Source organism: Flavobacterium sp. (genome assembly GCF_027533505.1).
Classification (GTDB): domain Bacteria; phylum Bacteroidota; class Bacteroidia; order Flavobacteriales; family Flavobacteriaceae; genus Flavobacterium.
Genome location: NZ_JAPZUB010000023.1, coordinates 1 through 52,793, shown reverse-complemented (window position 1 = coordinate 52,793; position 52,793 = coordinate 1). Strand labels below are relative to the sequence as shown.

The following is a 52,793-nucleotide window of genomic DNA, read 5'->3' as shown; positions in this document are numbered from 1 at the left end:
TTCTTTAAAAGGAATCGAAAAAACAGAATTAGAGTTCGGATTAATGGCTTTAGCACACAACTTAAGAAAGAAAATTGCAGCTTAAAGGCAATTTTAAACTCATTTTAAAATAGTAAACTTTTGATGAAAGTTTAATCAAATAAAAAAACCGTCTCAAAATTTTAGTATTGAGACGGCTTCCTTTTAGTAAGTTATTTTCAAATTATCGTTTAATAACCACACGTTGTGAAGTAGTTCCTAAGCTATTTTCGATTCGTACTAAGTATACACCTTCAGCCAAATGTTGCACATTCAAGCGCGCCAATTCGTCGTGGGTTTCTTTTTGTCCCACTTCGCGTCCTTGTAAATCGTAGAGGCGAATTTGTGTGCGTTCCACACTGTTTGGAATCAATACGTTGATAAGTTCGTTGGTCGGGTTAGGAAATACGCGAACTTGGGTTAAACTAACTTCAGGCGTTGATAAAGCGGGTGAAACACGACAAAGGTCAATACTGAAATTATTTACCGTTCCTCCATCACCATTCCAGGGGTCACTAATGTTTAAAACCCATTCGCCGTCGGCAGGCAAGGAGTTTAAAGCGCTCAAACTATCAATAGGAGCCACCAAACCGGTTAATGAAGGATTCCCACTACAAACCGGATCGTTTCCATCATCATCATAAGTACAGTCCATATTATCATTGTCGCCACAAGCTTCGCGCATCAGTACAATACTTGGACTACCTATGGATGCGGGTCCTTGTAAGGTAAGTGTCATGTCTTGAATATAGGTGTGGGTGATATTTACATTGACATTGATGTCGCCAATAGTATAGCCTCCTGTAATGGTCAACGGGACACTTGCACTTGAATTGGCTACCGAATCGATGAAGGCGTTAGAGTAATCGGTTGCTTCAAAAGATTGATCACAACTGATAACTCCCGTGTCAAAACTGAACACTGCTGCTGTTGCTGCTATTCCTGTTCCACAACGGTTGGAAGGGATAATACGCCAAAAATAACGTGTAGATTGCTGCAAGCCAGTAACCGTAAATCGGTTTAATGTGGTCGTTTCATTCACGGCTAATGTGCTAAAACTGCTGTCGGTTGAAGCTTGAACCGTATAGGTTTCGGCATTGCTGTTGGCATTCCAACGCAAAACGGCTGAAGTCGATAATCCCGTTTGTCCGTTGGATGGACTATTTAAGGTTAATGGCTGGAAACTGGCATTAAAAATACGTAAGGTTTTAAAACGCGTTTCGGTTTCTGTTCCATTGTTTCCTGTGATTCCTACAAAGTATTCCCCAGGGGTAACATTGGCTAGCCCTGTAATTGTCATTGTAACCGCACCTGAAGTATTTCGGCTTGGAGGATTGAAAGAAGCCGATGCTCCGGCAGGTAATCCTGTGGCTGTAAATGAAGTTGTTCCTCCACCAGATTGTGTATAATTGAAGGTATACGATGCATTTTCATTGGCACACAACAATTGATCACCACTCGTTGAGTTGAGTGCAAAAGTTGAACTTAAACCGGTGATGATTAAAGAATACTTTTGACTTCCCGTCACTAAGGTTCCTTTGTGCGAAATGGTAATAGTGTATTGTCCTGCGGCAGGTGTATCAATACGAACCAATTCCACATTATCTACATTATTGTCTCCCGTTCTTACAGCAGGGCTGCTAGGATCATTGGTTAGCCTCCAAGGGAAAAAAGTAGTTTCATTACGCGTAATACGAATGTCTAAGTCATTTACTAGAGCTCTAACGAATTCATTGGGTGTTGTGCTTGTGTTCATGTTCCCCGGTAAATCGGTCCATGTGATTGAAGCGACCAACGGTGTAGTTCCACTCGCATTTACAGTCATCGAAAATGTTTGGCCTTGATTTAAATTTTCTTCCGACACCCAAGCCGTTAACCCATTGGCATTTAAGGTTTCCACGGCGCGTTTGGCATTGAGTAATCCCCATCCAAAAACAGGATCAGGCCCCACATTACCTGCATCATCTGCTGTGTGACACGCTAATCCCTTTAATGTAGAGGATCGCATGAAGGAGTTGTATAAATTTTTATAATGTTGTTGAAAAAGAATAAGTGTACCTGCAACATTAGGCGAAGACATTGAAGTTCCAGACAAGGTAGTTACCGATGTATTTCCTGTACTATTTGTAGATGTTACACCAGTGCCATTACCAGTAATATCGGGTTTGATTCTAAAATCATCTGTCGGTCCTTGACTGCTACTAGAATTAATTGAAATAGTTCCTGTAATTGCGCCTGTTGTGCCATTTATAGCAGTAACATCCTGACAGTTAGCTACTATTAAATTGTTTTTGCAGGTTTTATTGGTGGTTAATTTATCAAAACCAGGGGCAAGAGGATCTGCGTTTGCGTTTGAGTTACCTTCATTACCTGCAGAGGCTACTTGAAGGTAGAAAGGCGAATTGTAATGTACATCATCCCAAGCGAATGAGTCGGAAATATAAGCACCCATGATCCAAGCGGGTAAAATATTCGAACCTGATGAAATAGGTACACCATAGGAATGGTTTGAAACAAGCATTCCCAATTCTACTTCCGAAAGCGCCTCGGAAACATCATCGGTCCAATTGAATGTTCTTGCATTGGCCACGTGCGCCATTCCTTTAATACCAGGTTGATTAGGGATGGTAGTAGCAATCATCGTTCCTGTAACATGGGTAGCATGACCACTAAGCGATCCGTCGGGTTCATCAACAACCGTTACACGGCCTCCAAAGGCATTGTGACTAGCACGAACTGTTCCACCATCCCATACGCGTACGGTCATATTTTCACCATTAAGATTCAAACCCATTGCACCTCCTGAATGCAAGAAATTCGTTCGAGTAGTTCTTGCCGCTGCCACATTATCCGTGCTAAAATACATCGGGTATCCATCGGGTGTAAGTTTCATTAATTCGGAAAACGATCCGTTTGGACCTTCAATCGTTAAAGGCCAGCCATTAATTTTTGCTACTGTAATCGCCTTCTCTTTCTCAGACGCTTGTAAACGGCGGTAATATTCTTGTCGCTCTTTTAACTTATCCATATTGTATGTAGCTGTAATCGCGGCTACATCTTGGGGTGTTTGACCAAATAGATTAAGGCCTCCAAGGAGGAGAGCCAGAGCAATGAAGGTTTTTTTCATAGCTAGAAGCATTTCAGTTTGTTGGTTAATTTTGACAAATATAACAAACCTGTTAGTGTTTTAACATTAAACAAATTGTATTATTTAATTATCTACGATTTTTTTAGCAAAAATGAATCCATTGTGCAGATATTTTTTTACATCAAAGATTTATCCGTATTTTGAAAAAAATTACAACACATGGTACTTAGTAGATTTTGGTTGACCATTTTTATTGCTTCAATAGCCTTTACCGTTTTTGCTCTTTTCTCAGGAGAAGCCTATACCATAGATTCCATTTTGAATGGAAAAAAAGACGATCCCATATTGATTTCCGAACGCTACTTGAATGACACACCTCCGTTCATTCGCGATAGCATCGAAAAAGCGCCCGAAAAGACCATTGTAATCGACCGAGATACTTTGAATCCAGATACAACCTATGTGTACAAAAGTAAAACGGTAAAACTCTATTCGGGTGTGCAAAAGTCAGACGGCTTACTGCCCACCTGCAAAAACACCTTGATGGATATTATCCTGCCGTTGATTGCGTATTTGGCGTTTTTCTGCGGACTCATGGAATTGCTCATAGTTTCAGGTGCTTCAGAAAAAATCGCTACACTTCTCAGTCCCTTTTTTGCTAAAGTTTTCCCTTCCGTTCCTAAAAATCATGAGTCAATTTCCTATATGACATTGAACTTTGCCGCGAATTTTCTCGGACTCGATTCGGCAGCCACGCCTTTTGGGCTGAAAGCGATGCAATCTTTACAAGAAATTAATCCCGAAAAAGACAAGGCCAGCGATGCGCAGATCATGTTTATGTGTTTGCATGCAGCCGGACTCACCTTGATTCCCACATCCATTATAGGGTATCGTGCCGCCCAAAATGCCGCCAACCCCGCCGATGTGATGTTGCCCTGTATCATCACCTCTTTTATAGGTACTTTGGCCGCTCTACTAATCGTCGGTATTCGTCAACGCATCAATTTTTTAAGCGCAACTTTACTCGTAGCTATTATGTCGGTGGTTGCAGCAATTGTCGGACTTTTATTCTACATCAACGGATTGGATTTGATTGGGAAAAGCTTTTTTACCGCCAATTTGTCCGGACTCATGCTTGTCGCCATTATTGGAGCCACGCTTATCTTTTCGTTCATTCATGAAAAAAAATTCACCGAAAAAGAAACTACTATTTTTGACGCCTTTGTAGAGGGTTCTAAAAATGGTATTCAAACCGGGGTGAAAATTTTCCCTTATGTATTGGCCATGCTCGTCGCTATTTCGTTCTTCCGCAATAGTGGATTATTTGAAATCATTAGCCAGTGGATTGCTATCGGTTTTTCACAAATTGGGGTAGCCAAAGACATCACCGACTCGCTCCCCGTTGCCATGCTGCGTCCTTTCAGCTCTGGCGGTTCTCGCGGATTCATGATTGATGCCATGCAAAACTTCGGTCCCGATTCGTTCACGGGTCGCTTGGTGTGTATTTTCCAATGTAGCGCCGAAACTACCTTCTATGTCATCGCTGTTTACTTTGGTTCGGTTAACATCAAAAACACCCGTTACACCTTAGCCACGATGTTATTGGTAGATTTCATTTGTGTAATTACCGCAATTATGGTAGCCAGTTGGTTTTTTATACGCTAAGGCAGTTAATGGGTTGTTGAGGTTTAAATTTAGAACCATGTTAAATTGAACATAAACCCTCGTTTCAATAGGATGCTTCAGGGCATTTTCCTATTTTTACGTTTCTAAAACACCAACACAAAATGGACTTTTTATACCAAGATCCGTATCCGATTTTAAAAGACGATACAACCTATAAAAAATTGACTTCTGATTATGTTAAAGTCGATACTTTGGGCGACCGCGAAATTCTTACCGTCGACCCGAAAGGCCTAGAATTGCTGGCGGAAGAAGCAATGAAAGACGTTTCGTTTATGTTGCGTTCTTCGCATTTGCAAAAATTACGCAACATCATCGACGACCCTGAAGCGACTGATAACGACCGTTTCGTAGCGCATAATTTATTGCAAAATGCCGTGGTCGCCGTAAGTGGTGAATTACCTTCGTGTCAAGATACGGGAACGGCAATCGTGATGGCCAAAAAAGGAGAAAATATCTACACGGGTGCCGATGATGCCGAGTGGTTGTCCCGCGGAATTTTCAACACCTACCAAAACCGTAACCTACGCTATTCGCAAATTGTGCCGATTTCGATGTTTGAGGAGAAAAATTCAGGATCCAACTTACCCGCGCAAATCGATATTTATGCCAAAAAAGGAAGTTCCTATGAATTTTTGTTTTTAGCAAAAGGAGGAGGTTCGGCCAACAAAACGTTCTTATATCAAAAGACAAAATCGTTGTTGAATGAAAAGTCGCTTGAGGAGTTTATCCGCGAGAAAATCATGGATTTAGGAACTTCTGCTTGTCCACCGTACCACTTGGCCATTGTCATTGGTGGAACCTCCGCAGAAGCCAACTTAGCCGCTGTAAAAAAAGCCTCTGCTGGCTATTACGATAATCTACCGACTTCCGGGAACATGGCAGGTCAGGCCTTCCGTGATTTGGAGTGGGAAGCACGCGTGCAACAAATCTGTCAAGAGAGTTCGATCGGAGCCCAATTTGGTGGAAAATACTTAACCCATGACGTGCGGGTGATTCGTTTACCTCGTCACGCGGCTTCGTGTCCCGTGGGGATGGGCGTTTCGTGTTCTGCCGACCGTAACATCAAAGGAAAAATTACCAAAGACGGGATTTATCTCGAGCAATTGGAAACCAACCCTGCGCAATATTTACCCGCAACCGCGCCGCATTTGGAAGCGCCGGTGGTGGTGAATTTGAACCGACCCATGAAAGAAATCTTAGCAGAGTTGTCGCAATACCCAATTAAAACCCGTTTGAAATTAAACGGAACCTTGATTGTGGCTCGTGATATCGCCCACGCTAAAATCAAAGAATTGTTGGATGCAGGTCAGCCCATGCCCGAATATTTCAAAAACCATCCCGTGTATTATGCGGGTCCGGCGAAAACCCCACAAGGCATGCCGTCAGGAAGTTTCGGTCCGACCACAGCAGGTCGTATGGACGTGTATGTGGAAGAATTCCAGAAACACGGCGGCAGCATGATTATGTTGGCCAAAGGAAATCGCAGCAAAGAAGTTATGAATGCGTGCAACACCTACGGCGGCTTCTATTTGGGTTCGATCGGTGGTCCGGCTGCAATTCTAGCCAAAGAAAATATCGTATCGGTTGAGGTGGTTGATTTTGAAGAATTAGGCATGGAAGCCGTGCGCAAAATCGAAGTCAAAGACTTCCCCGCTTTCATTATCACCGATGATAAAGGAAATGATTTCTTCGCAGCCTTGAGTCACTAGTTTTAGAAAAAAGAAGAAAGAGACAAGAGAAAAGAAGCCTGTACATTGAAAAGATGTACAGGTTTTTTTATGGACTTTAAGTTTGTCTTTAGCAAATTAGTCTTACATCAAGTATTCCCAAAAATTGTCGCGATGCACGACATGTGTATTTTTGGGATGATATTTTTCAGTAAATGATTTTGTAAATTTTACTTTTTTAAGAGGATTGAATTTTATTTCATAGGCAGAAATCTCATTTTCAGAAATTTCGATAAAATCAATCTCTGCTTGTTGTGCGTTTCTCCAGTAATGCGTTTTTCCATAAAATCCATTGTACTTCAGTTGCTTCATTTTTTCACTTATAAAAAAGTTTTCAAACAAAGCGCCAACATCCTGACGGCTTTGCAGGGGATTAAATTGGCCGATGATGGCATTACGTATGCCATTGTCATAAAAATATATTTTTGGTTTTGCGGTGATTTCATTCCGTTGGTTTGTCGAAAAAGGATGCAATCTAAAAATGACATATACTTTTTCTAACAAATCAATATAGTTCACAACAGTCATGCGATCTACGCCCAAGATTTTTGCTAATTCGTTGTAGGAAACTTCACTGCCGAGTTGTAATGCCAAGGCATTTAATAATTTTAAAAGTAAATCAGGTTTTTTAATGTTGACCAATTCCAAGATGTCTTGATATAAATAACTGCTGGATAGTTGCAGCAATATCTTTTGTTTGTTGGTCTCTGTAACGACTTCAGGATACATTCCGTAGATTAAAAACGCTTCCAATCGTGCATAAGCAGTAGCAAATGAATAGTGATTTCTAACTTCATTCCACGATAAAGGAAACAGTTGATGTTCCCATTTTCTTCCCGTTAGGGGTTCATTTATTTGATTTCCTAAATCTAGTGAAGACGACCCAGTAAGTATAAATTGCTTATTTAATTTCGCATCAACTAACATTTTTATGGCCAAACCGATATTCTCAATGCGTTGTGCTTCATCAATGACAATGGTGTCATAGTCCATAACCAACTGCAACAAAAATTGAAAATTAGCAGAAGCTATTTGTAATCTTGTCTGTGGATCATCTCCATTCAAAAACAAGGTTTTTCTACCGTCTACTATTTTTTGAATCAACGTCGTTTTTCCAACCTGCCTTGGACCAATCACAACAATCGCTTTTTTATAATTGTAATCGGCTGCTATATTTTGTGTTAGGGTTCTCGTTATCATACTACAAATGTAGTAAATTAAGTTTTAAACCCTAAAAAATTATATTATTTTACTATTACAACCCTAAAAAATTATATTTTTATCGTAAAAAGTCAATAGTAACTATACCCTAATATTGGGGTTGTCTATTCAACATATAGCACCAATCCTTTTAAATAATGTCCTTCGGGATGGTAAATGTTGGTCGGGTGATCGGGACCTTGCGTGAGTTTGTGCAACACACGAATGGTACGCCCTGATTCGATGGCTGCGGCGGCAACGGTATTGTAAAACAACAGGTCATCGATTACTTGTGAACACGAAAAGGTAAATAAAATTCCTTTGGGCGCTAATGCTTTGAGTCCGGCCACATTCAAGCGTTTGTAGGCTTGTGTCGCGGTATGTTTGCTTTTGATGCTTTTGGCAAAGGCGGGTGGATCCAACACAATCACATCATAGTGTTGGTGGTGGGTGCGCATAAATTCAAATACATCCGAAGCAACAGCGGTATGATTGGCACCTGGAAAATTGAGTTCCATATTGCGTGCAGCCAAGTCAACGGCTTTCTGGGAAATATCTACCGAGGTAACCAATTCCGCTCCCGCTTGCATCGCATAGATAGAGAAACCGCCCGTATAACAAAAGGTATTGAGTACTTTTTTGTCTTTGGAAAAGGCGCCCAAGAGTTTTCGGTTGTCGCGTTGGTCCAAAAAGAAACCGGTTTTCTGCCCTTCGACCCAGTTCACATGAAAGGAAATGCCGTTTTCTTGCGCAAGGGTTTCTGCGGTTTTTCCAAAGAGAAAATAATCGGTTCCGGTTTGCGGTAAGGTGCCACTACTTTTACAGTAAATGGTTTCACAATGTTCAGGGAAGGCTTGTTGAATCGCTTGTGCAATGGCTTCTATTTGCAGAAAAATTCCGGTAGAATGGGCTTGAATCACCCAATGGTTGTGGTAAAAGTCAATGATAAGTCCGGGAATCCCATCGCCTTCCCCATGAATGACTCGAAACGCATTGGTTTGACTGAAATCCAAGATTAGTTTGCGCATTTCCCATGCGGCTTCCAACTTTTCTTTCCAAAAATTGGCAGTAAAGGGTTCGTCTCCAAAAGTGAGTAAACGCACCGTTATACTGCCTTTATCACTGAAATAACCCGTACCTAAATGTTCGTTTTGCGCATCGACTACATCGACCAATTCACCATCATTGATTTCTTGGGTTACGCCATATATAGCACCGCTAAACACCCAAGGATGGCGACGTTGAATGGATTTTTCTTTCCCTTTTTTAAGGATTACTTTACTTCGCATGGATTTATTTTAAACACGAAAATTTGAGGTATTGAAAATGAATTCTTGTTGAACATTTTCAAATTCTCAAATCTTCAAATTTTCAAATTAATAATTAAAACACCATCTCCGGTACTTCCCCTTCAATGATTAATGCCGCTTCGGTCGCTTGAATAATTTCGTCTACCGTTACGCCTGGCGCGCGTTCCAATAATTTAAATCCGTTGGGAGTGACTTCCAAAACAGCCAATTCGGTCACGACTTTTTTCACACAACCCACACCGGTTAGGGGTAAGGTGCATTTTTTCAAAATCTTACTTTCCCCTGCTTTGTTGACGTGCATCATCGCGACAATGATATTTTCTGCGGAGGCTACCAAGTCCATGGCGCCGCCCATTCCTTTTACCATTTTACCTGGAATTTTCCAGTTGGCGATATCCCCGTTTTCGGCTACTTCCATAGCGCCTAAAATGGTTAAGTCCACTTTTTGCGCACGAATCATTCCGAAACTGAAGGCGGAGTCAAAGAAACTCGCTCCGGGTAGTGTGGTAATGGTTTGTTTTCCTGCGTTAATGATATCGGCATCTTCTTCGCCTTCAAAAGGAAAAGGACCCATACCGAGTACGCCATTCTCCGATTGAAATTCAACCGAAATATCGGTACGTACATAATTGGCTACTAAAGTCGGAATCCCAATGCCGAGATTCACGTAGTAACCGTCTTGTACTTCTTTTGCAATTCGTTTTGCAATTTGATTTTTATCCAACATAATTTGATGATTTGATAATTTGATAATTTGAAAAATAAGTCTTCTTGCTAGAAGAAATAATTTTAGATAAAATCAAATTTATAGATTGTATTTCTTTGAATAATTCTTCATTTGGATTTGGTTAAAATTCAGACTCTTTACATAAACTTAGCCAATACTGAATCTCATCAGCTTCTTTAGCTGCAATTTTAAATTTATGAATAAATCAACTTTGCTTTCAGCATTTTGAGCTTCTCTTATATTGGCTCCAATAGAGGTTCCACATCTGAAAATTTGCGAAGCCATTTCAAAACGATTTATTTGACGAATTTCTTCAGAAAAGGCGATGATTTTTAAAGCAAACTCAAAACTCTTATTTACTATTAAATTATCTTTATCATTCCTCATCTTCAAATTTTCAAATTATATCATTTTCAAATCTATTTCTGTCTAACGGTGCGTTGTTCAATTCGTTTTTCAAATTTTTCACCTTGGAAAATGCGTTGTACCATAATTCCGGGAATATGAATTTGGTTGGGGTCAAGAGCTCCGGCGGGTACTAATTCCTCTACTTCTGCGATGGTGATTTTGGCGGCACCTGCCATGACCGCATTAAAATTACGAGCAGTTCCTTTGAAAATAAGATTCCCCGCTTCGTCGCCTTTCCAGGCTTTGACGATAGAAAATTCGGCGTTGTAAGCCAATTCCATCACGTGCATTTTACCGTTGAATTCACGGGTTTCTTTACCTTCAGCGACTTCGGTTCCATAGCCAGCTGGCGTAAAGAATGCAGGAATACCCGCTTGGGCCGCGCGGCATTTTTCGGCAAGTGTTCCTTGAGGAGTTAATTCTACCTCGAGTTCGCCCGACAGCATTTGACGTTCAAATTCGGCATTTTCACCGACATACGAAGAAATCATTTTTTTGATTTGGCGTTTTTGAAGTAATAAACCAAGGCCAAAATCGTCTACACCGGCATTGTTGGAAATACAGGTAAGGTTGGTAGTTCCTTTTTGCACCAATTCGGCAATACTATTCTCGGGAATACCGCAAAGTCCGAAGCCGCCCAACATAATGGTCATGCCGTCTTCGATGCCTTGAAGGGCTTCGGTAACCGAGTTTACTTTTTTATTAATCATGAAGAAAATTCGTTGGTTTGTGGCGTAAATTTAGGAAATAAAGCCCAAGAATAGGGGAATGGGACATAAAAAAATCCTGCCCCAATTGGAGCAGGATTTGGTATTCAGCCCTGTTGGAAACGGCATCCCCGTAACGCAGTGCTTGGACCTGCCTTTTTCGGCAGACAGGTACTGCGGACAGCGGGAAAAAGCGCCTCATTATATTCCATTAAATTCATCCAGATTTTGATCGTCTACGGGATCAACAGCGGTGGAATCGGTCGGTGTTGAGGAACTTCGCGGACTCCAGCAATCCACTTTGATATTGAATCCTTCGGGTTTTATGAATTCGTCTTTGGAAACTTGCAAGTCGGGATCTTCATAACATTTTTCCATAAAATACCCCCAAATCGGTAAAGCAGCTGTGGCTCCTTGTCCGTAGGTGATGCTTTTGAAACGGGCCGATCGGTCTTCACAACCCACCCAAACACCGGTTGCTAAATTCGGTACCATTCCGATAAACCAACCGTCGGATTGATTTTGAGAAGTTCCTGTTTTACCCGCAATCGGGTTGGTAAACATGTACGGATAACCTGTCCAACGGGTGTCGCCACTTCCTCCAGATTGCGTGCGTAAACGCACCCCTGAACCTTCATCGGTTACACCTTCTAACAGTTTAATAACGGCAAAGGCAATATCTTTATTCAACACATCATGCGATTCAGGAACGGGCTCGTAAATCACGGCTCCGTTTTTATCTTCAATACGTTGGATAAACTGCGGTTTGATATAAACCCCTTGGTTGGCAAAGGTGGAATAGGCGGCCACCATATCTTGTACAGTAATGTCTACCGCACCCAAAGCAATCGAGGGTTGCATTGGGATTTCGGTGGTTACGCCGAGTTTTTTGGTGAGTTCGACAACAGGCTCAGGACCGGTTTTGTCAATTAATTTTGCAGAAACGGTATTAATGGAATACGCTAAGGCTTTTTTCAACGTAACCATGCCTCGGTATTGGTGGTCGGAGTTGCGCGGTTCCCAATCTTCGGTTACATTATGTTTCCCTTTACGAATCATAAACGGGCCATCGATGATGGTATCACAGGGCGACATATTCAGCTGTTCGATTGCGGTAGCGTATACAAAGGGTTTGAACGTCGACCCCACTTGACGCGCGCCTTGCCCCACGTGGTCGTATTGGAAATACTTGTAATTAATACCACCCACCCAGGCTTTGATGTGTCCTGTTTGGGGTTCCATCGCCATCATACCCGCTTGCAAGAAATGTTTGTAATACCGAATAGAATCTAGAGGAGTCATTACCGTATCGCGTTCCCCTTGCCAAGTGAATATGGTCATTTTGGTTTTTTTCTTAAAAGAAGCAATAATTTCTTCCTCCGTTTTTTCATCCGCTTTTAGAATTCGCCAACGCTCGGAATTGCGCATGGCTTGGTTGATGATTTTGTCGGTTTCGGCGGGTGTGATGTTTACAAAGGGTGCATTTTTGTTTTCCTTTTGTTGTAAAAAGAATTCCTCTTGTAAATTTTTCATGTGCTCACGAACGGCCTCTTCAGCATGTTCTTGCATTTTGGAATCCAATGTGGTGTAGATTTTTAATCCATCCCCATAAATATCGTATTCTTCATCATCAGCTCGTTTGTGTTCTTTGACCCAATTTTTCATGTAATCCCGGAGGTATTCTCTAAAATAGGTAGCCAAGCCTTCATAGTGACTTTCGGGACGAAAATCGAGTTTGATGGGTTGTTTTTCCAATAAATTTTTCGCTGCAGGTTCGAGTTTTTTATTCCGCACCATTTGTCCCAACACCACATTTCTTCGTTTTAATGAGCGTTCGGGAAAACGTTTTGGATTGAACCGCGAGGGATTGGTGAGCATACCCACTAGAGTAGCGCTTTCATTGATGGTAAGATCTTTGGGCTCTTTGTTAAAATACACTTTAGCAGCCGATCGAATACCCACGGCACCATTCACAAAGTCAACTTGATTAAAGTACAAAGCGATGATTTCATCTTTGGTATACTGGCGCTCTAATCGTACCGCAATAATCCATTCTTTGGCTTTTTGAACCACCCGGAAGGGTAAAAATTTAGACCCCTCTCCATGAAACAATAATTTGGCCAACTGCTGGGTAATGGTGCTGGCTCCCCCATTGGCTCCCAATCGTGCGGCTGCCCCAAAAGTTCGCTTAGCATCGATACCCGAATGCTCATAAAAACGCTCATCTTCTGTTGCTACCAAGGCATCTACCAAGTGTTTCGGTAGGTCTTTGTATTTGACGGCGGTTCGGTTTTCATTGTAAAATTTTCCCAATACGACCCCATCACTGGAGATGATTTCGGTGGCTAAGTTGGAATTTGGATTCTCCAAGTCTTCAAAGGAAGGCATGGCTCCAAAAAGGCCCCACGAGGCAAAAAGAAAAAACAAAAAAACACTCCCTAGCGTATAAAAAAACAAACGCCAAAACTTTTTTTGGTAGTATTTAATGTCTTTTACGACAGTCTGGGGTTTCGGGGATTGATTTGCCATAATTATTCGGTCGTTTCTATTCTAAATCCAACTTCCGTAATGCCCTTTAAATCCGCTACGCCAGGAACTTTACCGGTTTCACGCAAGGCATGTTGAATATGTACTTTATAGTTTCCTTTTTGATCAAAAGTAAACTTCTCTTTATAAAAAAGTTTGTTTTCTTTGACATCGCTAAACCCTTCGCCCATCAAGCTTCCATCGGGATGCGCCATTTTGTATTCTAGGGTGTCCACCAACACTTTACGATTGGGCTGTTCGAGTGAAACAATCACAAAAAGATTGTCAAACGGATAGTCTTTGTTGTCGCGCACATTCAAAAACAAGTTGTATTTTTTTCCTACGTCTAACTTCGGTAAGTTGAAATGTACAATACTGTCTTTGTGCCAGGCATTGCCTACCGACTTGTATTCGTCAAATACGCCATTTTTGTCGCACGATGCGCAACTTATCAAAAGCCCTAAAAAGAGTAAACTAGTTCGTACCTTCATTGTTTTTGCTCTCATTCGAATTGCCACGATTGCTATTTCCGGGACGTTTTTTATTGCGTTTATTGCGATTCCCTGTGCGTTCACCTTGCGGGTTTTGTCCTTGATTTTGTCCTTGAACTTGTGGGTTGGAGTTTTCTTTAGGAGCGTTGTTTTGACGTTCCTTTTGCGGCGGTTTCCCACTCGATTGTTGCGAACGATTTTGCGGGTTACGCTGGGGTTGGTTGCCTCTTGACGGATTGTTTTTTTGTGGTGAAGACGCACTTTGTCCTTCAACTACAGCACCCTCTCGGCCTTTTCCTTTATTTCGATTTTTGCTCTTGCTGCGGTTTTTCTTTTTGGGTTGATCAAATCGAGTGATACTCTCCTGCCCAACTACATTATTGTATGTTTTTTCCACTTCTTGCTCCACTTCAACTGCATAATCTTCCAAAGCAGAGGCAAGACCACCTTCTTTATTGATCGCGATAATTTCTTTTACTTGTTCTGTACTTAAAACATGCCAAGCCGCAAAATTATCCGTGTAAGCATACCACATCAATCCTTTGAAGATATCTTGTTTTTGACAAACCGCATCCCCTTTTTCCGTCTTCAATTTGGTTTCGTAATCAGGGAAGTCACGTAAAGCATCCATGTAGGTGTCCAATTCAAAATTGAGACAACACTTCAATTTCCCACATTGTCCCGCCAATTTCTGCGGGTTCAACGACAATTGCTGGTAACGCGCTGCCGACGTATTGACACTGCGAAAATCGGTCAACCAAGTCGAACAACACAATTCACGACCACAAGACCCGATACCCCCTAAGCGCGAGGCCTCTTGACGGAAACCGACCTGCTTCATTTCGATACGAATCTTAAATTCTGAAGCGTAATCTTTAATCAGCTGACGGAAATCCACACGGTCACTGGCCGTGTAATAAAACGTAGCTTTGGAGCCATCGCCTTGGAATTCAATATCCGAAATTTTCATTTCCAAATTCAATCGAATTGCCAATTCACGGGCGCGAACTTTCATCGGTTCCTCGCGATCGCGGGCAGCACTCCAAATATCAATGTCTTTTTGAGAGGCTTTACGGTACACTTTCAACACTTCGGCCGAATGGTGATCGACCCCTTTTTTCTTCATTTGGATTTTTACCAATTCTCCCGTCAACGTCACAATACCCACATCATGCCCGGGAGATGCCTCCGTTGCCACAATGTCACCGATGCTTAACGTTAGTTTTTCTGTATTGCGGTAAAATTCTTTGCGTCCGTTTTTGAAACGCACTTCCACACAGTCAAAAGGCGCTTCCCCGGAAGGGAGACTCATGTTGGCTAACCAATCAAATACCGTAAGTTTGTTGCAGCTATTGGCGCCGCAAGTGCCATTATTTCCACATCCTTTGGCTCCGTCACTTTTCGACGAACCACAGGAACAGTTTGTACATGCCATAAGAAAATATATATTGATCGTCGACAGTAATCCATCGACTACGTTTACCCTAAACGATTCGTTTGTAAAGATAGTATTTTTTCAATTATGGAAAATGCAAAAAAGGGGGAAGCTATTGAAAACAAAATCGCCTGACTTCCAACGAAATCAGGCGAAAAAGTATGCTGTTTTTTTAGTTTAAAATCAAATATACTTTGTCGGATAAGCGTACCCGTGACGGAACGGCAAAGGTAACTTTGTCGCCCGCCTGCGCTTTGTCCCCCAATACACCATTAACGTGCATGTTGGAAATAGTAAGCTCCATTTCGCCGGTGGTCGGACCCACAATGAGGAGGCGATCCCCATTTTGCAGTGCACCGTTTTGCATCTCTACCAAACCGATACCCGCTTTTACATAGTAATGCGCCACTTTGCCCAAAAGTGATTTTTTCAACCGCCGTTTCGGGTTGATTTTTTGGCGAATATCCGTGGTCGCTTTTGCTAGCGGTACTTCCGGTAATTCTCCCGAATGCTTGAATTTTAGTTTTTCGGATTTCCCCTTGCGGAAGACTTTGTTGCCCACTTGAATGCCTTTGCGCAATTTTACCTGTTCGGCCAATGGAAGATGAATGGTGTCCAGGCATTCTTGCGAACAACAATTTTCCATCGCAGCCTTACATTCGTCACATTGAATAAATAATAAATGACAGCCGTCGTTTACGCAATTGGTATGGTCGTCACACGGTTTCCCGCATTGGTGACATTGTGCAATAATATCATCCGTAATGCGCTCGCCCAAACGATGGTCAAACACAAAATTCTTTCCGATAAACTTGCTTTCTAATCCTTCTTCTTTGATTTGTTTGGCATAGTTGATAATGCCGCCTTCCAATTGGAATACATTTTTAAATCCTTGGTGTTTGTAGTATGCACTCGCTTTTTCACAACGAATACCACCGGTACAATACATCACCAAGTTTTTATTTTCTTTAAAATCTTTTAATTGCTCATTGATAATCGGCAACGATTCGCGAAACGTTTCCACATCCGGCGTTATCGCACCTTTAAAATGACCCACTTCACTTTCATAATGATTACGAAAATCCACCACAATCGTGTTTGGGTCGTCCAAAATCGCATTGAATTCACGCGCATTCAAGTGTACCCCTTTGTTGGTCACATCAAAAGTTTCGTCGTTTAATCCGTCGGCTACAATTTTGTGTCGGACTTTAATCGTCAATTTTAAAAACGAGAAATCATCGTGCTCAACCGCGACGTTCAACCGAATCCCACGCATAAAATCATAGGCTTCTAATGTCTCACGAAAGGCCTCAAAATGCTCGGCAGGAACACTCATTTGGGCATTGATTCCTTCGTGAGCTACATAAATACGACCGAGCGCATCGAGTGCGTTCCAAGCTAAAAATAAATCGTCGCGAAATTTTTTGGGATCTTCAATTTTGGCGTACGCATAGAAAGATAATGTCAACCGTTGTTGACCCGCTTCTTCAATTAATTGAGCTCTTTCTTCTGCGCTTAATGTGTTGTACAGTTGCATGCTATAAACGTATTAAGTGAGAAATATAAATTCACAATGGCGGAATTCGAGGGCAAAAGTACCGTTTTTTTTGAATTTTCCAAGTTTTGGGCGCATCCCTAAAGGGTCGGGCTATTCGCTACAATCTTTTGGGTTTCCCAAAAGGATTTTCGCTACTATCCCTTGCGCGCAGTGCTGTAAAGAAGCCCTTTTTGAAAATGAAAATTCGTTGTCCCATAGAATCATTTGATACTATCAAAAGGATAAATGGAGAAGAAAGTATTCTTTATTTTCCACAAAAAAACCCCCAACGGTAGCCATTGAGGGTTGTTGTTTTGTTTTGAAAACGCTTAACAGAATTCGCTGTACGCGTCTTTTAAATTTTCTGCAATCATTTCAGCAGGACGGCCTTCAATGTGGTGGCGTTCCAACATGTGAACCAATTCGCCATCTTTAAACAACGCCATACTCGGCGATGAAGGAGGAAACGGGAACATGTGTTGACGCGCCGTATCCACCGCTTCGCGATCAACACCTGCAAAAACCGTAATCAAATGATCGGGTTTTTTGTCGCCATCCAAACTCATTTTCGCACCCGGACGGGCATTGCGCGCCGCACAGCCACATACTGAGTTGACCACAACCAAGGTGGTACCGTTTTGTTTAATTGCATTTTCTACCGCTTCGGCAGTATATAAGTTTTGAAAACCTGCGTCCGTTAATTCAGCACGCATGGGGTTTACCATTTCTTCTGGATACATAATCGTTGAATTTGAAATTAATGTAACTTGCTTTTAGGCGGTACAAAGATACACCAAAAATCACTTCACAAATGAAAAGGAAATCCTAAAGAATCAGTTCTTTATTTTCGAAATTGATTCAAAAAAGGCACGAGTTTTTCCCAATCACCCTCCAATGTTTGTAACTGCCTAATAAACGCACTCCCTACGATAGCGCCCCGACTGTAGGTAGTGGCCAGTTCAAAGGTTTCCCGATTGTGAATCCCAAATCCGGTCAAACAAGGATTTCGCAAGTCCATTGCAGCGATACGCTCAAAATACGCGGTTTGCGAAGCTAAACTGGCTTCACTTCCCGTAATACTGTTGGAGGCAACTTGATAGATAAAGCCCTGACTCAACCGATCGATTTCACGAATGCGCGCTTCAGGAGTTTCAGGTGTAATCAAGAAAATCGGCGCAATTCCCAATCGTTCGTAGTGAACTTTCAAGTTTTTCTCAAAATACTCCAAGGGTAAATCCGGAAGTAAAACCCCATCCACACCTACTTGCGCACAGGCTTCCAAAAAAGCTACTTCTCCCATTTGCAGCACCGGATTCAAATACCCCATCAATACCACGGGAATCGATACTCGACCGCGCAAGTTTTTCAATTGCTTAAATAAAACAGAGAGGGTCATTCCATTTTCAATGGCTTGGGAGCTGCTGGCTTGAATTAAGGGCCCGTCGGCCAAGGGATCGGAAAATGGAAAACCGATTTCGAGACAGTCAACGCCTTGTTGTTCCAAAAATTCGGCGATAGGAATAGTTGCGTCTAGCGAGGGAAAGCCTGCTGTATAATAAATGGAAAGCAACGGTTTTGGCCCCTTTTCCATTAGGGTTTGAAGTCTATTTTTCATGATGTAAAAAAGGGATTAATGTGGCTAAATCTTTGTCACCGCGACCGGATAAGTTCACGACTACAATTTCGTCGGGTTGCAATTGCATCTTCGGCAAGTAAGCCAACGCATGTGCTGACTCAAGAGCTGGTAAAATACCATCCAACCGCGCCAATTGCAGGGCTGCTGTCACCGCTTCTTCATCGGTGACCGAAACAACTTTGGCTAGTCCCGTGGCGCTCAAATGCGCATGCACCGGACCAATCCCTGGATAATCCAATCCCGCCGAAATGGAATGGGGTTCGACAATTTGCCCATCATCGGTTTGTATTAAAAAGGTCTTACTTCCATGGATAATCCCTTTTTTCCCCAAAGCAATGGTAGCCGCTGTTTTTCCCGAGTCAACGCCCAATCCTCCGGCTTCTACCGCAATCAATTGGGTGTTCGGGTTTCCAATAAAATGATAAAAAGCACCAATCGCATTGCTGCCACCACCCAAACACGCAATGACATAATCGGGTGCCGATAGACCGGTTTCTTGTTTCAGTTGCTCTTGAATTTCTTCACTGATCACCGATTGAAATCGCGCCACCATATCAGGATACGGATGCGGTCCCACGGCCGAACCAATCACATAGTAGGTGTCCACAGGATTATTAATCCAAGCCCGAATGGCTTCGTTGGTAGCATCTTTAAGGGTTCGACTACCACTCGTTGCAGGGACAATTTTTGCACCCATCAAGCGCATACGCTCCACATTAGGCTGTTGCCGTTGGATGTCGATTTCGCCCATATAAATTGTACATTCCATTCCCAATAAAGCACAAGCCGTAGCCGTTGCAACGCCGTGTTGGCCCGCACCCGTTTCGGCAATAATTCGTTTTTTTTGTAAACGTTTGGCTAACAATACTTGACCAATGGCGTTGTTGATTTTATGTGCCCCCGTATGGTTCAAATCTTCCCGTTTCAAGTAAATTTTTCCTCCGTAAAGCGCCGATAATTTTTTGGAGTAAAACAGCGGCGTGGGCCGTCCCACATAGGATTTCAATAAGCTCTGAAATTCCCGCTGAAATTCCGGATCGTGCAAATGACTCAAGTAGTGCTCTTGCAATTCCTTGACATTGGGATACAACATTTCAGGAATAAAAGCGCCACCAAATTCGCCATAATACCCCGCTGCATCAGGTTGGATCCCTACCTTTTTATTTCTCGTTAAGGCGATCACTTCGGCTACTAAATCTAGATTCTTGTGGTAATTTTCGTTCTCCAATTGACTGTTGCAATCTAGGATTTCTACCTTGGGAATCCCCGATTTTAAAAGGGTTTTTACTTCGGCCACACCCAATCCTCCACTTAAAATTAAGGGTGTGTCAAAGGGATAATCGTTGAGAATTTCCCAATGAAACGATTGTCCGCTTCCCCCATAATTGGGCGTTGCCGTGTCAAACAAAAAGTAGTCGCAATAGGGAAGATAGTCGGCTATAGATGAAAAATCAAATCCGTCTCCCACCCCAAATGCTTTGATGATCCGCATCCTTTTTGATTTAAAAAACGCACAATCCTCTGGGGTTTCATCGCCATGCAATTGGATGTAGTCCAAATTGAATTTTGAATGTATACGTTGTATTTGGTCCCGATTTTCATTCACAAATACCCCAACTTTTTGGGTCGATTTTGGGAGATTGACAATTAAATTGGGATCGAAATTCGTTCCGACATACCGTTTCGATTTGGGATAAAAAATAAATCCCACAAAGTCAGGTTGCGCTGAAACTACAGCAGCTATATTTTCGGGGTCAAACACCCCACATATTTTAATTTTCATCGTAAGTTGTGTATAAATTGTTGGCAATAGGCTCCCGGATTTTCCTGTTTCATAAACTGTTCTCCAATCAAGAAACCATGGAATCCGTGGTGTTGTAAATGGCGAAGGGTTTCCAAAGAATCAATGCCACTTTCTGCAATTTTGATGCAATTTTCGGGTACTTTTTTTCCTAAAGCGATACTGTGTTCAATAGCGACTTCAAACGAATTGAGATTGCGGTTATTGATCCCCACGATATCGACCTGCTCCAGATTGATTTTTTCAAGTTCTTCTTCTTGATGCAGTTCGAGGAGCACTTCGAGTCCCAATTGATGTGCCTCCGCAGTTAATCGTTCCAAGGTTTCTGCCGATAAAATTCGCGCAATTAATAAGATGGCGTCGGCTCCCATGGCTTTGGATTCCCATAGTTGGATTTCGTCCAAAATAAACTCTTTGCGCAACAGCGGAATCGGATTATGGGCACGAGCCACCGCAAAATCGTTAGGCAGGGCCCCAAAGAAAGGCGCATCCGTCAAAACCGAAATGCCTGCGACGAGTCCGGCAGTATATCCTGTAGTAATTGCTTCCACATTAGCATGGGCATGGAGGACCCCTTTTGAAGGAGATTGCCGTTTAAATTCGGCGATAATTCCGCCGGTTACCGAATTTTCAATGCTCTTTTTCAAAGACCGTGTGGCGCTATTGAACAACGGTTGCTCTTCAAAAAAACGGTTTGAAAAATGGGTTTTTAAATACGAAATTTCTTGTTTTTTACTTTGTACAAGGGTATCTAACAGGTTCATGCGATTGATTTTAATTGGGTGAGTACGTTAGCCGCATTCAAATTCAGGAGTGATTCCGTTGCGATTTGATAAGCTGTTTCAAATGAATAGTCGGGATCATAGGTAAGTAAAGCCATCGCCGCATTGGTACAAACTACCCGATTTTGTTCGGGAGTGCCTTTCCCTTTTAAAATTTGAGTAAAAATTTGGGCGGCTTCGGCAACTGTTTTACCACCCTCCAATGCTTCTAAGGCAACGGGTTCTAAGCGCAAGTTTTCAGCCGTAACAAAGGATTCGCCTTCGGGATGAATGACTTTCACCGTATCGGTTAAGGTAATTTCATCACAACCGCTTAACCCATACAGGATGCGGTATTGCACACCTTCTTCTTGTAAGATGTAATGATACATTCGCGCCAATTCTAAATTAAAAACACCCGTCATTTGTACTTTGGGTTGGGCGGGATTAACCAAAGGACCGAGTTTGTTAAATAAGGTCTTGAGGCCGAGTTCTTTTCGGATGGCGCCTACATTTTTTAAAGCGGGATGAAATAAGGGCGCATGCAGAAAGGTTAAGTTGGTGGTCGCCAATTGCTCCTCGATGATTTTAGGATTCGTAGGGAAAGTCACACCCAATTCCTCCAAAACATTTGACGACCCAGAGATGGAAGACACCCCGTAGTTTCCATGTTTGGCTACGGGTATGCCAGCGCCAGCGACTACAAATGCCGTTAAGGTCGAAATATTAAAAGTGTTTTTGCCATCGCCTCCTGTACCACATACATCCATGGGGTTGTAGGCCGAAAGGTCAATGCGGTCACATTGGGTGATCAACGCTTCTCGAAATCCGATGAGTTCGGCCAACGTAATTGCACGCATATTGAAAACAGTCATGAAGGCTGCAATTTGTGTCGGGTTGACCGTTCCCGAAGTCAGGGTGAGCATGGCTTCTTTAGCGGCTTCGAGACTTAGGGTTTGGTGCGTAAATAAATAATCCAGTAACGTTTTCATAGTTTTAATTTTTGATCCAATTGGAAATAAGGGTTTTGCCGTGTTCGGTGAGTATGGATTCGGGATGAAATTGAACTCCACGCCAGGGGAACCCTTTATGTTTGATCGCCATAATATGGTGCTGCTCATCCAAGGCGAGTACGTCAAGGGAATTTGGTACACTATCATCAGCGACCACCCAAGAATGGTAATGACCAATTTGAAATGTTTTGGGTATAGTTTCAAATAAGTTATCCGATTGGGTTTGGACCAATGCCGAGGTAACGCCATGCAGCGGAGCGGTTAATTGCTTGAGTCGCGCTCCTGAAAATTCAGCTATGGCTTGATGTCCAAGACAAACACCCAAAACCGACGTGTGGGGTGCAACGCGCTCCAAGACCGCCATCATTTTTCCAGCTTCAGTGGGGATACCTGGTCCGGGTGAAAGCAAAACGTGGCTGTAAAGCGTCACCGATTCCAAATCAATTTGATCATTTTTGATTACATCGATGGGAGCCGAAGTTACTTCTCGAATAAGGGCAACCAAGTTGTAAACAAAGGAATCGTAATTGTCTAAAACTAAAATTTTCATAAGGCAAATTGGGTAGCTTTTTGAATGGCAGTTCGCACCGCATTCAGTTTATGATTGACTTCTTGTAATTCCATTTGTGGGTCGGAATGAAGGACCACACCGCAACCTGCTTGATAGGTTAGCGTGTTGTTTCGACTCACAATCGATCGAATAAAAATCGCGTGATTTAAGGTGCCATCAAGCCCTAGCACGCCTATCGTTCCACCATAGAAGCCACGGTTGTTGGGTTCTAATTCATCAATGAGTTCCATGGCACGGTGTTTAGGCGCTCCCGATAAGGTTCCCGCAGGATAAGTGGCTCCTAAAACCGCTAAGGGTTGGTAATCGGGGACTAATTGGCCGCTGACTTTTGAGGTCATGTGAATCACATGGGAGTAGAATTCGATCGATTTATAACGCTCGACTTGTACTTGGGAACACTGTTTATGTAAATCATTTCGTGCCAAATCGACGAGCATGGTATGTTCCGCATTTTCCTTCGGATCTTCCCGCAGGGCAAATGCCATTTTTTTGTCTTCCTCTGGATTACCTGTTCGACGAAACGTTCCCGCAATAGGAAATACGGTTGCTTTTTGCTGTCGAATCGTCAATTGGGCTTCGGGTGAGGATCCCATTATTTTATACGAACCGTAATCAAAGTAAAATAAATAGGGCGAGGGATTTACCGATCGTAAGGCACGGTAAACATTAAAATCATCGCCTTGAAACGCTTGTTGAAATTGACGGGAAAGCACAATCTGAAAAACATCACCGCGGTAGCAATGTGCTTTTCCTTTTTCGAGGGTGGTTAAAAAGGCTTCGTCGCTACAATTAGCCTGTTCTTCACCTACAGTACGAAAGGGAAAAGTCGCCACCGTTGGATTGACCAATAATTCGTGCAAAGCATCCAATTCGGAAGGGCTGTTTTCCAACCGATTTTCAACGAAATACAGGACATTTTTGAAATGGTCAAAAACCAAAAGGAATCGGAACAATTGGTAGTGGATAAGCGGAACATCCATCGGGGAATGGTGTAATTGAATAGGTTCAAAAAGAGGAATCGCATCATATGAAGTATAGCCAAACAACCCTTGGGTAGTGAATGCATAGGCATTCGGTTCTACAACAAATTGGGAGCAAAAATCATGTAATGCTTCACTTACTGAGGTGTTTTGGGTAGAATACTGTGGGTTTGAACCGTCGGGAAATTGGATTTTAATTTGATCCAAATCTGCTTCAAATTGTGCCATAGGTTGTAAACACAAGTACGACAAACTGTTTTCACGACGTTGGTATTCCGAACTTTCCAGCAACAAACTGTTGGGAAAACGGTCGCGTAATTTGAGGTAAAGTGCTACCGGTGTGTGTAAATCACCCGGCGCCGTTCGGACTTCGGTGGTTAAAATATAAGCCATAAAAAGGAAAAATTAGGGAATAAAAAAACCCGCCTGGAAAGGCGGGTTAAGCTGTTATTGAAGAAAATACACCAATAGCATTACCATCGCAATCCAGAAACGGAGTACGGGTTGTGCCACCAATTGGTATTTTGATTGTTGCAATTCATGAAGACAAAAGTATAAAAGTTGTTTTTATCTTTTTCTAAAAAAAATCAAAAAAGTTATAATTAGTTGATTTATTGTGCTTTAGATTGATTTCTTTGGTGTAAAACAGCCGTAATTTCTTTCAAAGTTACCTTTTGATTATTTAAAAGTAGCAACAAATGGAAGAGTAAATCGGCCGTTTCTTCTTTAAAACGATATGTATTGTTTTGCAACGCTTCAATTACAGTTTCAACGGCTTCTTCACCCACTTTTTGGGCAACTTTTGCAGTCCCTTTTTGGGTCAAACGCCATACATACGAATCTTCATTTGCCGCAATTAAACGTTCTTGAATGAGGTTTTCTAAACTACCCAAAAAACCGAGTTCAGGGGCATTTTCAAAACAAGATGTAGCACCAGTGTGGCAAGTAGGTCCGTCGGGAATTACTTGAAATAAAATAGCATCTTGATCGCAATCGACCGCATAGGACGTCCATCGCAAGTAGTTCCCTGAGGTCGCACCTTTCGTCCAGAGTTCATTCCGACTCCGACTAAAAAAGGTAATCGTTTGGGATTCTTTGGTCAATAGAAAGGCGTCACGGTTCATGTAGCCGAGCATTAGTACTTTACCTGTCAACGCATTTTGAATAATGGCAGGAAGAAGTTGGGTGTCATTTATAAATTGGGGTTCCATCGTACCGGTATTTTTTGGGTGAATAATTCGTTTTTTATGGCTGCTATCGCCACTTTTTCCGCATGAAAAATTCCTGCAGCTAAGGCTCCCGTCGCTTCAGTTTCTTTAAATAGCTGGGAAAAATCTGCTCCACTTCCTGCGCCACCAGAGGCAATTACTGGAATGGATAATGCCCGACTTATTTTTTTCGTCAATGAAAGGGCAAACCCTGTTTGCGCACCGTCTTGGTTCATTGAGGTAAGTAAGATTTCTCCCGCACCCAAGCGTTCGGCTTCTTTCGCCCACGACAACGCTTCACGCTGGGTAGCTTTTTTGCCTCCATGTGAAAACACATAATCCACACCGTCTACCGTTTTTACATCAATGGCTACTACAACACATTGGTTGCCAAAGGCTGCAGCCAATTCCGTGATTAATTCGGGTCGTTCCAATGCTGCCGAATTGATACTGATTTTATCGGCGCCAGATCGCAACAATTTTTTAGCATCATTTACCGATCGAATGCCGCCGCCTACGGTGAAGGGAATTTGAATCGTGGCGGCAATGTTACGTACCAACTCCGAAAGTGTAGCGCGTTCTTCAAGCGTAGCACTAATGTCTAAGAATACCAATTCATCAGCGCCTTCAGCATCATACCGTTGTGCCAAAGCAATCGGATCGCCCATGTCGCGTAATCCTTCAAAACCAACGCCTTTCACCACGCGACCGCCTTGGATATCTAAGCAGGGAATAATTCGTTTTTTTAGCATGATTCGAGCAGTTTGTGTAAATCAATCCATCCTTCATACAACGCCTTTCCGATGATGGCACCCGCACAACCGATTGCACGCAGCGTTTGCACTTCTGCATACGAACTCACCCCACCACTAGCAATAAGTTCGATGGGATATTCGGCCAATATTTTTTGATACAATGCCACTGATGGCCCACTAAGCATACCGTCTTTGGCAATATCGGTTACCATAAATTGACGAAAGCCCCAAGCGCTGTATGTTGCTATAAAATTGAATACCGAATGGTCGGTTTGGGTACGCCAACCGTTGGTGGCAATTTGTTCCCCTCGAACATCCGCCCCCAAAATAAAACGTTCGTAGCCATAGGTTGCACCCCATTTCTTGACCCATTCGGGTTGATTGATTGCAATACTGCCAAGAGTGACTTGCTGCGCACCGGCATCCAACACTTTTTTCAAATCGGCTTCAGTTTTGATTCCTCCGCCAAAGTCAAGGATAAGCTGTGTGTGTTTCGCAATTTTTTCCAAAACCTCAAGATGTACCACTGATTGCGACTGGGCACCATCTAAATCGACAAGATGCAAATGTGTCGCGCCACACCGTTCGAAAAGGAGTGCTTGCTCTAGAGGATCGGAAGCATAGACCGTTTTTTGGAGGTAATCCCCTTGTGCTAATCGCACACAGCAACCTCCTTGTAGATCAATAGCGGGTATAATTTTCATAATGCTAAAAAGTTTTGCAGGAGCTGTTGCCCCCATTTTCCTGATTTTTCGGGGTGAAATTGTACCCCATAAAAGTTGTTTTTGGCTAATGCGACACTAAACGATGCGCCGTATTCACAAGTTGCCAACGTGCTTTCTCCCAATGTAGCAGCATAGCTGTGCACAAAGTAGAAATCGGCTTCTTGAGGTATTCCTTCAAACAGTTTTGAGGGTTTGTAGTGCACATTATTCCAACCCATGTGCGGGATTTTTAAATGACCGCTTAGTTTTTTTACAGCTACGTCAAAAACACCTAAACCAATCACCTGTCCTTCTTCGGTGAATTCCGTTAACAATTGCATGCCCAAACAAATACCCAACACAGGACACGTAAGTTCGCGAATCACCCTATCCAGTCCGTTTTCTTTGAGAAATGCCATGGCGGGTGCGGCGTGACCCACACCGGGAACAATCACCTTTTCTGCTTGACACAACTGCTCAGGATTTGACGAACATTGGACCGAATACCCCAATCGTTCAATTGCATTTTGCAACGAATGCAAATTGCCGGCTTGATAATCTAAAAGTGTAATCATAAAAGTCCTTTGGTTGAGGGTAATTGATGTTGCGCATTTTTTTGCACCGCACTTTTCAGCGATCGGGCAAACGATTTAAAAATAGATTCAATTTTGTGGTGTTCATTTTTGCCTTTGGCTTTCACATAGAGATTGCAACAGGCTGCATCACAAAAGGATTTGAAAAAGTGATCAAACATCTCCGTGGGCACATCTCCGATTTTTTCCCGTTTGAATTTCACATTCCAATTCAAAGCACTTCGGCCCCCAAAATCAAGGGCAGTTGCTGCAATACAATCGTCCATAGGCAGCATAAAACCATAGCGTTCTATACCACGTTTGGTTCCTAAAGCCTTATCCATTGCGGTTCCCAATACAATACCAACATCTTCAATCGTATGGTGTTCATCGACATCCAAATCACCCTGTACTGAAATTCGTAAATCGAGTCCGCCGTGGCGTGCAATTTGTTCGAGCATGTGGTCAAAAAACCGCAAGCCCGTCTGAATTTCGGCCTTTCCAGCACCTTCTAAGGTGAGTTCCACTTCAATTTGGGTTTCTTTGGTAGTTCGTTTTACGATTGTACTTCTTTTTTGTTGGGACAAAAAGGTGTAGAGTGTTTCCCAATTCGGCGCCGTGAACGTGGCTGCATCATTGGGTTCCGTTTGCATTAAAATCGATTGACAGCCGAGATTTTGTGCCAATTGAACGTCGGTCAATCGATCGCCAATGACCCAGGAATTCGAAAGATCAAAGGCGCCGTTGAGGTAGGGTTTGAGCATTCCAATTCCCGGTTTTCGGGTGGGCGCGTTGTCTTCAGGAAAGGAACGGTCGATGCAAATTTCGCGAAAGCGGATGCCTTCATTTTCAAAAGCTTGTAGCATTTTGTTTTGAGCCGGCCAAAAGGTTTCTTCGGGAAAAGAAGCGGTACCCAAACCGTCTTGATTGGTCACCAAAACCAATTCATAATCCATTTCACGTACAATTTTTCCTAAGTAGGTGAAAACACCCGGAAAAAATTCCAGTTTTTCCAAAGCATCTACTTGGTAATCGATGGGAGGTTCTTGAATTAAGGTCCCATCTCGGTCGATAAAGAGTATTTTTTTCATTGGAATTCGGCTAATGTTTTAAGGAGTAATTCATTTTCTTCTGGGGTTCCTACCGTGATTCGCAGGGTATTGGGAACGTCTTTACTGCGGTTGCGAACGATGATGTTTCGGTTCGTTAAAAAAGTATAGACGCGGTCGGCTTCATTCATTTCCACCAAAATGAAATTGGTCACCGAGGGAAAAATGCGGCGAACCCATGCGATGTTATTTAAGGCTTCCACCAATTTTTCACGTTCTTTGATTAGGGGTTCAACCGATGCTGGATCCCAATTTTGAACAGCTTGAAGCGCTAGTTCTTGGTTGGCCTGACTCACATTGTATGGGGGTTTGATTTTTTTTAAAACGGCAATAAGCTCAGGATGCGCGATGCCGATTCCCAATCGTAAACCGGCCAATCCTTTGGCTTTGCTGAGGGTTTGAGCAATGATGAGGTTGGGGTAGTTGTGGAGGAGCTCAATTTTGGAGTTGTTGGGACTAAAATCAATATACGCTTCATCCAAAAAGACAATCCCTTCGAAATTTTGAAGGAGGATTTCGATGTTTTCCAAATCATTTCCCGTTGGATTATTGGGCGAACATACATACAGGATTTTTGCTTTTTGGGCTAAAATTTTGGGGATATCCAATTGAAAGTCAGCCGTCAACGGAATGCGGATGCATTGCAAATTATTGATATTCGCATAGACTTCATACATGCTGTAAGTAGGTGGACAAACAATAATGCTGTCCGTTCCCGGAATTCCAAAAGCGCGTTGCACGAAATCAATAATTTCATCGCTGCCGTTGCCCAAAATCAGTTGATTTTCTGTACATCCGATTTGCGCAGCAAGTACCGATGTAAGGGTTTTCGCTTCAGGATTGGGATAACGATTATAGGTTCCAACGGGAAATTCATTCGCATCCAAGAAGATTCCTGCGGCGCCTGAATATTCTTCACGTGCACTGGAATACGGGATGAGTTGGGCGATATTGGGACGAATAAGGGTTAATGGATTCATGAGTTGTTATCTTTAATACGTAGGGAAACGGCATTTTTGTGTGCGAAAAGACCTTCGGCTTCGGCGAGAATTTCGAGGGTCGGACCCAAATCGTTCAGGCCTTCTTTCGTAATTTCTTGAAAAGTTATTTTTTTGATAAAACTATCCAAGGACACACCACTGTAAGCTTTGGCATAGCCGCTGGTTGGCAAAGTATGATTAGTGCCGCTAGCATAATCGCCTGCGGTTTCACAACTATAGGTTCCTAAAAAAACCGATCCAGCAGCGGTGATTTTTGACGACCAATCCGCAGCATTGTCCAAGGCCACAATCAAGTGTTCGGGCGCAAAGGCATTGCTAAAGGCGAAACAATCGTCCAAACTCGGTAGCGCAATAGCATAACTGTTTTGCAAGGCTTGTTGCGCGATATCTTTGCGCGGTAAATCGGTTAATTGACGGTCTATAGCGGCTTGAATTGATTGAAGTTGTTCAGGCGAATCGCTCACCACGATGACTTGACTATCGGCATCGTGTTCGGCCTGCGCCAGTAAGTCCGCTGCGACAAAATCGGGATTACTGTTGGCATCCGTAATAATCAATACTTCACTGGGGCCGGCAGGTAAATCAACGGCCACTTGAAGTTGTTGCGCATAGGATTTGGCAGCGGTTACGTATTTGTTTCCAGGGCCAAAAATTTTATCAACTTTAGGAATTGATTTTGTGCCAAAGGTCAATCCCGCAATGGCTTGAATACCGCCCACTTTGTACAATTCCGTAATCCCAGCTACTTGAGCAGCATATAGAATGGCGGGATTAATTTCTCCTTGGGCGTTTGGGGGCGTACAAAGAATGCGATTGGGGCAACCCGCAATTTGAGCCGGAATTCCCAACATTAATACGGTGGAAAACAAGGGAGCGGTTCCACCCGGAATATAGAGTCCCACGGTTTCAATAGGGCGGCTTTCTCTCCAGCATGTGACTCCAGGCGACGTGGTGATGCGTTGGATGGGTTCGCGCTGACTTTCGTGAAAAGTATGAATTTGTTGGGCTGCTCGGTCAATCGCTTGTTTTAATTTAGGAGCGATTTGCGAAGCTGCTTTTTGTATTTCTTCAGGCGAAACACGAAGATTTTCACCTTGAAAACCATCAAAAAGCTGGCTATATTTGAAAACGGCTTGGTCCCCTTTTTTTTGAACATCGCTAAAAATGGTGCGAACGGTTTCCTCTAGCGCCAAACTGTTTTGAACTTGACGTGTCGTGATTTTTTGTTGTTCTTCCAAACTTGGAAATCGTAAATACTTCATAGTTGTAGGTTTTAAGCGACCATTTGATCCATTGGAATCACAAGAATTCCTTCGGCACCGGCCTTTTTTAATTGTTCAATAATGCTCCACGATTCTTTTTCAGAAAGTACGGCATGAATGCTACTCCAACCCGATAGCGCGAGTGGCATCACGGTGGGCGATTTCATCCCGGGTAATAATTGAATGATGGTATCGAGTTGTTCGTTGGGCGCGTTCAAAAGAATATATTTATTCGCTTTAGCTTGCTGACAGGCGTCGATTCGGAATAGCAAATTGTCTACTATTTCCTGTTGTTCTACCGATAGATTGGGATTGGCAATGAGCACAGCTTGGCTGGAGCAAACCGTAGCGACTTCTTTCAAACCGTTCATCAATAAGGTGCTTCCGGTGCTTACTATATCAAAAACGGCATCGGCTAGGCCAATTCCAGGAGCAATTTCGACACTTCCGCTAATGGGCTCCAGAATTACGGGAATATTTTTTTGGCTAAAAAAACGACGAAGCACACCGGGGTAACTGGTTGCAATTTTTTTGTGGGTGAAAAAAGATAAATCGGTGTAATTTTCTTCTTTGGGAATTGCGAGCGCCATTCGGCATTTGGCAAATCCGAGTGCTTTAAGAACGGTTACGTTTTTATTTTGTTCCCAAACTTCATTTTCACCCAGAATACCTAAGTCGGCAACGCCTTGTTCTACATATTGCGGGATATCATCATCGCGCAAGAAGAGGATTTCGATGGGGTAATTAGACGCCACTGCTTTTAACTTACGTTCGCCGTTACTGAGTTGAATCCCGCAAGATTCGAGGAGTTGAATGGACTTCTCACTGAGGCGTCCTGATTTTTGAAGGGCAATTTTGATACTTTTCATTTTTGATTAAAAAATGACTGAGTATACCGGGAGGAAGGGAAATAAAAAAACCGCCTGATATACTCAGACGGTTCGACATATTTTTGTTTTTACAACATACAACATCAGCTCGCCTGAGGGCAAGAATGTGTATGATGATGTAATGCTGTAAATAAAGTTTTCATGCGGTAATTTTGTGGTACAAAGGTAAAGACAGATTTTGGAAATAAAAGCGCCTTTTTAAAAATTTAACATTCGTTGGAAGCAGTTGTTTAGAAGATTCTCCGTAATAATGCTTTGATAAACAGCATTTTGGGACAACGTAAAATAATGTTTAAATCCTCTAAAAAAGTAGTTTCTTCATCCAAAAATTTAAAGATAGTGGCCACTTTTCCTTGGCGAAACATACTTGCGAAGATCGAACTTCCGACTTTATTTTGGTGAAATAAAATATCGATCAGGAGTAAATCGTAAAACCAAAAACGATTCACGGTTTGAAATTTTCGCAGGTCGTTGTTTTGGGTTAAAAAATCAACCAATGCCTTTGATTTTTTGAGGGCATTTTTAAACGTATAGCCTGTACTCGCTTTGGTCCAACCGCCCGCTGAACCGATGTGTAAAATCCGTTCGCTATTGTGTTTCCAAAACGGATAACACGTCATCGGGATGTTGCCTTGTTCGGTTTCAATGACGGTGTATTGGGTAATGCCCAAGCGTTCTAAATAGGCTTTAATTTCTGATTCGTATTCCTCGCGTTGGAGAACGTTGGCCGAGAAAAGCGTAAACTCCAACAAAGCCTCATTTTCACTAGTGGGAAGTACATACATGAATCGGGTGTTTCCCTTTTGTGGTACCGAAAAATCCATAAAAGTCGCACAATCTGGTGTAAAAACAGGCGTTTCCGTTTGGACAAACCACCCTACAAAATGTTGGTGCACCAAGGGAAATTTCTTTTGTGAAACTAACGGTTCGGGGTTGAAAATGGAATTGAAAACGTAGTTGCTGGTAAAGCTTTGGCTTTCGGTTTTAACCAAACAATGGTTGCCCATTTCTTTAAAATCAACTACTTTTTCTTTCCGTATTGTAATGTTCGCATGAAGTGCAATTTCTTGAAAGGTCGTTTTGTAAAAATCCACGCCCCGAATCATCCGATACGTGTAAGGTGCCATCGCAAAACGACGCTCAAAATCAGCATCGGCAAACACGGCTGCATCCCAAGCTTTGTGTTGTATACTTTCAAAATGTTTTTTTTCATCCCAAAAACACCAGGTGCGATCGTTGGTTTTTTTGGCGTCAGCATCGAGCAGGAGTATTTTTTTATCCTGAAAAAAGGGATGCTGCATCATTTCTCGAACGGTCAATAAAGCCGCGAGTCCGGTACCCGTGAAGATGTAATGAAAATGTTGCACAATTCAAAGGTAACAAAAACCGTTGCCCTTTTGCCCAAACATTTGTTAATCCCAATGAAAACGAATTCCTATAAACCCGCGTATCCCTTGATTAGGACCGTAGGCATACGTAGGGTCAAAGGTTAGACCAAAGGGGTTGTCGGGCGTGGGCAAAGCCACACCGTTGCTGTCAAATTGCACGTTTTGGTCAAACGGATCGTTGGCACGCGCAATCAAAAACGGATTTCCGCGATTGGGGGTCCAGTTGAGTAAGTTTTTCACGCCGCCATAGATTTCAAAACGATGCCAACCTTTGTATGTTATTTGAATGTTTTGAATGCTGAACGGCAAGGAATATTCCCGTCGTGGATCTAAAGGGCCGAGCAAAGGCAAGCGCATGGGGCCGGTGAGGTTTCCCGTGTAATCGATGGTCCAATTGCTGTTTCTCGGGGTAAAGGCAATCGACCAATTGGCCCCATAACGTTCGGCAAATAAGGGTTGAAATTCGCGTCCTTCTTGCCGAACCGTAGGGCGATAGAGATTAAAACCAAGCGAGGCCGTAATGCCGAATGGACTGATCCAATCGCCTTGTAAGCCGCTGCCCCACATACGCATGTCGCCGTCCAAATTTTTATAGATTATGGCATTGGGGTTGGTATCGTAATCGGGTAAAATGCGGTTGGTGAAATAGGTCAACCACGTGGAGGCCTCAACGATAAAAGTGCCTGCATTCGTTGTCGACCATTTGTGAAGGTAATTCCAATTGGCATTGTAGGAGGTTTCTGGGCGTAAAGATTCGGCCAAAATTACATCTCGAGCTCCCGACAACGCTTGATGATCTTCGGTAAAAAGATTGACAACGCGAAACCCTGTTCCCAAGTTAAACCGCATCACGGCGTTGGGAGCAGGCTTCCATTTGAAAGCGATTCGCGGCGTAAAAATGGAGCCATGGGCCGAATTGTAATCATAGCGCATACCGAGGAGCGCACCCGTTTTGGCACTCCAGGTCCAATCATCTTGCACAAAAAAACTTCCAATATGCATGTGATTCGGTTGCGCTGTCGCGGGTGTATTATCGTTGTAAAATTGATAGCGATAGGCTGTTCCCGTTAGCAACGAGTGGTTTCCTATTTGTTTGTCCCAAAGCGCTTGCACAAACCCAATGTTTTGTTGGGCGAGGTATACCGAATTTCCATATACTGAATTTTGGTCATGGCCAATCCAAGAGTATTGTATTTTAATATTTTCTTCGGTAGGCAATTCATACAAGCCGAGAAGTTCATAGCGCGAGGTATAAATGCTTTCCCCATAGACTTGGTCGCCTCCGCGAAAGGAAGAATTCCATTGCATTTGCCCGCCCCATCGGTCTTCATACAAATACCGTCCTACCATTTGAAACGCTTTGCCGCTTTGCCGCTTGAAATTCCATTTTCCAAAAAGCGCAATTCGGTGTTGTAGGGCGATATCGGTAAAATTATCGCGGTTTTCATCCACCTTATTTTGCGCATGTACATAATTGACCCCTAGCAATCCGTTTCCTGACTTTTTTGAGCCAAAACGGTAGCCTAAATCTAGATTATGCTCCCACCATGAGGTAGTAAAAAAGTTTCCCGTAAAACGTTTATGGTTTTCGGGTCTTTTGGTGATTATGTTGAGCAACCCTGCAACCGCTTCACTACCATATAGGGAGGATGCGGGCCCTTTGACGACTTCAATGCGTTCAATCATGGAAGTGGGAATTCCTGAGAGGCCGTAAACAGTTCCTAAGGCACTTACAATCGGCATTCCGTCAATAGTGACCATGGTATAAGTACCTTCCATACCATTGATGCGAATATCAAAAGTGTTGCAAACATTGCAATTGTTTTGCGGGCGCAATCCGTTGGCATTTTGCAAGGCATCTACCAAGTTGGACGTTGGGTTTTGTTTTAAAAAAGTCGACGTAATGATTTCTACGGGTACCGCGTTCTCGAGTCGTTTAACAGGTTTTAAGGTTCCCGACACTACAATTTCATCCAATTGCGTCGTTCCTTTGGGTAGACTGTCTTGGGGCGTTTGACTGCTCAGGGTTAACCCAAAAAACAAGATAAAAATTGTAATTTTATTTTTCATAAAAAAATATTTAGACAAAACTAAAAAAATATTTTAATTAAATAAAAACCGGTCAGAAAATATTCACTGCCGGTTTTTACCATTATAACCAAAAAAGCAAAACGTTAATCATAGAAAACACCAGTGGTTTTAAGGTTTGGATTGTATTGTTTAGGGATAGGAAAAGGGTCTTTTTCAGGAAAATTCCCGTTGACCATCTGCGTTATTTCGTCTGACGTACATAAACAGTGTTCTAATTCGGTACGCAGTTGTTGCTCGTTCATTTCAATACCAATAAATACAAGCTCATTGAGTCGATCGCCAAATTGGGGTGTCCATCGTTCTTCGATGAGGTCTTGATTTAACACAAAATTTTCAAAGGTTATTCGTTGTTGAAACGGCATACTTGCCCACCACACGCCTGCGCCTTCTGACTTTATCGACCCTCCTGCTTGCGACCAATTTAAGGCTTGATCAGGACGAGAGGCAATCCAATATAATCCTTTGCTACGAATGATGGTTTGCGGAAACTGTTGTATCCATGACCAAAGGCGTTGTGGATGAAATGGACGCGGGTCACGAAACACCCAAGATCGAATGCCATAGGTTTCAGATTCGGGGGTATGAATTCCCTCTAATTCACGAATCCAACCCGCAGAAGTCTCCGCTTTTTCATAATCAAAAAGGTTGGTGTTGATGATTTTTTCGGGCGCAATTTTACCCATTTCGGTAGGATAAATTATGGCCTCTGGATTCAATTGATGCAGAATAGCTTCCAGCTTTTGGTAGTGTTCTTTCGTTATTAAATCGGTTTTATTGATCAAGATAATGTTGGCAAACTCAATTTGATCTACCAATAGATTGACCAAACTTCGGTCATCATTTTCAATAGAAGAAACATTTCGTCCTGTCAAGGTATCGGCACTACCAAAGTCATTCAAAAACTGAAAGCCATCCACTACTGTAACCATAGTATCGATGTAACTAAATCGGGATAAATCAATTGTTTGATCATCACTGATAAATGAAAAAGTTTGTGCAACAGGAATAGGTTCGCTAATTCCCGTACTTTCAATTAAAAGGTAATCAAAACGATTCTCCCGTGCCAGTTTTTCAACTTCAACCATTAAATCTTCTCGTAACGTGCAACAAATGCAGCCGTTGCTCATTTCGACAAGTTTCTCCTCTGTACGGGATAACGTCATTTCACGCGAAACGAGTTGTGCATCAATGTTGATTTCGCTCATATCATTGACAATAACAGCCACCTTTAAACCTTTTTTTTGGTGTAAAATGTGATTGAGTAAGGTGGTTTTTCCGGCACCTAAAAACCCTGATAATACCGTTACGGGTAACTTTTTCATTCGTGTTTGTGTGTTTTAAAATGAATACTATGCGCAATAATAAGTCCACCGCCGCCCCATAGCAATCCCTGTGCATGATGTAGGGTTATCCCTTCTAGAATTAGGCCAAAAAGCAAGAGGAGTATTGATACTAAAAACAATAGCCGAACACTTACTAAAGTCGATTTTTTCATAGCCTTAATTGCAAGCCCAATACTACTACCACCTAAAATTGCATCTACCCAGAAATTGTGTGTGTTTTCAAGCGGAAGCAAAGTGATTAAGGGAAACACCAAGCAGTGAATCATACATAGCCCGGCTGAATAAACTCCAAATGCATCCGTTGAGGTAAGTGATTTCCAATTCATTTTTTGTAATTTTGTTAATGCAATCCTGTTGCAAATATAAAGAAAAAGTCAATTAACGCAACAATGTTGCAATAAATATGAAAAAGACGCGTAATACTCCAGCCAAGGCGGCTATAGTAAAGGTGCTTTCCGAATCACATCAAGCTTTATCGCATGCTGAAATTTTGGAAAAAACACAACAGGTATGCGATCGTGTCACGGTTTACCGTATATTAGATCGGCTTTTGACATCGGATATTATTCACAAAACGGTGACTGCCGAGGGGGTAGTGAAGTATGCCTTTTGTCGTCATGAAGCCCATCACGATCACAATCATGTTCATTTTAATTGCACCCGTTGTCAAAAAACCGAGTGTTTATCGCTGCCCATTCCTGAATTTAAGCTTCCCCATGCTTATACCGTTCACGACATGAATTTCACATTGACCGGAGTTTGTCCTGAATGCCAAGTGGTTTAGATTTGTCTAAAAATTTTTTTTGTCAAAAAGAATAATTTATTTTTGAATCAAATTATTCGTTATATGACCATTTCCGAAGAAAATTACATTAAAGTCATTTACCATTTAGCGCAGGTATCTCCCAAAGGGGTAACCACCAATGCGATTGCGGGAACCCTAGATACCAAAGCCTCTTCTGTAACGGATATGCTCAAAAAGTTAGCGGATAAAAATTGGGTGTCCTACCAAAAATACCAAGGCGTTTCGTTGACCGAATCAGGGTTGTTAAAGGCAAAAATGGTGGTGCGCAAACACCGCTTGTGGGAGGTGTTTTTGGTTGAAAAATTGGGCTTTGCTTGGGATGAGGTACATGATATTGCCGAAGAATTGGAACACATTCAGTCGCAGGCTTTAATCGCTCGATTGGATGAGTTTCTGGGCCATCCTGCATTTGATCCACACGGCGACCCAATACCGAATGCCAAGGGCGAAATGGTCAAAGAAGAACGGTTACTTTTGTCAGACGGACAGCTTCACCAAACCTATCGATTTATGGGGGTGCGGGATTCCTCGCCTGGATTTTTGCAGTATTTGGATAAACAAAAAATAGCTTTGGGCGCCCAAGTGGAATTGGTTGAACGGGAACCCTTTGATCATTCGCTTACGGTGCGTATCAATGGAACAACCTTGGTGCTCTCTCAAAAAATTACCGATAACCTTTATGTTTTAAAACATGTTTGATGCTGTACTTCATTTTTTTGAACAAATTGATCCCGTATTGGCTGCTTTATTGGCCACTTTATTTACGTGGGGATTGACCGCTCTGGGCGCTTCGTTTGTGTTTTTCTTCAAAACGATGAACCGCGTTGTTCTCGATGGGATGCTGGGTTTTACAGGCGGTGTTATGGTGGCCGCTAGTTTTTGGAGTTTGTTAGCTCCCGCTATTGAAATGAGTGAAGGGGACGGGTTTGTCAAAGTGATCCCTGCCGCAGTTGGCTTTTTAATGGGTGCTTTTTTCATATTTGGCTTAGACAAAATTTTACCCCATTTACACCTCAATTTCCAAGAAACCGAAGGTATGAAATCACCTTGGCAACGAACTACCTTGTTGGTTTTGGCTATTACGTTACACAATATCCCAGAGGGGTTGGCGGTAGGTGTGCTATTTGGGGGCGTTGCTGCGGGTATTCCTGAAGCTTCGATTGCTGGGGCGGTGACATTGGCGATTGGGATTGGAATTCAAAATTTCCCAGAAGGAATTGCGGTGTCGATGCCGCTTCGTCGCATGGGAATGAGCCGGTGGAAGAGTTTTATGTACGGTCAATCGTCGGCGTTGGTCGAACCCATAGCGGGGGTTTTGGGAGCCGTAGCGGTTACCTTTTTTACCCCTTTGTTGCCGTATGCCCTAGCTTTTGCAGCAGGAGCGATGATATTTGTGGTCGTGGAAGAGGTGATTCCCGAAACGCAACAAGATAAAAATACGGATATCGCGACCCTGGGTTTCATTGGGGGGTTTATTGTCATGATGATGCTCGATGTCGCTTTAGGATAATAAAAAAGGCAGCGATGAAGCTGCCTTTTTTATTTGGGATTTTTGGATTAGAATTTCGCCCCAATAGAAACGTAAAAACTTTGTCCTTCTCCGGGCAATAACCCTGGCCCAGGATAGCCTCCAGCGCGTCGAGTAGCGTATTTTTCATTTGTAAGGTTGTTGATTCCCCCACGAAGATTATAATTTTTAAATCGATACTCCATCCCTAAGTCGACTACTTTGTACCCACCAATACGCCCGTTTACCCCGTTGGCTGTGGGTGTAACGGTATTCTGTGCATCGGTATATACAGCGCCGTTTTGACGTTGTTGCGCACTGATGGATATTTTTTTGTACTCCCAGCTAATTCCGAAGTTGTGAATGAACTCAGGGGCATTTTCTACCCGTTTTCCAGCGAGGTTGGTTGTGGTAATGGTAACGTTAGGAGCAGCACCGCTTACACTTGTTACCGCAAAATCATCATAACGGGCACTGATGAAGGCACTGCTGGCAAAGGTTTTTAATTTACCCCATGTTTTGGGTGCTCCAAACACATCAAACCAACTGATGTCTCCATACAGTTCAGCTCCTTTATGGATACTTTTTCCTAAGTTGGTGCGGAAGGCAAAAGCCGCCTGCGTTGGGTCGTCGTTGATAAAGCGATTTAACGTACCAATACGGTTGTTGTACACCATATAGAAGTAGGATACATCAAAATTAATCCAGTTTTTAAACGTACCGCGGTAGCCTAAATCGAGGGTATATCCGTTGGCATCTTGTAAGTTAGGATCGATAACATCGGTCGTTGCTGGAGGCGTTTGATCAGAGAACAATACGGGGCGATACGCTTGAGAAATGTTTGCATACACATTGGTAGTTCCAATTCGGTATTCGGTTCCTAAACCTAACAGAAGTTGGGTGCGGTTTAATTCTTGGTTGGGCATCAGTATATCGTTACCACTTACCCGGTTGAATAATCCTGAACCTACCGATTCAATGATTTCTAAGCGCGCGCCCGGCGTTACCGTCCAAGCGGAAGTGATTTGGAACATGTTTTCGGCAAAAAGGGCAATGTTGCGCGTGGTAAAGTCCAAGTTTCTCGGATAACGATCGCTAACGGTAAGGTCAAAATCGCTACCGTTGGTCCCTGTACCGCGTTGTCTACGGTTGGTATCGGCTTGATACAAGCGGAACCCAAAAGCCAAATGATGTTGAGTTTTACCAAGCGAGTAGTTCCAAAGCGACCGGTTTTCCAAGCCGAAATTCACATAACGATCACGGTCAACTTGACGGTTGGCATAGGCTAAAGAGGTTGGGTTAATGGCATCAACTACATTAGGAGCCGCAGTGAATCCTACACTGTTGCGCTCGCCATAGAGTCCGAACAATTTAAAATCCGTAGTGATTTTTGGACTCCAACGTCCTGTAAGGGTAATCGTTGCCAAGTTCCATGGCGTTCCCATCCAGTTGCGATCGCGTAACGATTGACGGTGATCGGCGGCAAATTGTGCATCGGTTAAACCGCCGGGTTGCTGCAACTCATAGTCCATGGTGGTGAATTCTACTTGTGCTTTCCAGTGCGGTGCAAATTCGTAGCCCAAGTTGACAAAGGAGTTTCGTATTTGATATCCAGTATTGTCACGCCATCCATCGGCTCTACGGGCATGGTGGTAGGCATAATAGGTAAATTTTCCGTGTTTTCCACCGATTGCATTGAAGCTGCTGACTAAGCCAAAACTTCCTACTGTATTTTGGGTTTCGTAACTGAATTTTTTCTCAGGTGCTTTTTTCAATACATAATTAAGCATCCCTCCAAATTGGGGTCCAAATTGCAACGAAGCCCCACCGCGGATAAATTCGATACGTTCAACGGCTTCCATCGGGGGATTGTAATAGGCTTCGGGATAACCGAAAACGTCGGAGGAAATGTCGTAACCGTTTTGACGTGTATTGAGTTCCCAGCTGCGGTTGGGACTTAATCCACGTACGGCCACGTTGACTTGAATGCCAGAGCCGTCGTTTTCCCATACGGAAACACCGGCCATGCGAGAGAACAGTTCGCGTGCATTGTTGGTCGTTCGGTTGGCGTTGATTTCATTGAGACGCAGTACATCATTTTTCTTACCCGAATAGATGGTTTGCTGCTTAACAGCAGGCATGCGATCGGGAGTTTGTTCTTTGATGAAAATGATGACTTGGTCGAGGGTAACGGTGGCGGTATCTTTCTTCACTTCTTGGGCTTGTGAAGCCGCTGCGGTAAGCAAAAATCCAGCCAATATGGGGGCAATAATGCGCATAATTTTGAAAATTTTCGGCAAAGATACATCCTTATTCTTATTTAGACAAAGTTTAAATAAAAATAATAATAAATTTAATTTTTGTTTAAGGCAAGGGAAAAAGAGGCGTTTTTGAAAGCGTTTTTTTGGGGCGTATAACAGGCTGATTTCAAGGCAGCTATTGCAATAGGGGGTGAAGTGGAAATCCCGACGGCGGAGGAACGAAGCGGCGGCATTGCAACGGAAGACCCGACCCCGAGCAGCAGGTATAGGTTAGCTACGAAAGGCGTTCACTCGGGGGATTGCCCAAAAATTAACAGCCACAATTGTCATTACCACAGTTTTTATCTTTTTTCTTGGGTCGTTTTTTAAAGCGCTCAAACAAATAGGCGAGTGCGATGCCCAAGGCCAAGTACACGAAAATTTCTTGAATGCCCATAGCGAATTATTTTAAGAACTGATAGGCAACCAAGGCCGAAACGTAGGCGATACCGCTCATAAACACCAATTGAATCATAGGCCATTTCCATGAGTTGGTTTCTTTTTTGACGATGGCCAAGGTGCTGATACATTGCATGGCAAAAGCATAGAACAGCAAAAGTGAAATGCCGCTGGCCAAGTTAAACACTGGACTGCCGTCTTCGTGAACTTCGTGGCGCATTTGTTCTTTGATGGTGGTTTCTTCTTCGCTTTGGTCGCCTACTTTGTAAATAGTGGCCAAAGTACCTACAAACACTTCACGTGCGGCAAACGAGCTCACTACCGCGATGCCAATTTTCCAATCGTAGCCCAGCGGTTCAATCACGGGTTCGATCATTTTCCCGGCGATGCCCATATAGGAGTGTTCCAATTTGTATTCGGCAGTCCAATTGGGAATAACCGACGGATTGATTGGGACAGGGGAATTGTAAACTTTTTGTTCAATAATTTTTTCGGCATTTTTAAATTCATCACCCGGACCATGTGAGCCAAGGAACCACAGAATGACCGATAAGGCTAAAATAATTTTCCCCGCACCAAACACAAAAGACTTGGTTTTTTCGACCACATTGATGCCTACATTTTTCGCCATGGGAATTTTGTACCCGGGCATTTCGACCACAAAATAGGACTTCGTATTTAGGTTCAAAACCTTATGCAAAATAAACGCACACAACAACGCAATCCCGAAACCCAACAGGTACAATACCATCAGGGTAAGTCCTTGAAGGCTAATAAATCCCAAAACATGCTTCTCAGGAATGATGAGGGCAATCAGAATGGCATATACGGGTAGACGTGCCGAGCAGGTGATAAAGGGCGTGACCAAAATGGTAATCAAGCGCTCTTTCCAATTTTCGATATTGCGCGCTCCCATGATGGCGGGAATAGCACAGGCGGTACCTGAAATGAGGGGCACCACACTTTTCCCCGAGAGGCCAAAGCGGCGCATGATTTTGTCCATCAAAAACACCACCCGACTCATATAACCGCTTTCTTCCAAGACGGATATGAAGAGGAATAAAAAAGCAATTTGCGGAATAAAAATGAGAATCCCACCGATGCCCGGAATAATTCCTTCGGTGATTAAATTGGTGAATTCGCCGGGGGGCAAATGGGTAGCGGTGTACGTGGCGAGTTGCGCAAACTTTTCGTCGATAAAATCCATGGGGACACTCGACCAGTCGAAAATCGATTGGAAGATGCCAAAGAGAATTACAAAGAAAATAAGGTAGCCAAAGATTTTGTGGGTAAGAATCCGATCGAGGCGTGCGCTAAAGTTACCCGCTTTGGAACGGTCGATGGTTTGTCCCACTTTCAAGGTATCGTTGATAAACTGATACCTTTTGATGGTTTCTTTTTGCTGCAACCGTCGGAGTTCCGTATGCGATTTGGTGAACGAGCTTTTCATTTCGTTCCGCTCTAAATTCAAGAAATTGACGTCTTGTGTAATCACCAACCACAGTTTGTACACCAATTGATTGGGGAAGGCTTTGCGCAATTTGTCAAAGTATTCGGGATCAATGGAGGAGGCATTCAAACACGGCGCTGTGGGTAAGGATTGGTACTCGAGAATACGTTGTTTGATTTCTTCGATGCCAATATTTTTTCGGGAACTCGTGAGCGCAATTTTGGTTTTCAATTGGGCTTCCAAATAGGGAATATCCAATTCGATGCCTTTCAACTTCATTCGGTCGCTCATGTTGATGACCAAAATGGTAGGAATTTCAAGGTCTTTGATTTGGGTAAAAAGAAGGAGATTTCGCTTGAGGTTTTCTACTTCAGAAACCACGACCACGACATCGGGAAAGTTTTCATCTTTGCGGTTCAGTAAAAGTTCAATCACCACATTTTCATCGATGGAACTGGCATTCAAACTGTACGTGCCCGGCAAATCGAGAATGGTAGCACGGGTGGTCTCATTCAAACGGCAATAGCCAATTTTCTTTTCTACCGTAATTCCGGGGTAGTTGCCCACTTGCTGTTTTAAGCCTGTAAGTTGATTAAAAACCGATGTTTTACCGGTGTTGGGATTCCCAATTAAAGCTACTTTTATCGTTTTTTCCGCCATGGTAAATCGTTAGAATGTCACCTCTATTTGCCGAGCCGTTTCGATACGAAGGGCCACGTGCGAATCGTTGATGGTAAAATAAAGCGGATCCCCCAAAGGAGCGATTTGCAACAATTCCACACGATTGCCTGGAAGGCAACCCATTTCCAGTAATTTCAACGGAATAGCATCGATATTAAAATCGACGATGGTTGCTTGTTGTCCGATTTTCATGTCGGCTAAGGTTTCGCTCACTTTATTTAGATTGAATTAAAATACAAAAATACGGAAATCGGACGGATAATGTGGGTTCCGTAAAAAAATTATGTTTTGTTTGACATTCATTCTTTGGGTTCGCATAAAAACTGAATATCTTCCCACAATTGTTGTACATTTTTTACGCCCGGTTCGGTAGGGCCATCGAGGTTGGTGCCGTCATAAAACCCACGGATGCGTTGTTGGGCATCGACGAGCACAAAGTTTTCTGTGTGCACCATGTTGTATAATTCCTTGGGATTGCCTGTTTTTACGGCCAAAAATGATTTGCGTGCCAAGTAGTAAATCGCTTTTTTATCGCCCGTAAGCAGGTTCCATTTATGGTCCAATACGCCTTTTTTTTGCGCATAGGCTTTTAAAACGGGAACACTGTCAATATCGGGAGTTACGGAAAACGATAGCAATTTTACGTTGGGGTTGTTTTTGATTTTTTCCTGTAACCACGCCATGTTGTTGGTCATTTTGGGACAAATGGTGGGACAAGTAGTAAAGAAAAAGTCGGCGACATAAATTTTTCCTTCATAGTCTTTATCGGTAATCGTTTTCCCGTTTTGATTGGTAAAGGCAAACGATCCGATGCGGTGTTCCAAGGCTACATGTTGCACCGTTGTATCGACCAATTCTGGATTGACATCGCTTGGCGTGTATATTGGAAGGTTTTTTTTGGGTTTTAATACCGAATAAAAAGCACTCACGGTAATGATGGAAAACAGCACAAAGAAGAGAATAAAAAAGCGGTATTTTTTGAGAAAGGTGCCCATGTCAAAAATTTTAGCAAAAGTACAAACCCCTGTCGAATTCAACGGATTTCCTTTGAGGATTATACTGAATTTAACAACTATTCAATCAATATTTTGATAGCTTTGTTGGGAAAACTAAACGAAACACGGTATGAAAAACCACAATGTACTCACTTTTGCTGCTACCGTAGCCGCTTGTTTGGCTATGGATACAGCGGCAGCACAACATAAGCCAGGCCTTCATTTGGACTTGATGGATACGTCGGTCAAACCCGGCGATGATTTCTTTCGGTATGTAAACGGCACTTGGTTTGACAAAACCGAGATTCCCGCCGACCGAACGCGTTGGGGAAGTTTTGATGAATTGCGTCAAAACACCGATAAAGACGCGTTGGCCATTTTGAAACAAGCGGCCAACGACAAGAAGTTGGACCCCAAGTCGGACCAAGCCAAAGCCGTCAATGTGTACAAAACCTATATGGATACGTTGGCGCGCAACAAACGCGGGATTCAACCCTTGAAAGCGACCTTAGCGCAAATCGATGCGGTAAAAAATGTCAATGATTTAAACAAATTAATGATCGATCGTTTGCCGTTTGGAGGCGTTGGATTTTATAGCATGTTTGTGGGCGCGGATGCCAAAAACAGTAATAAAAACGTGCTGAGCATTGGCCCCGGAAGTCTGGGATTGCCCGACCGGGATTACTACGTATCGGAAGATGCTGATTCCAAAGAAAAACGGCAAAAGTATGTGGCCCATGTTGCCCGCATGTTGCAATTCCTTGGATTGTCGGAAGCCAAAGCACAAGCCGATGCTGCCCGCGTTTTGGCCTTAGAAACCGCGATGGCCCAGACGCGATTTGACCGTGTAGAACGCCGTGATCGCAGAAAATCCTACAATCCGATGGATATTTTACAACTGCAAAACCTCACGCCTTCGGTCAATTGGCGCAATTATATCATGGGTGCGGGCATCAAGCGTATCGACACCGTGATTGTGTCACAGCCCAAATACATGGCTGCTCTGGAAACCCTTTTTCAGGCCAATGAAGTTGATACTTGGAAAGCCTATTTGCGTTGGACCCTCCTCAACCGTTACGCCGATCAATTGACTACCGATATCGAACGGGCCAACTGGGAGTTTTACAGTCAAACTTTGCAAGGCGCCAAAAAACAACGTCCCCGTGAGGAGCGTGCGCTTCAAGTGGTCAACGGAACGGTGGGGGAAGCTTTAGGCAAATTGTATGTGGCGCAAAAGTTCCCCGCGGAAGCCAAAGAGAAAGCAGCAAAAATGATCAAGTACGTTTTTCGTGCTTTTGAAAACCGCATCAACAACTTGCCTTGGATGGCGCCCGAAACCCGCGTAGGTGCCATTCAAAAATTGCGTAAGTCGACCGTAAAAATTGGATACCCCGATCAATGGAAAGATTATTCCAAATTGGAAATCAAAGCCCTAGCCGACGGAGGTACTTATTTTGAAAATATGGAGAATGTGTCGCGTTGGAATTTCCAGAACAACATCGACGATTTAAGCAAGCCCGTAGACAAAACCCGTTGGGGGATGACGCCCCAAACGGTGAATGCGTATTACAATCCGTCGTATAATGAGATTGTATTTCCAGCGGCAATTTTACAACCGCCTTTTTACGATTATAAGGCCGATGATGCAGTCAATTTCGGAGGCATCGGTGCTGTCATTGGGCATGAAATATCGCACGGATTTGACGATTCAGGAGCGCGATACAACGCCGACGGGAATTTGGTTAATTGGTGGAAGGATGAGGATTTAAAACAATTTACAGCCCTAGGAACGGCATTGGCCGATCAGTACAGTGCGTTGCAACCCTTACCGGGAACTTTTGTCGATGGTAAATTTACCTTAGGGGAAAACATTGGCGATTTGGGCGGAGTGAACGCAGCCTACGACGGGTTACAATTGTACTTGAAAGACCATGGAAATCCAGGATTAATCGATGGATTTACGCCCGAACAACGATTCTTTATTTCGTGGGCTACGATTTGGCGCTCCAAAATGCGTGATGAAGCGATTAAAAATCAGGTGAAAACCGATCCGCATTCGCCCGGAATGTACCGTGCCTATGTACCGCTGCTCAATGTTGATGCGTTTTACCAAGCGTTCAATATTAAGGAAAATGACAAATTGTATTTAGCTCCAGAGAAACGGGTGAAGATATGGTAATTCAACCGTTTAGCTATGCAAAAGGCCGTTCCCAAAGAGCGGCCTTTTGTATGCAAAGGGACTAGGTTTCTTAGCGGTTGTCGAGGAGTTTTTGGACAATTTGGTCAAGTTGAACCTGATTTTTTCGAACAAAGGTGAGTCCGTCTTGAATGAGGTTTTGGATATTCTCGGGAGAAGTATCATCCATCTCGGAGGACGCTTTTAAGAGTTCGGGCATCAACCGGAAATAGTGTTGTGTATTTTCATTCCCGAGGGATTCATACATTTTTTTCATTTGGTAATTGACCGTTTCTACGTTGGACGACAACAAGATATCGATGAGTGGGGTTATCCATTCGACTTTTCCCGCATTTTTAAAATCGTCAAAGGCATAGGGTTTCAACACCGTTCCCGTTCCCACCGACACCACAATCATATCATTGGCTGTAGGGTAATCGGGTTTTTCGGGGTGGTTGAGCACTTTGGAAAAGGGAATTTTTCGCGCTTCGGCATAGGCACATAAAGCGGGATTGTTGGCATAGACTCCGCCATCGATAAGGGTAAACTGTTCGCCCGAAAGGGAAACCACTTGGGCCGGTTCAAAATAAGAAGGTGCTGCTGAGGTAGCCCGGCAGACATCGGTGACCCGAAAGTTGCGTAGGGGATTCTCGGCATTGTGACTTGTAAAAAAGGTTGCTTTTCGTGCGGTGATATCGTAGGCGGTAATCAAACACGGCTTGATGAGGTGCCGTAGTTCGAGAGTGCCAAACACATGAGCTAACTCGTGTTCAAGAGGGGTATCGTCGATTTTTTCTTTGAGTAGCCCAAACGGATTGAGGAGTTTGTCCCAAAACGATACATCAAAAATGGCGGCTCCTTTCTCGGTATACAATGCAAGCGCTTCGGTCACCGAGAATTTCGCTTTTTGGTGTTCATCGGGGCAAAGCAGCAACGCCGTTATGAGTCCGCCGGTGCTGGTCCCGGCAATAAGGTCAAAATAATCCCCGAGTTTGGCCTGAGGATGATCCTTTTGTTGGAGTTGTTCTTCGATGTATTTCAGAATGATACAGGAGATAATGCCTCGAATTCCTCCGCCATCGAGGGAGAGTAGGGTGATTTTACGGTTCATGATAATGGGTTATATTTTAAAAGGGTTCTAATGATTTTTTCAGACTTTTTTGGAAACAAATCGTTTGATTTTAGAGTAAAATACGAAGTAGTTATTTCTTAAAATAAATCGAATATAGTGTTTTTGGGTTGCAAACACGCTCATCACCCAATTCATAGGTCAATGATTTATTTATATTTTTTGATTTGACAAAAAGTGAATCCATTGGATTAGTATTCATTACCCCATATCTTTTAATCATCCATTCCTTTTTATAGAACAAATCAAGAAAGAAGTAATCAGGCACTAAGTCAGTATTTCGTATCATTACCCTTAACCCTTTTTCTTTGGATTGAATATCATTTGATTCGAAATAAATCATTTCAATCTTAGGTTTTGTTAAAACATAAGCACAATCAACTCTAGGTAAAATGCTTAGTATTTTCTCTTTTTTTCCATTTTTTAGAAAAAAAACATCTTGCATACACTGTTTATTTGTATTGCTTTCTAATGTTATTGTATCCCATTTTTGATCACCGATTATATCCAAATAGCTACAGGAAATTGTAGTGTCTTTTTTACAGGAAATAACGAAAAGGGAAATTAGTAGTAATCCTAAGTAGCCATTAACGTTTATTCGCATGCCATTTTTCATAATTAAAAATCTCTTTCAATTTGTATGTATATTGCTTTCTTTCTGATAAGTGGTTAATACTAGCGATGTTGTTTTCTAAACCATTTAATGCTTCAGGATAATTAATTGCCGCAGATACTTTTATTTCATCATCAATATCTGCATATTCACTTATTTTTAATTTATTCCAATACCAAGCAGAACTTTGCCATGCTAATTTTTTGCTATTCATGCGCTTTCTGTTTATAGAATGACATACCCTTGTGCGTCGCGTTGGCGTTTGATCAATTGGCGCCAGTTGTTGAATCCAATTTTGCCAATGTCTTATTCGATTGCGCCAATGTATTGTTATGTTTAGACAAAGGTTATTTTACTTTTTTAAATAAGCCCTGAATTTATCACCTCGATAGTTAAAAAACAATGTGTCATTTTGTTTTTTAGGATAATTATATTGATAAAAACTTTCTAATTCTGTATTAGTCGATGAATTTTTAGCTTTAAAATAACCTCTTTCATTGTTTAAAGTAAACTCTAAATATTCGTAACCATTTTGGGAAAAACTTGCTCCATCATAACCACTATTATTTGAAGCTCCTGTACTATTTCCGCCACCTCGTAAACCACTAAAACTAAAAAAACCATAATACTCAAATTCGTTACCAGTTATTCTGTAATCAATTGTCTTAATATTTTTTAAATTATTTCTGTAAGAACTTTCAAAATTATAACTATCATAAATTGTTTTAGGTTCAGGTATAATTTTATATTTATTGCCATATAATTTATCGAAATTTTTGATTTCTTCAATCACAATTGCTTTATTTGTTAGGTATGGAAACTCTTTCCAAGTAGGATGTTTGTCAAACCAAGGTATTTTGTAACCCAATACAAACATAAGAATGATATAACATAAGACTCCAACACCTACTTTGATTTTAAACTTTGTCAATAAAGTTTTTTTATTAAGAGTTTTATCTCTTTTTACTCGGATTAAATAAATTATTACTGATATTGCAATAATAACTACTTCAAAATATAAAGGCTCAAATTTATCTTTTACTATAGCTTTAATTATAAATGTAATTAAAGCTGTAAATAATGTAATTCCTAAAGAATTAATTGTTTTTAGATCTGTTTTCTTTAAAATAATATTACGAATACACAAATAGTACAATACACTAATTGGAGCAAGAAAATATATTACATATAAAAACAGCATAATATTCTTTTTTAAATTAAATTATTATTTTGACTTTAAATATTTTCTCTTATTGTTTTCTGTTGGCTCATTAACATAAAAATCACCAGGCAGTAATTCTTTTCCTTTAGTACCAAATAATGCTGATTTATTGTAATTTGCTGAAATATGAATGTAATTTTGAAACAAAGGATAATAATCCTCAATTGCTAAATTTAGTTTATCGTCTTTTTGTTTTTTTACCATTTCCATAATTCCGTTATAGTAATTCATAAAATACTTGACAGATTTTGGAACTTCATAAAAATGCTCATTTATATTTTTTAGTTTTTTAAACTCTGTTTGAAAAGGTACTTTTTCTGTAAGTGCATACTGCATCATCGCATTTAGTGAAACTAATTGTACTTTGTTGGATATAAATCGTTTGTCTATAACAATGTAATGTTCTGATATTTTTTTTGGTGGACTTATCGAATTAAGTGGTGGTTTTGAGTAATGAGTATCCGTTTTTTGCAATGTAATTTGCCCTTTTTTGAATTCCCAAATTCCTTTTGCATTTTTTTGAAAAGCAAACCTTCTTCTATAACTGTCGGCTATTTTTTCATATTTTAATAACTCGGTTTTATTACCAATATCTTTAAATCCAATGATCGTATTATAGTCTGTTTTCGCGTAACCGCCACCAATATCAGAATGTGAACCGTATAAATATAAATTATATGTGTTTGGAGCGTCGCTAATCGTTAATGGGAAATTTTCTCTATACTCATCCATTGCAATTATGTGCATTACTTTTGATTTGAGATTTTCTAAAGAGGTATTTATTTTTTCATAACCTTTTACTCTCTCATAAAGCACATTCCTTGGAACAGAAAAATTTTCGGGTAATTCTATAAATTTTCTTGTAAAATAGCCTCTTTCAGAAGAATCAGAAACAACAGTTTCAAATAAACCTGAAAAACGAATATCAATTTGAGCTGGAATATTTAAACCTTGTTTGATAAATTCTGAACCAAGCAAACCTGATTTTGGTTGAGCAGGAGCAAACTCTATATGTCCTTGTTGATTTAACATTCTTTGGGTATTTGCTTTTATTTCGGGCTTTAATATTTCGTTTATATAATGTCTTGCAGCAGCTGCGCCACGACTAAAACCAAAAACATCAATTGTTAAAATTCTAATTTCTCTGTTGTTTTGTTCCAAAAATCTTTTAAGCTGTAAAACACTATCACGGATGCCTTGTTCAACTCTTGCGATAATTCCTCGTTCTCCTCTTCCAGAAGCTGAACCCAATATATCATCTTCATAATATTCTGTTGGTATTCCGTTTTGGTCTAAATCTACTTTTGTTCCAATTCCTTGAACATATTGTTTGAAAACTACATTTTGATTTGTTGTTGTGTGTTTATTAAATTTTTCTGAATTACTTTTATACAAATCGTGAAGTAAAACTATGTTTGAATATGGATTTAAATAACTGGTACTTCCCTCCAAATCAATCATATAATCTTCTACATCTACAAATTCTTTTAGTTTGTTTGGATGTTTTGTTGTTCCGTTTTTTAGCTTTTTAATTTTTTGTTCGTCAAGAATAAGAGTTTTTTGATTAATATTTTGATTATAAATTAATTCTGTAGTAAATCGATTATTTCCTGTTCCGTCAAAAAACATTCCAAGTGTAACATCTACTGTTTTCACTTTCATTGGTGGACGGTAGGTGCTTTTGTAAAAATCTTTTTTTACAAAAGTGCTAATTGCTGGATTTTGATATTTTTGAAAATCTTCTTTTGTGTAAGTATTTAATTCATCTAACAATGGTTTTTCATCCTCTTTAAATAAATCTAATATTTTTTTTGTTGAAATTGTTGAGTGCTTTAATTCTTCTTTTTTAATGCTTTTAGTATAGTTTTTCAATTCAGAACTTGTTTGAAATCTTGAAACATCAAGTAAACTTGTACTTAGTTTAACTTTAAAGTCAATTGTGTTTTCTTTTTCTAAAGCAAAAACACCAACTTCATCACTGATTAAATTTAGCTTTTTATATTTATCTGAAATTTCTTGTTCATTATCAGCTGTATATATCGATAATGAAATAGCTCTTTTATTGAAATAAATTGGTTCATTTTTTAAATTTGATTTTAAATTTAAAAATATGGAAATGTTATCGTAGACATTTAAATCGTTAAAATATTTTTTTACAATGCCATCAGAAAAGAATGCTCTTCCTAAACTTGTTCTATTATAACTTGACAATTCTTTACTGAATGGATAACCTTTTGAAGTAAAAGGCGACGGTTTGTCGCTTCCTTTTAGTTGATTTAAAAAGGATTTTTCTGTTATTGGATTTGGTGTGAATTTTTCAAGTTCAGCTCTTGGTATGTTTGTTGAAAAAATAAATGGAGCCTCCCCATATCGCAAGTCGAACCAAACTCCTTCTTTCGAAGAAATTATATTTCCTAGATTGTCAATGTTAAATAGCGCTTTAAAAGCATAATCGTTTCCGTTTAATCCTTCTGCTTTTATTTTCTCGAAAAATTCTTTTTCTGTCATAAAAATTCTTTTTTTGTTGGCTTTGTTTTTTAGCATTTTTATTGCGTTTCGTGTAGCTCGAAGGTTTCTGCCAACTCCCTCTTATCCCCAATCGCGGCCAGTCTGTCAAACTTTGAATCTTTGAATCTCCCGTTTTCGCGGTGCTATGCTAATTTTTTGCTGTTCATACCCCTCTTATTTATAGAATAACATACCCTTGTGCGTCGCGTTGGCGTTTGATCAATTGGCGCCAGTTGTTGAATCCTTTTTTTTCTAAATGGGGGAAATCTTTAAAATTTTTCCAGTTGCCGCCCCATTCCCAGCCGAATTGCGCAAAGATTTTCACGCATTCGTACCAGTCGGCGACGGTGTCATTGTCCCAGTCTTTGGCGGTGTCCCAGGAGGCTGTTTTTCCGTCGATGATAAGGCAAATATCAACGGCAAAGCCATAGTTGTGCACCGATTGTCCGCCTTTGGCTTGGGTAACACGGTTACCGAGCGGTTTTTTGGCGGTTTTTCCTTGGGGATTGACGCGGGTTCGCCCGAGTGCAAATAAATCATCTTGTTCTTTGAAGGTGCGTAGTCCTTGTGTAATGCGCACTTTAGCCCGCCCGGTGAGTGCTTGATCACAGGCTTGAATGATTTGGGTCACTTCAGCGCGTACCGAAGGATGGAGTTGGGCGATGCGGTTTTGGGTGGGAGTGTCCATGGTGGTGTTTTTTTGGGTGAAAATTTCGAATGAAATACTAATTAAAATTTAGCGCTTTAGTAAAAATGGGGAGTTTATAAGATGAAGTCCACTTTATTCATGCGTTAGGTTGTTTATTCTTACTTGTATAAAAAATGTTTTAAAACCCATTCCTCTTGTTTTGATTGGGGTTTTTTTATCCATTCATTTCTATTATTTAGTCATTCCTTAAAAAGCCACTATTTTAAATTTCGATGGCTTTAGTCTAAATAATATATTTATTATATTTGCTTTATGAAAGACAGTATTTTATCCCAAATATCGGAATTAAATCAGGAAGATAAATCCCGATTATACAAAGTTATTGAAGGCTTTTTGTTTGATAATGAAGTTGAT

The 52,793-nt window shown here is 41.8% G+C and carries 45 protein-coding genes and 1 pseudogene; 6 read left to right on the top strand and 40 right to left on the bottom strand.

The window, feature by feature from the left end; genetic code table 11:
- Positions 1-202 precede the first annotated feature (202 nt).
- Entirely contained in the window at positions 203-3,145 is a 2,943-nt protein-coding gene (locus O9316_RS05135; protein WP_298205437.1) for a S8 family serine peptidase, read from the bottom strand.
- Positions 3,146-3,325: 180 nt separating this feature from the next.
- On the opposite strand from O9316_RS05135, the gene O9316_RS05130 reads away from it, so the two are divergent.
- Together O9316_RS05130 and O9316_RS05125 are read left to right on the top strand one after the other, a co-directional pair.
- A complete protein-coding gene (locus tag O9316_RS05130; protein WP_298205436.1) occupies positions 3,326-4,771 on the top strand; it encodes a nucleoside recognition domain-containing protein in 1,446 nt (481 codons plus the stop codon).
- Positions 4,772-4,893: 122 nt separating this feature from the next.
- Positions 4,894-6,501 (top strand): fumarate hydratase, encoded by a 1,608-nt coding sequence (locus O9316_RS05125; protein WP_298205435.1) that lies wholly within the window; start codon positions 4,894-4,896, stop codon positions 6,499-6,501.
- Positions 6,502-6,603: 102 nt separating this feature from the next.
- On the opposite strand, the gene O9316_RS05120 is transcribed toward O9316_RS05125, so the two are convergent.
- The 28 genes and pseudogenes from O9316_RS05120 to O9316_RS04985 form a co-directional block, all read right to left on the bottom strand.
- Positions 6,604-7,719 carry an ATP-binding protein gene (locus O9316_RS05120; RefSeq protein ID WP_298205434.1) on the bottom strand — a complete coding sequence of 372 codons (1,116 nt, stop codon included), beginning with the start codon at positions 7,717-7,719 and terminating at the stop codon, positions 6,604-6,606.
- 125 nt (positions 7,720-7,844) lie between these two features.
- Positions 7,845-9,008 (bottom strand): class I SAM-dependent rRNA methyltransferase, encoded by a 1,164-nt coding sequence (locus tag O9316_RS05115; protein WP_298205433.1) that lies wholly within the window; start codon positions 9,006-9,008, stop codon positions 7,845-7,847.
- Positions 9,009-9,102: 94 nt separating this feature from the next.
- Positions 9,103-9,756, bottom strand: a complete 654-nt coding sequence (locus O9316_RS05110) for a CoA transferase subunit B (protein WP_298205432.1) — start codon at positions 9,754-9,756, stop codon at positions 9,103-9,105.
- A pseudogene (locus tag O9316_RS05105) lies at positions 9,746-10,143 on the bottom strand (four helix bundle protein). The gene O9316_RS05110 and the pseudogene O9316_RS05105 overlap by 11 nt, the downstream one beginning before the upstream one ends.
- Before the next feature lie 32 nt (positions 10,144-10,175).
- Positions 10,176-10,874 carry a CoA transferase subunit A gene (locus O9316_RS05100; protein WP_298205431.1) on the bottom strand — a complete coding sequence of 233 codons (699 nt, stop codon included), beginning with the start codon at positions 10,872-10,874 and terminating at the stop codon, positions 10,176-10,178.
- 198 nt (positions 10,875-11,072) lie between these two features.
- A complete protein-coding gene (locus tag O9316_RS05095) occupies positions 11,073-13,400 on the bottom strand; it encodes a penicillin-binding protein 1A (protein WP_298205430.1) in 2,328 nt (775 codons plus the stop codon).
- A gap of 2 nt (positions 13,401-13,402) precedes the next feature.
- The gene (locus O9316_RS05090; protein WP_298205429.1) at positions 13,403-13,888 is read right to left on the bottom strand and encodes a gliding motility lipoprotein GldH; all 486 of its coding nucleotides are present in this window, start codon (positions 13,886-13,888) and stop codon (positions 13,403-13,405) included.
- The gene (gene ricT, locus O9316_RS05085) at positions 13,872-15,323 is read right to left on the bottom strand and encodes a regulatory iron-sulfur-containing complex subunit RicT (protein ID WP_298205428.1); all 1,452 of its coding nucleotides are present in this window, start codon (positions 15,321-15,323) and stop codon (positions 13,872-13,874) included. Before ricT ends, O9316_RS05090 begins: the two co-directional genes overlap by 17 nt.
- 172 nt (positions 15,324-15,495) lie before the next feature.
- Complete coding sequence (locus tag O9316_RS05080) at positions 15,496-16,860, bottom strand: rhodanese-related sulfurtransferase (RefSeq protein ID WP_298205427.1); 1,365 nt, start codon at positions 16,858-16,860, stop codon at positions 15,496-15,498.
- A gap of 329 nt (positions 16,861-17,189) precedes the next feature.
- On the bottom strand, positions 17,190-17,600 hold the full coding sequence (locus O9316_RS05075; RefSeq protein ID WP_298205426.1) for a BrxA/BrxB family bacilliredoxin: 411 nt from the start codon (positions 17,598-17,600) through the stop codon (positions 17,190-17,192).
- A gap of 101 nt (positions 17,601-17,701) precedes the next feature.
- Positions 17,702-18,475 carry a tryptophan synthase subunit alpha gene (trpA, locus tag O9316_RS05070; RefSeq protein ID WP_298205425.1) on the bottom strand — a complete coding sequence of 258 codons (774 nt, stop codon included), beginning with the start codon at positions 18,473-18,475 and terminating at the stop codon, positions 17,702-17,704.
- Positions 18,465-20,279 (bottom strand): tryptophan synthase subunit beta, encoded by a 1,815-nt coding sequence (trpB, locus tag O9316_RS05065; RefSeq protein WP_298205424.1) that lies wholly within the window; start codon positions 20,277-20,279, stop codon positions 18,465-18,467. The genes trpA and trpB overlap by 11 nt, the downstream gene beginning before the upstream one ends.
- A complete protein-coding gene (locus O9316_RS05060) occupies positions 20,276-21,061 on the bottom strand; it encodes an indole-3-glycerol phosphate synthase TrpC (RefSeq protein ID WP_298205423.1) in 786 nt (261 codons plus the stop codon). Before O9316_RS05060 ends, trpB begins: the two co-directional genes overlap by 4 nt.
- Positions 21,058-22,050, bottom strand: a complete 993-nt coding sequence (gene trpD / locus O9316_RS05055; RefSeq protein ID WP_298205422.1) for an anthranilate phosphoribosyltransferase — start codon at positions 22,048-22,050, stop codon at positions 21,058-21,060. The genes O9316_RS05060 and trpD overlap by 4 nt, the downstream gene beginning before the upstream one ends.
- Before the next feature lie 4 nt (positions 22,051-22,054).
- Complete coding sequence (locus O9316_RS05050; RefSeq protein WP_298205421.1) at positions 22,055-22,621, bottom strand: aminodeoxychorismate/anthranilate synthase component II; 567 nt, start codon at positions 22,619-22,621, stop codon at positions 22,055-22,057.
- Positions 22,618-24,015, bottom strand: a complete 1,398-nt coding sequence (locus tag O9316_RS05045) for an anthranilate synthase component I family protein (protein ID WP_298205420.1) — start codon at positions 24,013-24,015, stop codon at positions 22,618-22,620. The genes O9316_RS05050 and O9316_RS05045 overlap by 4 nt, the downstream gene beginning before the upstream one ends.
- Before the next feature lie 218 nt (positions 24,016-24,233).
- A complete protein-coding gene (gene hisIE, locus O9316_RS05040; protein WP_298205419.1) occupies positions 24,234-24,833 on the bottom strand; it encodes a bifunctional phosphoribosyl-AMP cyclohydrolase/phosphoribosyl-ATP diphosphatase HisIE in 600 nt (199 codons plus the stop codon).
- Entirely contained in the window at positions 24,815-25,582 is a 768-nt protein-coding gene (gene hisF, locus O9316_RS05035; RefSeq protein ID WP_298205418.1) for an imidazole glycerol phosphate synthase subunit HisF, read from the bottom strand. Before hisF ends, hisIE begins: the two co-directional genes overlap by 19 nt.
- Entirely contained in the window at positions 25,576-26,289 is a 714-nt protein-coding gene (gene hisA, locus O9316_RS05030; RefSeq protein ID WP_298205417.1) for a 1-(5-phosphoribosyl)-5-[(5-phosphoribosylamino)methylideneamino]imidazole-4-carboxamide isomerase, read from the bottom strand. The genes hisF and hisA overlap by 7 nt, the downstream gene beginning before the upstream one ends.
- Positions 26,286-26,864, bottom strand: coding sequence for an imidazole glycerol phosphate synthase subunit HisH (hisH, locus tag O9316_RS05025; RefSeq protein ID WP_298205416.1), 579 nt, complete (start codon positions 26,862-26,864; stop codon positions 26,286-26,288). Before hisH ends, hisA begins: the two co-directional genes overlap by 4 nt.
- Positions 26,861-27,952, bottom strand: a complete 1,092-nt coding sequence (gene hisB / locus O9316_RS05020; protein WP_298205415.1) for a bifunctional histidinol-phosphatase/imidazoleglycerol-phosphate dehydratase HisB — start codon at positions 27,950-27,952, stop codon at positions 26,861-26,863. Before hisB ends, hisH begins: the two co-directional genes overlap by 4 nt.
- On the bottom strand, positions 27,949-28,950 hold the full coding sequence (hisC, locus tag O9316_RS05015) for a histidinol-phosphate transaminase (protein ID WP_298205414.1): 1,002 nt from the start codon (positions 28,948-28,950) through the stop codon (positions 27,949-27,951). Before hisC ends, hisB begins: the two co-directional genes overlap by 4 nt.
- Complete coding sequence (hisD, locus tag O9316_RS05010; RefSeq protein ID WP_298205413.1) at positions 28,947-30,233, bottom strand: histidinol dehydrogenase; 1,287 nt, start codon at positions 30,231-30,233, stop codon at positions 28,947-28,949. Before hisD ends, hisC begins: the two co-directional genes overlap by 4 nt.
- Before the next feature lie 11 nt (positions 30,234-30,244).
- Positions 30,245-31,102: an ATP phosphoribosyltransferase gene (hisG, locus tag O9316_RS05005; protein ID WP_298205412.1), complete on the bottom strand. Its 858-nt coding sequence runs from the start codon at positions 31,100-31,102 to the stop codon at positions 30,245-30,247.
- Between the two features lie 251 nt (positions 31,103-31,353).
- Positions 31,354-32,490, bottom strand: coding sequence for a lycopene cyclase family protein (locus O9316_RS05000; protein WP_298205411.1), 1,137 nt, complete (start codon positions 32,488-32,490; stop codon positions 31,354-31,356).
- 45 nt (positions 32,491-32,535) lie between these two features.
- Positions 32,536-34,581 (bottom strand): TonB-dependent siderophore receptor, encoded by a 2,046-nt coding sequence (locus O9316_RS04995; protein WP_298205410.1) that lies wholly within the window; start codon positions 34,579-34,581, stop codon positions 32,536-32,538.
- A gap of 104 nt (positions 34,582-34,685) precedes the next feature.
- A complete protein-coding gene (locus O9316_RS04990) occupies positions 34,686-35,924 on the bottom strand; it encodes a GTP-binding protein (protein ID WP_298205409.1) in 1,239 nt (412 codons plus the stop codon).
- Positions 35,921-36,271 (bottom strand): MerC family mercury resistance protein, encoded by a 351-nt coding sequence (locus O9316_RS04985; RefSeq protein ID WP_298205408.1) that lies wholly within the window; start codon positions 36,269-36,271, stop codon positions 35,921-35,923. Before O9316_RS04985 ends, O9316_RS04990 begins: the two co-directional genes overlap by 4 nt.
- 77 nt (positions 36,272-36,348) lie before the next feature.
- Here O9316_RS04985 and O9316_RS04980 point away from each other — a divergent pair, with 77 nt between their 5' ends.
- From O9316_RS04980 to O9316_RS04970, 3 genes are all read left to right on the top strand, one after another.
- Positions 36,349-36,729 (top strand): transcriptional repressor, encoded by a 381-nt coding sequence (locus tag O9316_RS04980; RefSeq protein WP_298205407.1) that lies wholly within the window; start codon positions 36,349-36,351, stop codon positions 36,727-36,729.
- A gap of 63 nt (positions 36,730-36,792) precedes the next feature.
- The gene (locus tag O9316_RS04975; protein ID WP_298205406.1) at positions 36,793-37,449 is read left to right on the top strand and encodes a metal-dependent transcriptional regulator; all 657 of its coding nucleotides are present in this window, start codon (positions 36,793-36,795) and stop codon (positions 37,447-37,449) included.
- Positions 37,442-38,260, top strand: coding sequence for a ZIP family metal transporter (locus O9316_RS04970; RefSeq protein ID WP_298205405.1), 819 nt, complete (start codon positions 37,442-37,444; stop codon positions 38,258-38,260). Before O9316_RS04975 ends, O9316_RS04970 begins: the two co-directional genes overlap by 8 nt.
- A gap of 47 nt (positions 38,261-38,307) precedes the next feature.
- Here O9316_RS04970 and O9316_RS04965 read toward each other — a convergent pair whose 3' ends face one another.
- The 5 genes from O9316_RS04965 to O9316_RS04945 form a co-directional block, all read right to left on the bottom strand.
- Positions 38,308-40,536: a TonB-dependent receptor gene (locus tag O9316_RS04965; RefSeq protein WP_298205404.1), complete on the bottom strand. Its 2,229-nt coding sequence runs from the start codon at positions 40,534-40,536 to the stop codon at positions 38,308-38,310.
- 292 nt (positions 40,537-40,828) lie between these two features.
- Positions 40,829-40,954 carry a FeoB-associated Cys-rich membrane protein gene (locus tag O9316_RS04960; RefSeq protein ID WP_298205403.1) on the bottom strand — a complete coding sequence of 42 codons (126 nt, stop codon included), beginning with the start codon at positions 40,952-40,954 and terminating at the stop codon, positions 40,829-40,831.
- A gap of 6 nt (positions 40,955-40,960) precedes the next feature.
- Positions 40,961-43,066, bottom strand: coding sequence for a ferrous iron transport protein B (gene feoB / locus O9316_RS04955; protein WP_298205402.1), 2,106 nt, complete (start codon positions 43,064-43,066; stop codon positions 40,961-40,963).
- A 9-nt stretch (positions 43,067-43,075) separates the two neighbouring features.
- Positions 43,076-43,300 carry a FeoA family protein gene (locus O9316_RS04950; RefSeq protein WP_298205401.1) on the bottom strand — a complete coding sequence of 75 codons (225 nt, stop codon included), beginning with the start codon at positions 43,298-43,300 and terminating at the stop codon, positions 43,076-43,078.
- 86 nt (positions 43,301-43,386) lie between these two features.
- Entirely contained in the window at positions 43,387-44,082 is a 696-nt protein-coding gene (locus tag O9316_RS04945; protein WP_298205400.1) for an SCO family protein, read from the bottom strand.
- A 184-nt stretch (positions 44,083-44,266) separates the two neighbouring features.
- Here O9316_RS04945 and O9316_RS04940 point away from each other — a divergent pair, with 184 nt between their 5' ends.
- Positions 44,267-46,261, top strand: a complete 1,995-nt coding sequence (locus O9316_RS04940; protein ID WP_298347044.1) for a M13 family metallopeptidase — start codon at positions 44,267-44,269, stop codon at positions 46,259-46,261.
- 70 nt (positions 46,262-46,331) lie between these two features.
- Here O9316_RS04940 and O9316_RS04935 read toward each other — a convergent pair whose 3' ends face one another.
- The 6 genes from O9316_RS04935 to O9316_RS04910 form a co-directional block, all read right to left on the bottom strand.
- Entirely contained in the window at positions 46,332-47,369 is a 1,038-nt protein-coding gene (locus O9316_RS04935; RefSeq protein ID WP_298205399.1) for a patatin-like phospholipase family protein, read from the bottom strand.
- A gap of 91 nt (positions 47,370-47,460) precedes the next feature.
- Positions 47,461-47,832 (bottom strand): hypothetical protein, encoded by a 372-nt coding sequence (locus tag O9316_RS04930; RefSeq protein ID WP_298205398.1) that lies wholly within the window; start codon positions 47,830-47,832, stop codon positions 47,461-47,463.
- Between the two features lie 142 nt (positions 47,833-47,974).
- A complete protein-coding gene (locus O9316_RS04925; RefSeq protein ID WP_298205397.1) occupies positions 47,975-48,214 on the bottom strand; it encodes a hypothetical protein in 240 nt (79 codons plus the stop codon).
- Positions 48,215-48,352: 138 nt separating this feature from the next.
- A complete protein-coding gene (locus tag O9316_RS04920) occupies positions 48,353-49,201 on the bottom strand; it encodes a hypothetical protein (RefSeq protein ID WP_298205396.1) in 849 nt (282 codons plus the stop codon).
- A 24-nt stretch (positions 49,202-49,225) separates the two neighbouring features.
- Positions 49,226-51,730: a DUF2235 domain-containing protein gene (locus tag O9316_RS04915; protein ID WP_298205395.1), complete on the bottom strand. Its 2,505-nt coding sequence runs from the start codon at positions 51,728-51,730 to the stop codon at positions 49,226-49,228.
- Between the two features lie 178 nt (positions 51,731-51,908).
- Complete coding sequence (locus tag O9316_RS04910) at positions 51,909-52,418, bottom strand: M15 family metallopeptidase (RefSeq protein WP_298205394.1); 510 nt, start codon at positions 52,416-52,418, stop codon at positions 51,909-51,911.
- Positions 52,419-52,793: the final 375 nt, after the last annotated feature.

What these genes read in the sequence shown, in the direction of transcription:
- O9316_RS05135 (WP_298205437.1), bottom strand. Translation starts at nt 3,145, where the DNA reads ATGAAAAAAACCTTCATTGCTCTGGCTCTCCTCCTTGGAGGCCTTAAT.
- O9316_RS05130 (WP_298205436.1), top strand. Translation starts at nt 3,326, where the DNA reads ATGGTACTTAGTAGATTTTGGTTGACCATTTTTATTGCTTCAATAGCC.
- O9316_RS05125 (WP_298205435.1), top strand. Translation starts at nt 4,894, where the DNA reads ATGGACTTTTTATACCAAGATCCGTATCCGATTTTAAAAGACGATACA.
- O9316_RS05120 (WP_298205434.1), bottom strand. Translation starts at nt 7,719, where the DNA reads ATGATAACGAGAACCCTAACACAAAATATAGCAGCCGATTACAATTAT.
- O9316_RS05115 (WP_298205433.1), bottom strand. Translation starts at nt 9,008, where the DNA reads ATGCGAAGTAAAGTAATCCTTAAAAAAGGGAAAGAAAAATCCATTCAA.
- O9316_RS05110 (WP_298205432.1), bottom strand. Translation starts at nt 9,756, where the DNA reads ATGTTGGATAAAAATCAAATTGCAAAACGAATTGCAAAAGAAGTACAA.
- O9316_RS05100 (WP_298205431.1), bottom strand. Translation starts at nt 10,874, where the DNA reads ATGATTAATAAAAAAGTAAACTCGGTTACCGAAGCCCTTCAAGGCATC.
- O9316_RS05095 (WP_298205430.1), bottom strand. Translation starts at nt 13,400, where the DNA reads ATGGCAAATCAATCCCCGAAACCCCAGACTGTCGTAAAAGACATTAAA.
- O9316_RS05090 (WP_298205429.1), bottom strand. Translation starts at nt 13,888, where the DNA reads ATGAAGGTACGAACTAGTTTACTCTTTTTAGGGCTTTTGATAAGTTGC.
- ricT (WP_298205428.1), bottom strand. Translation starts at nt 15,323, where the DNA reads ATGGCATGTACAAACTGTTCCTGTGGTTCGTCGAAAAGTGACGGAGCC.
- O9316_RS05080 (WP_298205427.1), bottom strand. Translation starts at nt 16,860, where the DNA reads ATGCAACTGTACAACACATTAAGCGCAGAAGAAAGAGCTCAATTAATT.
- O9316_RS05075 (WP_298205426.1), bottom strand. Translation starts at nt 17,600, where the DNA reads ATGTATCCAGAAGAAATGGTAAACCCCATGCGTGCTGAATTAACGGAC.
- trpA (WP_298205425.1), bottom strand. Translation starts at nt 18,475, where the DNA reads ATGAAAAATAGACTTCAAACCCTAATGGAAAAGGGGCCAAAACCGTTG.
- trpB (WP_298205424.1), bottom strand. Translation starts at nt 20,279, where the DNA reads ATGAAAATTAAAATATGTGGGGTGTTTGACCCCGAAAATATAGCTGCT.
- O9316_RS05060 (WP_298205423.1), bottom strand. Translation starts at nt 21,061, where the DNA reads ATGAACCTGTTAGATACCCTTGTACAAAGTAAAAAACAAGAAATTTCG.
- trpD (WP_298205422.1), bottom strand. Translation starts at nt 22,050, where the DNA reads ATGAAAACGTTACTGGATTATTTATTTACGCACCAAACCCTAAGTCTC.
- O9316_RS05050 (WP_298205421.1), bottom strand. Translation starts at nt 22,621, where the DNA reads ATGAAAATTTTAGTTTTAGACAATTACGATTCCTTTGTTTACAACTTG.
- O9316_RS05045 (WP_298205420.1), bottom strand. Translation starts at nt 24,015, where the DNA reads ATGGCTTATATTTTAACCACCGAAGTCCGAACGGCGCCGGGTGATTTA.
- hisIE (WP_298205419.1), bottom strand. Translation starts at nt 24,833, where the DNA reads ATGGAACCCCAATTTATAAATGACACCCAACTTCTTCCTGCCATTATT.
- hisF (WP_298205418.1), bottom strand. Translation starts at nt 25,582, where the DNA reads ATGCTAAAAAAACGAATTATTCCCTGCTTAGATATCCAAGGCGGTCGC.
- hisA (WP_298205417.1), bottom strand. Translation starts at nt 26,289, where the DNA reads ATGAAAATTATACCCGCTATTGATCTACAAGGAGGTTGCTGTGTGCGA.
- hisH (WP_298205416.1), bottom strand. Translation starts at nt 26,864, where the DNA reads ATGATTACACTTTTAGATTATCAAGCCGGCAATTTGCATTCGTTGCAA.
- hisB (WP_298205415.1), bottom strand. Translation starts at nt 27,952, where the DNA reads ATGAAAAAAATACTCTTTATCGACCGAGATGGGACCTTAATTCAAGAA.
- hisC (WP_298205414.1), bottom strand. Translation starts at nt 28,950, where the DNA reads ATGAATCCATTAACCCTTATTCGTCCCAATATCGCCCAACTCATCCCG.
- hisD (WP_298205413.1), bottom strand. Translation starts at nt 30,233, where the DNA reads ATGAAGTATTTACGATTTCCAAGTTTGGAAGAACAACAAAAAATCACG.
- hisG (WP_298205412.1), bottom strand. Translation starts at nt 31,102, where the DNA reads ATGAAAAGTATCAAAATTGCCCTTCAAAAATCAGGACGCCTCAGTGAG.
- O9316_RS04995 (WP_298205410.1), bottom strand. Translation starts at nt 34,581, where the DNA reads ATGAAAAATAAAATTACAATTTTTATCTTGTTTTTTGGGTTAACCCTG.
- O9316_RS04990 (WP_298205409.1), bottom strand. Translation starts at nt 35,924, where the DNA reads ATGAAAAAGTTACCCGTAACGGTATTATCAGGGTTTTTAGGTGCCGGA.
- O9316_RS04985 (WP_298205408.1), bottom strand. Translation starts at nt 36,271, where the DNA reads ATGAATTGGAAATCACTTACCTCAACGGATGCATTTGGAGTTTATTCA.
- O9316_RS04980 (WP_298205407.1), top strand. Translation starts at nt 36,349, where the DNA reads ATGAAAAAGACGCGTAATACTCCAGCCAAGGCGGCTATAGTAAAGGTG.
- O9316_RS04975 (WP_298205406.1), top strand. Translation starts at nt 36,793, where the DNA reads ATGACCATTTCCGAAGAAAATTACATTAAAGTCATTTACCATTTAGCG.
- O9316_RS04970 (WP_298205405.1), top strand. Translation starts at nt 37,442, where the DNA reads ATGTTTGATGCTGTACTTCATTTTTTTGAACAAATTGATCCCGTATTG.
- O9316_RS04965 (WP_298205404.1), bottom strand. Translation starts at nt 40,536, where the DNA reads ATGCGCATTATTGCCCCCATATTGGCTGGATTTTTGCTTACCGCAGCG.
- O9316_RS04960 (WP_298205403.1), bottom strand. Translation starts at nt 40,954, where the DNA reads ATGGGCATTCAAGAAATTTTCGTGTACTTGGCCTTGGGCATCGCACTC.
- feoB (WP_298205402.1), bottom strand. Translation starts at nt 43,066, where the DNA reads ATGGCGGAAAAAACGATAAAAGTAGCTTTAATTGGGAATCCCAACACC.
- O9316_RS04945 (WP_298205400.1), bottom strand. Translation starts at nt 44,082, where the DNA reads ATGGGCACCTTTCTCAAAAAATACCGCTTTTTTATTCTCTTCTTTGTG.
- O9316_RS04940 (WP_298347044.1), top strand. Translation starts at nt 44,267, where the DNA reads ATGGATACAGCGGCAGCACAACATAAGCCAGGCCTTCATTTGGACTTG.
- O9316_RS04935 (WP_298205399.1), bottom strand. Translation starts at nt 47,369, where the DNA reads ATGAACCGTAAAATCACCCTACTCTCCCTCGATGGCGGAGGAATTCGA.
- O9316_RS04930 (WP_298205398.1), bottom strand. Translation starts at nt 47,832, where the DNA reads ATGCAAGATGTTTTTTTTCTAAAAAATGGAAAAAAAGAGAAAATACTA.
- O9316_RS04925 (WP_298205397.1), bottom strand. Translation starts at nt 48,214, where the DNA reads ATGAATAGCAAAAAATTAGCATGGCAAAGTTCTGCTTGGTATTGGAAT.
- O9316_RS04920 (WP_298205396.1), bottom strand. Translation starts at nt 49,201, where the DNA reads ATGCTGTTTTTATATGTAATATATTTTCTTGCTCCAATTAGTGTATTG.
- O9316_RS04915 (WP_298205395.1), bottom strand. Translation starts at nt 51,730, where the DNA reads ATGACAGAAAAAGAATTTTTCGAGAAAATAAAAGCAGAAGGATTAAAC.
- O9316_RS04910 (WP_298205394.1), bottom strand. Translation starts at nt 52,418, where the DNA reads ATGGACACTCCCACCCAAAACCGCATCGCCCAACTCCATCCTTCGGTA.